Origin of the sequence: Pseudomonas sp. DrBHI1 (genome assembly GCF_002205115.1) — a bacterium.
Taxonomy (GTDB): Bacteria; Pseudomonadota; Gammaproteobacteria; order Pseudomonadales; family Pseudomonadaceae; genus Aquipseudomonas; species Aquipseudomonas mosselii.
Genome location: NZ_NIBE01000049.1, coordinates 48,307 through 98,373, shown reverse-complemented (window position 1 = coordinate 98,373; position 50,067 = coordinate 48,307). Strand labels below are relative to the sequence as shown.

The window sequence follows — 50,067 nt, the reverse complement described above, 5'->3', positions numbered from 1 at the left end:
TGCGCCGCGAGCCGATGGCGCCGATGTAGAACGCCGGGCCGTGCAGGGCTTCAAGCAGCGCCAGGTCGTCGAGCTTGGGGTCGTGGCTGACGGCGATGATGCAGGTGCGCAGATCGGCCTTGAAGTCGCGTACCACATCGTCCGGCATGCCCTTCAGGTATTCGACGCCGGCGACCGACCAGGTGGCCATGTGCTCGGGCCGGGGGTCGCACACCGCCACCCGGAAGCCGTTGAACAGGGCCATGGTCGCCAGGTACTCGGCCAGCGCGCCGGCGCCGATCAGCAGCATGCGGTAGCCGGGGCCGAGGGTGTTGATCATGTGCCGGCCATCGAAACAGAACTGTTCCGGGGCGGCGGTGGGTTCGAGGTCGACCGCGCCGTCGGCCAGGGTCAGCTGGCGACGCATCAGCTGGCCGTTGTCGAGCTGCTCCAGCAGGTGTCGCAACGAGGCAATGGCGGGCATGAACTCGAGAATCAGTTCCAACGTACCGCCGCATGGCAGGCCAAAGCGGTGGGCGTCGTCGGCGCTGATGCCGTAGCGGATCACCTCGGGCGCCCCCTCGAGCAGGCCGGGGCCGCCGTAGGCGGTGGTGTAGCGGTGGATCAGGTCGTCCTCGATGCAACCGCCGGACACGCTGCCGACCACCCGGCCGTCGTTGCGCAGGGCCATAATCGAGCCGACCGGGCGCGGCGACGAACCCCAGGTGCGGGCGACGGTGGCGAGCAGCACGCGATGGCCGGCCTGGAGCCAGTCATGGGTGGTGCGCAGGACCAGCAGGTCGATGCTTTCCATGGTGTCCTCGTGAGTCCGTAGCTCGCGCTTTACCCGTGGGAGCGGTATCAGCGCATATGCAGGATGATCGGGCTGCTGCTGGCCGGGTCGGTATGCCCGCGCAACGTGCCCACCGCCTTGGCCTCTACCGCGCCGCCGTGATTGCCCCACGCACTGCGGGCGAAACTCAGCACCTCGGCGATCTCCTGGTCCGACAACTGCTCGCGAAACGCCGGCATGCGGTAGGCGTCCGGCACCCCGGCGGCGACGATGCGCTGCGAGCCGTTGAGGGTGATGTTGATCGCCGAGGCATTCTCCGTGGCCAGCATCGAGGTGGCGCCCGCCAGTGGCGGCATCCACTCGGCCTGGCCCTTGCCGTCCAGGCCATGGCAGCTGGCGCAGCGGGTCGCGTAGGTATGCGCCCCCGGTGTGTCGGGCTGCGCAGCAGTCGTTTGATACTGCCAGGGTGCACCGTCACGCCCCGGGTCGCCGGGCAGTGACTTGAGGTAGCGGGCGATCGCGTTCAGGTCGTCGTCGCTCATGAACTGCGTGGAGTTGTTGAACGCCTCGGTCATCGAGCCGTACACCACCGCGTGCTTGTTCCGCCCGGTCTTGAGGAACTGCACCATCTCCGGCTCGCTCCAGCGCCCGAGCCCGGTGTTGTGGTCCTGGCGCAGGCTCGGCGCGTACCAGCCATCGAGCAGGGCGCCGGCGAGGAACGGCGCGCCGCTTTCGTCCAGGGCCTTCTCGTTGAAGGCCAGGCCCCGAGGCGTGTGGCAACTGCCGCAGTGGCCGGGGCCCTGGACGATATAGGCGCCGCGATTCCACAGCGGGTCCTGGTCGGCTTTCTGCGCATAGGCGCTGGTCGGCGCGAACAGGCCGTTCCACAGGGCGATGGGCCAGCGCAGGTTCAGCGGCCAGGGAATGTCGCTGGGGACATTGGCCTCGGCGGCCGGCTGCACGCCCTTCATGAAGAACGCGTAGAGCGCCCGCACATCGTCGTCGCTGAGCTTGACGTAGGACGGGTAGGGCATGGCCGGGTAGAGCCGTCGCCCACCCGGCGCGACGCCCTGGCGCACGGCGCGGTCGAAGTCGGCCAGGCTGTAGGCGCCGATGCCATGCTCGCGGTCCGGGGTGATGTTGGTGGCATGGATGGCGCCCAGCGGCGTGGCCATTTCCAGGCCGCCGGCAAACGGGGCCTTGCCCGGCAGGCTGTGGCAGGCCACGCAGTCGCTGAGCCGGGCGACGTATTCGCCGCGGCTGACCAAGGCGGCGTCGGCGCTGTCCGTGACGCTGAAGGGCGAGGTGGGCTCGCGGGTGACGTACCAGGCCAGCAGGCCTGCCGCGACCAGGCACGGCACGGCCAGCCAGCCTGCGGTTCTTGCGAATCGGCGGTTGTTCATGGGCTGTCCTTGTCGTGTCAGCTGAAGGTATGGCGGCTCAGGGGCATGCTGCGCACGCGCTGGCCGGTGAGCCGCGCCACGGCGTTGGCCACCGCGGGCGCCACCGCCGGCAGCGGTGGCTCACCGATGCCGCCCATCTTCGCCCCGCTCTCGACGATGCGCACATGCACCCGGGCCATGCGCGACGGCGGCAGCACCGGGTACAGGTCGTAGTTGCGTGCCCGTGGCATGCCGTTGAGCCACACCGACTCTTCCAGCAGCACCTGGGACAGGCCCAAGGACACCGCGCTGTTGACCTGGGCCTCGATGATCGCCGGGTTGACGATGCTGCCCGGGTCGATGGCCTGCCAGATGTCGTGCACCCTGACCTGGCCGCCCTCCAGCGACACTTCGGCGATCACCGCCGCCTCCGAGCCGAACGGCGAGGCCATGGCCACGCCGCGGGCGCGCTTGCTGCCGTCCTCGGCGGTGAACGGGCCGCGTTTCCAGCCACCGGACAACTCGCCCACCGCCTGCAGCAGGGTGGTCAGGCGCGGGTTGCCCTGCAGCAGTTGCAGCCGCAGCTCGAAGGGATCGTGGCCGCCCTTGTCGGCCAGCTCATCGAGGAACGACTCGTAGAAGAAGTCGTTGAGCGAGTTGCCCACCGAACGCCAGTAGCCGAGCATGGCCGGGCCTTTGACATAGATCTGCGCGGTGCGCTTGTTGGCGATGGCGTAGGCCTTGCCCGACAGCCCTTCCAGGGCGGTGGGGTCGACCTTGTCGCCCTGCTTGCCGGCGAGCGACTCGGTCGGGCCTTCGGTGGCGCTGATCGCCTCGATGGCCACCGGCAGGCCTTTTTCGTCCAGGCCGGCGCGGAACTTGACCACGGCCATCGGCCGCATGGCATCGCGCAGGAACTCCTCCTCGCGGCTCCAGATCAGCTTCACCGGCCGACCCACGGCCTTGGCCAGGGCGATGGCCTGTGGGTAGGGGTTGGCCGAGTCGTACAGGAAGTGGCGGCCGAAGAAGCCGCCGAGCAGCGGCGAGTGCAGGGTGATCCGCGCCGGGTCCAGGCCGGTGCGCTTGGCGATGTCGTCGCGGAACATGTCCTGGGCCTGGTTCGGCAGCCACACCTCCAGGCTGCCGTCGGGATTGAAACGGGCGGTGGCGGAGGGCGGCTCCAGCTGCGCATGGTTGAGGTACTGGTTGTGGTAGGTGGCCTCGACCGTGGTCTTGGCGCCTGCCAGGGCGCCTGCCACGTCGCCCTGGTTTTCCTCGTCACGGCTTGGCCCGGTCTGGGCGGCCAGGTGGTCGCGCCAGCCGTCGCTGGAAAAATCGGCGGGCATCGCACGCACCTGGCGGTCGGCAGTTGCCTCCTTCCAGTCCACCTGCAGTGCTTCGACGGCGCGCTTGGCATGCCACCAGCGTTCGGCGACCACGGCCACCGCGCCGGGCAGCTGATGCACCGAATGCACGCCCTTCATGGCCTTGACCTGTTCCTCGTTGCGCAGGCCGCCGACGCTCATGCCCAGGCGCGGCGCATGCTGCACGGCGGCGTGGAGCATGCCGTCGACCTTGATGTCGATGCTGTAGAGGGCCTTGCCGGTGGACTTGTCGTAGGCGTCGAGGCGCTGTACCGGCTTGCCTATCCAGCGGAACTGGCTGGGGTCGCGCAAGGTGACGCTGGCGGGGTCCGGCACCGGCAGGTCCATGGCCGTTTCGGCCAGTTCACCGTAGCCCAGCGAACGGCCCGAAGCGGCATGCACTACCTTGCCCGGTTCGGTGGTCAGCTCGCTCACCGGCACGCCCAGCCGCTGGGCGCCGGCTTGCAGCAGCATGGCCCGGGCCAGGGCGCCGAGGCGGCGCATGGTCGGGTAGCTCATGCGTACCGACATGCTGCCACCGGTGATGCGCAGGCCGTTTTCCATCACCACGTAGGCTTCGCCGGCGGGCGCGCTTTCGACCAGGAAGCGGGCAGGATCGAGGTCCAGTTCCTCGCCGACGATCTGCGCCATGGCGGTGTTGACGCCTTGCCCGCCCTCCATGAATGGGCTGAGCAGGCGCACGCTGCCGTCCGGGCGCAGCTCCAGGAAGGCCGGCACCTGGGTACCGCGCTCCGGGGCGCTGGCGGCCTGTACGCGTGGTGCGCCTACTGGCAGGCCGAAGCCGAGCACCAGCGCGCCCACGGTGGTGCCGACCAGAAAGCGCCGGCGCGACAGGTTGACAGTTTCACCTGCGGGCAGTTTCAGCAAGTCTTCGGGGGTATCGATGCGTGTGCTCATCAGGCTTTATCCCCTTCGGCGAGATCCTGCACGGCGGCATGGATGGCGTTGTAGGTGCCGCAGCGGCACAGGTTGACCATGGCCGCGTCGATCTGCGCAGTGCTGGGCTTGGGCGTGTGCTTGAGCAGCGCGGTGGCCGCCATCACCTGGCCGGACTGGCAGTAGCCGCACTGGGCCACCTGGTGCTCGACCCAGGCGGCGACCACGCGCTTGCCCACGGCATCGTGCTCGATGGCCTCGATGGTGGTGACCTCGCGGCCGACCACGCCGGCCACCGGGGTGACGCAGGCGCGCACCACGTTGCCGTCCACCAGCACCGAGCAGGCGCCGCACTGGGCCAGGCCGCAGCCATACTTGGTGCCGGTCAGGCCCAGGTCGTCGCGGATCACCCAGAGCAAGGGCGTGTCGGCGTCAGCCTCGACCTGGTAAGTCTGCTGGTTGATTCGTAGTTCCATGGGCTCACCTGCTGATCATCGGTTGTGGAAGCGGGGAATACGCTGTTCCCCAATCCGGAAACGCTAGCACAGAGGCCCATTGCGCAACCGATACACCCCACAGATTCAGAGGATCAGGCAAGCAATCCGGCGGAATGCGCAAGTAGCCTTCAATCGATGCGCGGATGCTGTTGTGCGAGCGTCTGGCGCCGGGCCTCCAGCTCGGCGATCTGTGCGTCGATGTCCTCGATCTTCTGCTCGATGTTGTCGTGGTGCTCCTGCAGCAACTCGCGGGCTTCCTCGATATCCGAGGCGGCCGGGGCGGCGCCGCGCAGCGGGCGGTTGGCGGTCTCCTTCATGGTCAGGCCGGTGAGCAGGCCGACCACGGCAATGACCATCAGGTAGTAGGCCGGCATGTACAGGTTGTCGGTGGTCTCCACCAGCCAGGCGGCCAGGGTCGGGGTCAGGCCGGCGATCAGCACCGAGATGTTGAAGGCACTGGCCAGGGCGCTGTAGCGGATATGGGTGGGGAACATCGCCGGCAGGGTCGAGGCCATCACGCCGATGAAGAAGTTCAGCAGCACGGCGAGGATCAACAGCCCTGCGAAGATCACCGCCAGCTTGCCGCTGGTGATCAGCATGAACGCCGGGATCGCCAACAGGAACAGGCCAGCGCTGCCAATGATGATGAACGGCTTGCGTCCCCACTTGTCGCTGAGCAGGCCGATGATCGGCTGCACGAACAGCATCCCGACCATGATCGCGATGATGATCAGCACGCCGTGGTCCTCGCTGTAGTGCAGGTTGTGCGAGAGGTAGCTGGGCATGTAGGTGAGCAGCATGTAGTAGGTGACGTTGGTGGCGATCACCACGCCGATGCAGGTCAAGAGGCTGCGCCAGTGCTGGGTGGCGACTTCCTTGAACGACACTTTCGGGCCGCTGGCCAGGCCTTCGCGGTCCCCTTGTTCGAGCTTGTCGACGTGTTGCTGGAACGCCGGGGTTTCTTCCAGGGCGTGGCGCAGGTACAGGCCGATCAGGCCCAGCGGCAGGGCCAGGAAGAACGGCAGGCGCCAGCCCCATTCGAGGAACTGTTCCTCGCCAAGCACCGTCGAGATCAGCACAACCACCCCGGCGCCAAGGACGAAGCCGGCGATCGAGCCGAAGTCCAACCAGCTGCCAAGGAAACCGCGCTTGCGGTCCGGGGCGTACTCGGCGACGAAGATCGACGCTCCGGTGTATTCGCCGCCCACCGAGAAGCCCTGGGCCATCTTCGCCAGCAACAGCAGGATCGGCGCCCAGATGCCGATGCTGGCGTAGGAGGGGATCAGGCCGATGGCAAAGGTGCTCAGCGACATGATCACGATGGTCGCGGCCAGCACCTTCTGCCGTCCGTAGCGGTCGCCCAGGGCGCCGAAGAACAGCCCGCCCAGCGGGCGGATCAGGAACGGCACGGAGAAGGTGGCCAGGGCGGCGATCATCTGCACGCCGGGGCTGGCGTTGGGGAAGAACACCTTGCCCAGGGCATAGGCGACGAAGCCGTAGACACCGAAGTCGAACCACTCCATGGCATTGCCCAGGGCGGCGGCGGTGATGGCCTTGCGCATCTTGGCGTCGTCGACGATGGTGATGTCCTTCAAGCCGATGGGCTTGACGGGTTTCCTGCGTGATTTCATGGGCCGTTGTCCTTGAAGGCTTGGGGCGTGGCCATGGTTTGGCCAGCCTTGTACCTAGGGTCAGATACAACGGCGCGCTAAATAATTCCCTGCGGGGTCATTTGCGTGGGTAAACCATGCGCGATTTCTGTAGGAGCGGCGCTGGTCAGAGCGTGCGAGACATCAACCAATGGCTATGCCCCCAGGCCTCGAACTGCTCCATATGCGTCCAGCCACGCTTGGCGTAGTAGGCGTCCTGGTCGTGGGTATGCAGGTAGAGCGTGGCAACTCCGTTGCTGCGGGCATGCTCGCAGACACCTTCGATCAGCCGCTCCGCCAGGCCTTGCCCACGCGCCTCTGGGGCGACGAACACGCAGGCCAGCCAGGGACCGAGGTCGCTGCGTCCGGGCAGGTCGTCGCTGGCTAGGGCGGCACTGCCCAGCAGGCGGTCGCCGTCCAGGGCGACCAGGCATTGCCATTGACCGTTGTGCTGGCCTTCGGCGAATTCGCGTTGCCAGTCGGCCAGCGGCACGTCCGCGTACTCATAGTGGAACTGTTGGTGCAGCCACTGGGCGAGGGTGTCGCTGTGGGCCATGTGGTGTTTCAGCCAGTCCAGGCGGAGCATGACGATGTCCTTTCAGGGGCAGGAGGGGTGGACCTTTGCGCGAAGCATACACCGCAGTGCGTGAGCGACGAGGATGATGGCGTTTTGATTTTAAGGGTGCGCAGCCGTTATCCTTGCGCCCGCATTCATCAAGGAAGAACCATGCACCTGTCGTCCCGCCTCAAATCGCTTGTAGCCCTGTCACTTGCCAGCCTGCTCGGTGCTTGCGCCAACTACCACTACAAGGAGTACCAGGGGGACTGGGCGCCTGAGACGATGACGCCCTATGATCTGTCCGGCAACCAGGCCGACGCACCGGTCGTGTACTTCGCTACCGTCCGTTACCGCGCCCTGGGCGTGCCGTTCCATCGCCTGCTGCTGGCCACCCATGTCGACGACCAGTTGCTCGAAGGCGCCGGGCGCCGCTCGATCCTCGATATCGCGGGCAAGCAGGCGCTACGGCTGACGCCGGGCAAGCACTCGCTGAGCTGGTGCTGGGCCTCGATGAACGCGCTGGGGACCGGTGGCGGCAAATGCGGTTTCACCGCGCGCGACGTCGAGTTCCGTGCGGGCAAGCGCTACATCGTCGACTTCGACACCGTCGATGCCATCAACGGCCCGCCCGGGCGAGAGACGATGACCATCACCATCACCTCCGAGATTCGCGACCTCGACACCTGGGAGGTGGTCTACCCGCCCAAGGGCAGCGAAGCGTTGACCAAGAGCATGGACGGTTGAGGATGTGCTCTGATGCAGACTTACTGGCCACTGTTCTGGCCCAATGACAGCAAAGTCGATCACAGCGCCCCGCAGGTGCGTCTCGATGCGCTGTTGCCGGTTGTCGGGGCGGTCACGCTCGCTTATTTCGAGCGCAATGAGCGCATTCAGGTTGATGAAACCGTTCGGCTCATCTGGTGCCCAAGTGTTTCCGACCTCAATGGCTGGAGTGAGCAACCTTCTGAAATCGCCTTTAGCCATGTGCTGCACGCCAGGGTGGTTGCACTCGATGCTGCCCCTGAATCGACGATCGACTCTGTGCATTTCGGTCTGCGCGGGCACATGCTGGAGGTTCTGTCCCTGGAGCGATTGCTACCGGCCTTGTGTGGATGGGCAAACGGTACCGGGGCTTGGGCGTTGCCTCAAGCAGCGACCGAGAATGGCAGCCTGCAGTTATGGGCGGAACTGAGCTGGTGCGGTTGGGCAGAGGTGGCGGGGTACATTTATCTTGTCGGTAGTACGCGAGCCGAGTCGCATCTGGAACTGATCTTCGAACGTGATGGCGATAACCTTGTCGGCTTGTTCCATGTACAGCGAAATCCAGCCGGGACCTTTTTCGACTTCGGGGCGACGTATTTCACCGAATTAGAACGTTGCTTGCTGGAGCGGGTGCTGAATAGCGCTCACCCCTTGTGTGATACTCACCCCCTTTATCTGGTAGAGTAGTCCGGTGTACAGAAAATTTGATCAGTGATACGACGTTGAGCTTTCTATTGATGTTCGCCAGACTTTCCTTCTGCTCGCAAGCCGGAAAGTTTAACCAGCAGGTCACGTACGACTAAAGTCCGGTGTCTCTCACTCGTTTCTACAAGTACCGTGGGGCCAGACAGTCATCAAGTTCGATTGTTGGACAATTAGATCTCGTCAACCCCTTTACCCGCTCTGCCACGGGCTAGCCAGTGACCATGCGGTCATGCCTGGCGCCATGTGGTAATTAGCAGTCGTTAACTTTTCCGCGAGCGTTTCAACAAACAACGCTCAACTTTCTAAAGTTATTGCGCGTGTGCCGATAACCCTCGGTGACCGTGCCGGGAAGTTCCAAGTACTGCGATTCTCGCTGTGCCTTTGCCTGCGAATGGGTGTTGTATGTCGTACCTGTCTGCTGTTGATCGTCGTCAATTAACGCTGTCTGTCGCATTGGCTTGCCTGTGTGTTGGCAACCTGCATGCCGAGACATTTACGCCCGGTCAGGAAGTGCTGCGCCAACAACAACAGCAGCAACACGACCTGCAGCAACTGCAGTTGGAACAACGCCGCCGGCAACTGCAACGCGGTGCATTCACCGCACCCGACAACACTGCGCAGACACCCAAGGCCTCGGCTGCGGATGCGCGCTGCTGGCCGCTGGCCGGGGTGCGCATCGGCGGTGTCACGCTGATCGACCGTGCCACCCTCGATGCCCGCATCGACCCGCTGGTGGCCGCGTGCATGGGCGTGGGGCAGATCAACCAGCTGCTGGCGGGCATCACCGCGCTGTACCTGGAAAAGGGCTATATCGCCAGCCGCCCCTACCTGAGCAGCGCCCCGACGGCCGGGCAGTCGCTGGACATCCTGGTGGACGAAGGCTACCTGGAGGCCATCGAGCTGGCCGACCAGCGCCTGCCGGTGTCCCTGGCCGGGGCCTTCCCCGGCATGCTCGGCGAGCCGCTGAACCTGCGCGACCTGGAGCAGGGCCTGGACCAGCTCAATCGCCTGCGTTCGGTAGACCTCAGTGCCGACATCGCCCCCGGCAGCCAGCCGGGCGCCTCGCGGATCATCCTGCGCCCGCGCAGCGCCGGCCAGCCACGGGTTTCCGTGGGCCTGGGCCTGGACAATCTCGGCAGCGCCAGCACTGGCCGTGACCGCAGCGTGTACAGCCTGAGCCTGGACAATCCGCTGGCGCTCAACGACCTGCTCAGCCTGTCGGCCAGCGACACCCTCAACCAGGGCGATCGCTACAGCCGCAATGCCAGCCTGTACTACGCCATTCCCTATGGGTACTGGACCTTCAGCCTGTTCGCCAGCCATGCCGAGTACCGCTCGCCGATCAAGCTCAGCACCTTGACCCTGCACAGCACCGGCATCACCGATCAGCTCAGCCTGCGCGGCGAGCGCGTGCTGTGGCGCGACCAGCGCCATCAACTGAGCGCCAGCCTGCAACTGGCGCACAAGGACGTCGACAGCGAATTCGCCAAGGTCCGCCTGGATGTGCAGAGCCCGACGCTGACGGTGGCCGAAGCCGGGCTCAACCTGTTCTGGCTCGACAGCGCGGTGTGGAACCTGGACCTCAACTACGCCCAGGGGCTGCACTGGTTTGGCGCCGACGACGATGCCGATCGGCCAGTGCCCGACCTGCCCATGGCGCAGTTTCGCAAGTACCGCGCCGGCCTCGGCCAGTGGCGCAATGGCCACCTGCTGGGCCAGGCCTGGCAGTGGCAGAGCCAGCTCAACCTGCAGTACAGCCCCGACCCGCTGCCGGCCATCGAGCAGTTGCTCGGTACCGACGATTCCGCCGTGCGCGGCTACCGCCTCAGCAGCCTGTCCGGGGCCAGCGGCGCGGTGTGGCGCAACACCCTGCGCCTGCCGTTGCAGCCCCAGGGGCCGCTGACCATCACCCCGCGGCTGGGGCTGGACCACGGCTGGATCAAGGCCGACCACGGCGCCGCCAGCCAGCGCCTGAGCGGCGCGAGCCTGGGCCTGAACCTGAGCTGGAAGGCCCTGCAGCTGGATGTCGACTACCAGCGCAGCCTGACCACCCCCAGCGGTTACCACCGCGAGCCCGAAGTCTGGCTGTTCAGGGCCGCCGTGCAGATTTGAGCGCACCGAATTAGCAGTACCGACATGGAGAGTGACCTATGCCCAAGACCCCTTTTACCTTCAACCTGTCCCCGCAAGGCAAGCTGCGCTGGGCGATAGCCAGCCTGTTCCTGGCCGCGAGCCTGCCCCAGGCGCTGGCCAGCGGCGTCGTGGTCGCCCCCGGCCCCGGGGGCACGGCACAGTTGCAGACCCAGGGCGGCGTGCCCATCGTCAATATCGTCGCGCCCAACGGCGCGGGCCTGTCGCACAACCAGTTTCTCGACTACAACGTCGACCGCCAGGGCCTGGTGCTGAACAACGCCCTGCAGGCCGGCCACTCGCAGCTGGCCGGTGAGCTGGCGGCCAACCCGCAGTTCCAGGGCCAGGCGGCGAGCGTGATCCTCAACGAAGTGGTCAGCCGCAACGCCTCCGCCATCAATGGCGCACAGGAAATCTTTGGCCGCGCCGCCGACTACGTGCTGGCCAACCCCAACGGCATTTCGGTCAACGGCGCCAGCTTCATCAACGCGCCCAATGCCAGCCTGGTGGTGGGCCGCCCTGAACTGGACGCGGGCCGGCTCAAGGCCCTGGGCACCCAGGACGCCAGCGGGCAGTTGCAGGTGCAGGGCGCCGGCCTGCGCAACGATGGCGGCTCGGTCAACCTGATCGCCCCGCGCATCGACAGCCAGGGCCGTCTGGATGCCCGTGACCAGCTCAAGCTCACCGTGGGCCGCAACCAGGTGGACTACGCCAGCGGTCAGGTCCAGGTCGTCGACCGCGGCGCGGCCAGTGGCGAGCAGCGTATCGATGCCAGCCTGTTCGGCGCGATGCAGGCCGGACGCATCAATATCGTCAGCACCGCACAAGGTGCCGGGGTGCGGGTTGGGCCGGGGCAGGTCGACGGCCGCGACGGCGTGCGCATCGACTCGGCGGGAGACCTGAACGTCAGCGGCGCTGCCGTGGCCGACTCGCTGGAAGCGACCCGTGCCGGCGTGCGCAGCAGCCAGGGTGATGTCGAACTGCGTGGCGCCCAGGACCTGACCCTGGCCGCCGCCGACGTGGCCGGGCGCGATGTGAAGCTCGACGCCGGACGCAACCTCACCCTGAGCACCGTGCAAAGCCGCAAGCTCCAGGAAAAACGCGAGAACTGGCGCAGCGGCGCGCTGGGCATCGACTGGGAGACCTACCAGCGCACCCAGACCGACAGCGACACCCGCGAGCACGCCACCCGGGTCGTGGCCCAGCGTGATGCCGGGCTGCACGCCGGCCAGGATCTCACCCTCAGCGCCGCCAGCCTTGAGGCGCCCGGCAAGCTGAGCCTGGACAGCGGCGCCGACCTGCGTCTGACCGCCGCCACCGAGCGCCAGGTGCAGACCGACCAGGGCAAACACACCAAGGGTTTCTGGAAGGCCGACTGGGACAACCGCAACGAAACCCAGCGCAGCGTCACCAGCCAGCTCAAGGGGGGCGACATCGCACTGCACGCCAAGGCCTCGGTGCTGGCCGAAGGTGCCCAGCTGACCAGTGGCCAGGACATCCGCATCGCCGGCAAGCAGGTGCAGATCAGCAACGCCTCGCGCACCGACCAGCGTGACAGCCAGAACCAGCAGAGCAAGTTCTTCGGCGTCAGCCACAACGAAGCCAAGCAGAACAGCCGGGAAAGCACCGCGGTGCGCAGCGAGCTGGTGGCCGGTGGCAGCGTCGGCCTGAGCAGCGCCGAGGGCATCGACGTGGTCGGCTCGACGGTCAAGGCCAGCGGTGCGCTGAACGCTGATGCCGCGGGCGATCTGAAGGTCGCCTCGGCCCAGGACACCCGCGAGCACAACAGCGCCAGCAGCAGCCGTGGCTTCGTTGCGTCGGCCAAGGAGACCGCGCCGGGCTCCGGGCAGTATCGTGCTGGCATCGGCTATGTGAGCGACCGCCAGAGCGCCGCTGGCAGCCAGGTCAGTCAGCAGGGCTCCAGCCTCAGCGGCAGCGAAGTTCAGTTGACCGCCGGCGGTGACCTGAGCGTCAAGGGCGCCGCGGTGAAGTCCACCGCGGGCGATACCACCCTGGCCGGCAAGCAGGTGTCGCTGCTGGCCGAGCAGGACAGCCGCAGCGAGACCCGCGACAGCAGCCACACCGGCGGTGGCGTCTACCTCACCGCTGGCCTCGACCGTGCCGGCGCCGGGGTCGATTTCGCCCATGGCACCCAGCAGGACGCCTCGAGCAGCACCACGGCGAAGACCACCGGCCTCGACAGCGCCGGCAGCTTGAAAATCAAGGCCGACACACTGGCCAGCGAAGGCGCGCAGGTGAACAGCGCCGGTACCCTGAGCATCAGCGCAGGCCAGGTAGACAACCGCGCGGCCCGCGACACCACCAACACTAGCCATCAGCAGAGCAGCTGGACGGCGGATGTCGGTGTCAACGTCGAGTACAAGGACATTGCCCGGCCGATCGCCGGGGCGGTCAAGGATGTGGTGGACGGCAAGGTGTCGGTCAAGGATGCGCTCGACGGCAAGCTGCCGCTTAATGACGTCAAGGACGTGCTGGACGGCAAGACTTCGCTGACCGCCGCCCTGGGCAAGCTTGGCACGCCGAACCTGGGCGTCGACCTGGCCGTGGGCCATGCCAGCCAGCAACAGGGCGAGCAGACCGGCACCGCGGTGGTCAGCCAGTTCAATGGCCAGGGTGTGCAACTGGACGTGGCCGGTGCGCTGAAGGACCAGGGCACCCGCTACAACGCCAACGGCGGCGCGCTGGACATCAAGGCCGGTTCGCTTCAGGCCGACGCGGCCAGCAACACCCACAGCCGCAGCGAGCAGCAGGTGAACGCCGATGTGTCCGCCCGGATCTACACCAAGACCGGCGAAGACCTCAACGTGACCGCCAATGGTTCCGGTGGCAGCAAGCACTTGAGCGAAGATACATCCACTGCCGTGGTCGGTACTTTCAGTGGCAGCCAGGGCCTGAACATCCAGGTCGGTGGCGATGCCCGCTTCGAAGGCAGCCGCCTCGACGGTGGCCAGGGCGCGGTGGCGGTCAACACTGGCGGCAAGCTGGCCCTGGACCAGGCCAGCAACCAGGCGCGTCGCGACACCGGCAGCCTCGGTGGCAGCGGTTCGTTGACCGTGGGCACCTTGCCGGTGGGCGACAAGGTCGACCTGGGCGCTGGGTTCCAGCTCGACCATGCCGGCGAGCACAGTGTCGACAGCAAGGCCCAGGTGGCGAGCATCAGCGGCAACGGCCCGGTGCGACTGGGCAGTGGTGGCGACCAGACCCTGCAGGGCACGCGCATCGACGCGAACGGCCCGGTCGAACTCAAGGCCGGTGGCGCCCTCGACCTGCAGGCCGCCAGCGACACCCGGACTGTCAGCGGCAGCCATCTGGGCGGCGGCCTCAACCTCGGCGGCAAGGCTGCCACCGGTGAGCAAGGCCGTGATCTGAGCGGCAAGCTGGGCGGCAGCTTCAATGTGGGCCAGACCAGCGAACGCGCGCAGACCCTGGCCGGCGGCCAGCTGAACAGCCATGGCAACGTGGACCTGGCCGGCCAGTCGGTGCATCTGCAGGGTACGCAGGTCGGTGCCACGGGCGTCAACGCCAGCGCAGGCGAGGGTGGCCTGGCGCTGGAGTCGGCGCAGTCCACTCAGGCCCGCACCAACTGGGGCGTCGAGGTGAAGGCCGGGAGCAACCTGAGCCGCACTACGCCGGCGGACGCGGGGCAAGAGGTCAGCTCGTCCCATGACTTCGACCTGGGCGGCAAGGTGCAGGTGGACCATCTGCAGGCCACCACCCAGCAGAACAGCCATATCACCGCTGGCGATGTGACCCTGAACAGTGCCGGTGCGGCGCAACTCAGCGGCGCACGGGTCGACGGCCAGCAGGTCGGCGGCAAGCTGGCGGGCGGGTTGACGGTCGCGGAACGCCAGGACACCACCACCTCGGTACGGGTCGATCTGGGCGCGGGCCTGGCCGGCAAGCCGGGCGAGGCGAAGGAGGGCCAGGAGAAACCAGGCTTCGACTACACGCCGTCGTTCAATGCCCAGGGCGAGTTCGTGCGCAAGGCCGGGGTTACGCAGGCTTCGGGCATCTCGGCACAGCGTGGGCTGGGTCTGCAGGTCAAGGGTGTGGAGCAGGGCGGTACCACGCTCGGTGCCGATGTGAAACCGCTCGGCTACCAGGTCAAGGCCACCCTCGACCTGCCCAAGCTGCCTGAAGCCGGTCTGCCCAGCGTGTCGCTGGATGACGGCAAGCTGAAGGTCGGGCCGGTGACGGTCGAAGGGCGTATCGAAGGCTGAACGTCTTCCATTCACACCAATGAGGTCCGGGGCGCTTTGCGCCCCTTTTTGTTGGTTGAAACTCTAAGCTTCGTACGAAAAAACGATGGGTGGGGGTGAGCCCTTGGGCCTGGCGCGAGAGCTGTAGGAGCGAGCTAGCCTCGCGATAGCACAGGACCAGGCCGTACCATGGGCGCATCTGACTCCAGCGCGGGGCAAACCCGCCCCCACGCAGTTTGTGTATGCAGTCCAGTGCCTGCCTGCAACAACCTCGCTCAGACCGCCGAGAACACCGACCCGGTCATTCGCTCGCTCAGCAGCTCCAGCGCCCGCAGCCCTGCCAGCGAGTTGCCCGAGGCGTTCAGCGCCGGCGACCACACGCAGATGCTGTAGCGCCCCGGCACCACCGCGACGATGCCGCCGCCCACGCCGCTCTTGCCTGGCAGGCCGACCCGGTAGGCGAAGTTGCCGGCCTCGTCATACAGCCCGCTGGTGGCCATGATCGCGTTGACCTGTTGCGCCTGGCGCGGGCTGAGCACCTGCTCGCCGCTGTGCGGGCAGTAGCCGCTGTTGGCCAGGAAGGCAAAGCCGCGGGCCACGTCGGCGCAGCTCATCGACAGCGCGCAGTGATGGAAGTAGCTGCGCAGCACCGCATCGACATCGTTGTGGAAGTTGCCGAAGGCCTGCATCAGGTAGGCCATGGCCGCGTTGCGCGCGCGGTGCTGGTATTCCGACTCGGCCACCACCGTGTCGCTGACGATGCGCGGGTTGGCCGCCAGGCGGCGGACGAAGTCGCGCATCGACAGGGTGGGGGTGGCATAGCGCGACTGGTTGATGTCGCAGATCACCAGCGCCCCGGCATTGATGAACGGGTTGCGGGGCCGGCCTTTCTCCACCTCCAGCTGCACCAGCGAATTGAACGCCTGGCCCGACGGCTCGTAGCCCAGCCGCGACCAGATGTCCTCGCCGCTGTGGTTGATCGCCTGCACCAGGCTGAACACCTTGGAGATGCTCTGGATCGAGAACGGCGTGTGCGCATCGCCCGCGCAGTGCAGCTGGCCGTCCAGGCTCTGCACGGCGATGCCCAGCTGGTTCGGGTCGACCTGGGCGAGGGCGGGGATGTATTGCGCCACCTGGCCCTGGACGAGCAGGGGGCGGACGTGGTCGAGGATCTCTTGCAGGAGTGCTTGCATCGGGAAACCTGGTGCGAAGGGAAGGCGCGATCGAAACGTTCAGGTAGACGATGGTCGCTGGCTGCGGAGCACATTTGTTCGTGTCGGCTCGCGGGGTGATGCGCAACCTCCGGGAGCGGGGCAAGCCCGCTCCTGCAGTGACCGCGTTTTACGCGTTGGAGGTTGCCTCGAACGCCGCGCAGTACTGCACGCTGCCCTGCGCCACATCACCGCTGAAGGACAGGGCCTGGAAGTATTCGGCCGGTACGCCCGGCAAGCTCAGGCCCGGCTGGGCCTTGAAACCGAAGCGGCTATAGTACCCCGGGTCGCCCAGCACCACGCAGCCCTGGCCACCCAGCCCGTGCAGGCGGGCCAGCGCGGCGTTGATCAGCGCCGAGCCGATGCCCTGGCCCTGACGCCGCGGCAGCACCGAGACCGGCCCCAGCCCGTACCAACCCTCGGCACCCGACGACAGCGTCACCGGGGAGATCGCCACATGGCCGACGATGACGCCGGCCTCCACGGCCACCAGCGATACCGTGAGCGCTCCGGCCTGACGCAGGGCGCTGACGATGAACTGCTCGGTGTGGCTGCTGTGTTCGGCGTTGGCAAAGGCGGCTTCGGTCAGCCGGCCGATCGTGGTGGCGTCCTCCGGGCGCTCGTCGCGCAGGCTGATGCCATTGTCGAGATGCCGGCGCGTGTCGGCGTCGATCAGGCCGCGCAGGGCCTCGAACAGCGGCGTGGCGGCAGTGTAGCGCTTGCCGTAGTCGAGGTTGAAGGCATAGTCGAAGCCCGGAGGATTGCGCCCCTGGTTGTGCTGCAGCAGGGTCTCCAGCTTGTCGAGGGCCTTGACCGCCTGTGCCTCGGCCGAGGTGGCGGCCTCGTACTCCTCCCACAACGCCATGATCTCGTCGCGCAGGGCGGCGTCCAGACTCGCCATCAGTTGCAGCAGGTCTTCGCGTTCCTGCCGGCTCTTGTCGGGGAAGCCCTGTTTGCTGACGGCCGGGACGTCGCCGCTGATGGCCTCGCCCAGGTCGTGGACCAGGCACATCTTCAACACCTTGAGCAGATCGAGGTCCCCCAGTTCGTCGGCGAAGGTGATGGCCATCAGGCACAGCCGCCAGGTGTGCTCGGCGGTGCTCTCGGCGCGGCCGCTGGAGGTGTGGGCGCTGCGGATCACGCTCTTGAGTTGTTCGGCCTGGCGCAGGAAGGCGAGGCGGTTCTGCAGTTTTTCGATGTTCATGGTGGCTCCATGTCCTGGGGCGGGTTCAGCGCGTCTGCATGACGAACAGATGATACCCATACTCGCCCAGGTGGTTTTCGTGGATCTTGAGTTCGCGGCGGATGTCGGCCAGGGCCTGGGAGGCGAAGGTCTCGTTCGCCAGGCTGGCCACGCGTGCGCGCAGCGGCTCCAGATAGTTGGCCCAGGCCTGCGCGCTCAAGGGGAAGTGCGACAGGGTGCGATAGCCCAGGCGGGCGATGGCGGCCAGGCGCGTGTCGACGCTGTGCAGGTCGGGGTAGGCGGTCTGCCAGAACGCCTCGGCCGCAGGGGCGAGCCTGTCGGCCACCCGCACCAGGTCGCTGACGACCAGGTAACCCTGGGGCTTGAGGAAGGTACGCCAGTACGCCAGGGCGTTGTCGAAGCCCATGATGTAGGCGCAGCCCTCGGCCCAGATCGCGTCGAAGTGCCGAGGCGCGAACGGCAGCTGGGTCATGCTCGCGCAAATCGGCGTGACCCGTGCCTGCAGGCCCTTGTCGAACAGGGTCGCCCGCAGGCAGCCAAGGCTGTGCTCGTCGTTGTCCAGCGCAGTGATGTGCGCCTGGCTGTGTTCGGCCAGCAGCACGCTGGAGGTGCCACGGCCGCAGCCGATGTCCAGCAGTGTCGCGGGGGCGTGGGGCAGGGCGTGCAGTGCTTTGAGTGAGTCCTCTGGCGACCCTGGGCCAAGGTGCTCAAGGCCCTCGAAGAGGCGTTCGAAGTCGGCCATGTAGCGGTCGTGTTCGTTCATGTCGCGGGACAGCCATTTCAGGCGCAGGGCCTGCTTCTCATTGAATCCTTGCCGGCGCAGCCACGCCAGGTGGGCGCCGGGCGCCTGCTGCTCGAGGGCCTCGTGCCAGGGGCGCATGGACGACATGCCGAGCATCGCCGCCAGCAGGTCACGCGAGCGTTGCCGGGCGGCGATCTCTTCGTCCAGGGTGTGCAGGCGTTCGAGCAGGGCCGCGCGGTCCAGGCGCGCCTCCAGGCAGGCCTGGCACTCCTTCAGGCTCAGCCCGCCGGCCTGCAGTTGCTGCAACAGCCGCAGTTGCTGCAGGTCCTGCTCGCCGTAGGTGCGATAACCGTTGGCCTGGCGCCGCGAGGACACCAGTCCGAGTTTTTCGTAATAGAGCAGCGTGGAGCGGCTCAGGCCCACCTTCGCCGCCAATTCGGAGATGCGATACACCGGTCTTCCCCTCATGCAGTGGGGCGATGATGAACTATGAAGCTATAGACAGGTAAAGCGGGTTTCTAAAGAAACAGGCGTTTCTTGAGATCGGGGTTGCCTGTGATCACAGGCAGCGCCGGCGTGCTCTTGAAGGATGTTTTCTCAGCGGCTCTTCAACAGGCCCACGAAGCGCTTTGTGGGCCATTCCTTGAGGTCGGATACCTGGCCGTCGCCCAGCTCCACCAGCCGCAGCACGCCATCGGCGCGCATCACCGTGTCGACCGAGAAGAACGGGCTGTCGATCCGCTTTGCGCACTCTCGCACCAGCTCGGGCACCTTGCCATCCGCACCGTGGGCGCATCCATCGAGTACGAAGTAACGACGCTCGGTTTCCTCGAGGTAGCTTTCCCGCCGCCTGACGCAGATACCGCCCTCGACCTGGCCGCGGTATTGGCGCATTTGGGCCACCAGCGGCGCGATCTCCCGAGGGCTGTCCACCAGGCTGCCGTTGCCGGTGTTCAGCGATTTCACATAGTCCTTGATGAAATAGCCCGGCCATTGCAGGCCGGCGAGCGCCTGCTCGAAATCGGCGTCGTCGGGCAGTATCACCGTTTCGCTTGTATGCGCGGCCAGCAACGGGTACCACTGCGGCAGGTGATGACACTGCCGGTATTGCTCGGGACTGGTCAGCGCGACCGCGGTACAACCATGCAGCAGGTCGACCAGCACGGCGTAGGCCTCGGGCGTCAGCATCCAGCCCCGGTACAACATGCAATCGCCGGGATTGAGGGCGCGGGAGGTTTCGAGCAGACCGGCTTGAAGGGCTTCGAACGAGAACAACAGGGTGTCCAGTCCGGCCGCCAGCGCCGCGTTGTACTCCTCGGCGTACTGTTCATCGGGCTGTTTCAGGTTGAAGGGTTCGCAGGGATAGAGCAGTCGCATCGGGTTTGCTGTCCATGGCAAGGGTGGGAGGCGCAAAGGCTGTCAGTCTACCCCGATTTCCTCCATGAATTCGGCGAGGAACGACGCCAGCCGCTGATGCCTGAGCGCGGCCAGTCGCGCACCTTCGCCGGTCTGAAAGCCTGAGGCGAGCTTGAGCAGCTTGGTCGGGAAGTGCTCGATGGCGAAGCGGTTGTCGCGATAGTCCCGGCCTGCGGCGGTGGGGTTCTCGACGTCGTAGAGCGCCGACCCCGTGCGCCCGGCCACATAGAAGCAGCGGGCGATGCCGACGGCACCGATGGCGTCGAGGCGATCGCTGTCCTGGAGGATCTTCGCTTCCAGGCTCTGTGGCGGCAAACCTGCCGAGTAGCTGTGGGTCATCACTGCATGGGCCACCTGTTCGATGCGCGGTAGCGGCCAGCCCATGTCGGCGAGGATCGCGGCGGCGCGTTCGGCCGAAAGCGTCGAGGCCTGCGCACGCAGGGGCGAGTTCTTTTCCACCGCCACGCAATCGTGCAGCACGGTGGCGGCGAGCTGTACGTCGAGGTCGCCGCCTTCCTTGGCCTGGATACGCCGGACATTGCGCCAGACCCGTTGCAGATGGGCGAGGTCGTGGGAGCCGTCGTTACCGTCGGCGGGCAGATAGGACAGCAGTTGGGCCGCCAGGGCTTGCAAGTGGAAAAATGGCGCGCTTGCCATGAAAGGGTTCACCGATCAAAGGGAAGATTGAATTCTACGTTGGCGATTAGCGAAGCCGGAGCATTGTCATGCCGTTGTCCGGGTGCGGCCTTACCTCAACTGGCGTACTGGGCGATACCGTTGCCGAACGACCAGTTCTCCTTGTGCACCTCCACCAGGTTGATGAACACGTCCTGCGGTCGCACCCCGGCCTCGCGTTCGAAGCCTTCGGCGATGGCCTGGTACAGCGCCTTCTTCTGCTCCAGGGTGCGGCCTTCGTTGAGGGTGATCTGGATGAACACCTGGCCGTCGGAGCGTTGGATGCCCAGGTACTGTGGGTCGCTCACCAGGCGGTCGCCGTCGTGTTCGGTCAGGATCTGGAAATTGTCGTGCTCGGGCACATTGATCGTGCGCCGCATGCAGGCGTAGACGATCTGGCCGAGTGTGCGCAGATGGTTAGGGTCGGGGTGGCGCTTGATATCGATGCGTACCAGTGGCATGTGGACTCCTTGGACGATGGCCAGGCGAGACGCAGAAGCTGGTACGGCAGGATCAGGCATGAGCCCGGACAGGCGCCGGGCTCGGGAAGGCAACTACCGTTACTGTGGCAGCAGCTTGGAGGCGCGCTCGCTCGCGTTATTGAAGACCTCGATCAGCCTTTTCGCCAGGGCATCTTCGATGGCCGCTGCAGTGAGCAGGCCCTGGGTGAAACCGATGCCCTGGTCCTTGGCGACAGCCAGCAGCTGGCTGTTCTCTGCCTCGGCCATGTCGCCCAGGTAGTGGGCTGCACGATAGGCGTAGCGCTCGGGGAGTGTCAGCTGTTCGAGCTCCTTGAGCGAGAGGGCGAACTGGCTGGCGGCGGCGGGCTTCAGGCTGAGTTGCTCGAACTGGAGCAGGCTCAGGCGATCGGTAGTCAAGGCGAATCTCCGTTTCATTGCGGGAACACCCGGTTACTGTCCTGCCTTTTGCCGGTCAACGCAAGGGTGGCCAGGGCAGTGGCGCGAAAAGAATCCGCTTGCCCACGGCCTATGCTCGCCTGCCGGAGCGGTAAGGAGGTGCTTGGCTCGGGTGCTAAAACGTTCTAGCCTTCGCGTTTTGCTTATTTTCACAAGGGATGTCTGCATGATTCCAACCCTCAGCCGCCGCCGCGTGCTCCAGGGCGCGCTCGGCTGCTCGGCCCTGTTGACCTTGCCCGCCTGGGCGCACGATCCGCTGCGTCAGGCGATGCAACAGCTCGAGGCGGCCAGCGGCAGTACCATCGGCCTGTGGGCCCTGGACACCGGCAGCGGTCGGCAGCTGGCCTGGCGCGGCGAAGAGCGCTTCGCCTTCTGCAGCACCTTCAAGGCCGTCCTCGCCGGTGCCGTCCTGCACCGCAACGAGGCCGAGCCGGGCTTGCTGGCGCGGCGCATCGCCTATGGCGCCGAGCAGTTGGTGGTCTATTCACCGGTCACCGAAAAGCATGTCGGGCCCGGCATGACCGTCGCCGAACTGTGCGCCGCCGCCGTGCAGTACAGCGACAACACTGCTGGCAACCTGCTGCTCGAGCTGGTCGGTGGCCCGCCCGGGCTGACGGCGTTCGTCCGTGGCCTGGGCGATCCGACCTTCCGCCTCGATCGCAACGAGCCGACGCTGAACACCGCTTTGCCGGGCGATCCGCGTGACACCACGACGCCCCTGGCCATGGGCGTGACCTTGCAGCGCCTGCTGCTCACCGATGGCCTGCCCGCCGGCGCGCAACAACAGCTGCAGGCCTGGCTCAAGGGCAACACCACGGGTGATGCCCGTATTCGCGCCGGGCTGCCGAAGGACTGGGTGGTGGGCGACAAGACCGGTTCGGGCGACTATGGCGTGGCCAACGATGTCGCGGTCATCTGGCCCAAGGGCCGGGCGCCGTGGATCCTGGTGGTGTTCAGCCGTGGCACGAAACAGGATGCGCCGTGGAACAGCGAGACGATCGCGGCGGCGACGCGGGTGGTGGTGGAAGCCTGGAAGGGCTGAGCAAGTGTGCGGGCCACATCGCGGGCAAGACCAGATAACACCTGGCCATCACCCCACCCGCGCCCGCCGCCGCTTCTTGCGGTACATCTCGCCATCGGCATGGCTGAGCAGGGTGTCGGCATCCTCGCCATCGGTGGGGTAGCAGGCCACGCCGATGCTGCAGGACGGCATCCTGACGTCGCCGAACTCGGCGCCGAGCGGCTCCTCCATGACCATGGCGATCTGCTCGACCACCTCGTACACGGCGTCCTCCGACGGTACATCGGTCAGCAGCACGATGAACTCGTCGCCGCCGATCCGCGCCACGGTGTCCGCTTCCTGCACGCTGTCCTGCAGGCGTCGGGCGATGGTGCACAGCACGCGGTCGCCGGCCGCGTGACCGTGTACATCGTTGATACCCTTGAAGTCGTTGACGTCGAGGAACAGCAGGGCCAGCCGGCGCTGCTGCTGGCGGGCGGCGCGCAGGGCGGTGGCCAGGCGGTCGTTGAACAGCGAGCGGTTGGTCAGCTTGGTCAGCGGGTCATGATGGGCGAGAAAGCGCAGTTCCTGCTCGGCCTGGGTGAGGGCGGTGATGTTGCGGGCGACGCCGATCCGCGCGCCCACCTCGTCGGACCAGAAGGCCGCCCAGAGGATATGCACGATCTCGCCATCCTTGCGTACATAGCGGTTGCGAAAGTCGAAGTGCGGGGTGCCGTCCATGACCCGGGCGATCGAGGCGCGGGTGGTTTCCAGGTCATCCGGGTGCATGTAGCGGGTGATCGGGGTGCCGGTCAGTTCGTCGGCGCGGTAGCCGAGCAAGGCCTCGCAGGCGTTGCTCACGAATGCGATGGTGTCGTCCCGGTCGACCACGAACACGGTGTCCAGCATCAGGTGGATCAGCCTGGGGTAGAGCGCTTGCAGGTCGACGGGCATAGGGCAGAAGTGTCCGAAACGGGTAGCCCGGTCATGGTCCGATCACGCAGGGCGGCCGCGCGAGGTCCTGCAAGCCGCCGGGGGCCGCTCGCCGCGCCCGTGCAGCATACACAGGCTCGGGGGCGCGGCACACTACCTGTGGACAAGCAAACCGTCGGCAGCTTCAGCGCCCCTGCCAGGTCCGGGTCGCAGACCGTGACCGTCATGCCCCGATAGCATGGGGCAGACCGTCGCTCGGTGACGGCCTAGAGTTTCCAGCATCCGGCGAAGCGCTTGCAAACCCCTTCGCGTTGATCCAGTTCAGCCATGTTGCGCAAGTGTTCGAGGCTGATCTGCGCGATCGTCTCCTGCAGGACATAGTTGTAGTAGTAGGCCATGTCGCGCATGCGCTGGGCCTTGCTCGGCAGGCGCGCATCGTTGGTGCCACCGGCCCAGACCTGCAACTGCTCGTCGCGCACGCTGCGCAGGTAGGCGCGGCTGTCGGCGTCGTAGCGTTCCAGCGTGCGTGCCTTGAGGTTGGCGAGCGCCTCGGCAAAGGTTTGCAGGTTCTGCTGGTACTGCTGCCAGTAGGCCTCTGGCAGATCGAGGCCCAGTTCCCGCTTGCGCGCCGCTACCTGGACTTCGGGGGAAGCTTGTCGGGTGAGGGCGACGGCTTTGCGCAACGTGGTCAGTTGCTCCATCTCCGGGGTGACGCTGTCGCGGATGATGCTGTCGATCAACGCGGTGCGCTGGGCGGTGTCGGGCAGCGGTGTGGGTTGTTTCGGGAATAACGCCGAGGTACCCCAGCAGGCGCTCGGGATGGTGTCGATCATCGGATAGGGCTGGCGTTGGTCCTTGCCCTCGACCCGTTGCAGGCGCACCAGCGTTGCCTGGCAGTAGCCAGGCGACTGGTCGAAGCGCAGTTCATATTCGGAGCCTGCCTGCGGTGTCAGGGTGAACGAGGCCGAGCAGACCGTGTTGGCGCTCTGGGTGTTGGCGCGAACATGTATCGGCTGACCGGGTTCGAGGCGGATCTCGTAGTAACTGTTGCTGTTTGCCGGCGGCGGCACGCTCATGTCGGCCCGTCGGCGAGAGTCGGGCACGAACAGGTTGTTGAGGATGCCGCTGGTCCGGCCTTCACAGCGCGCGCTGTCGAACAGGTCGAGGGTGGCGCTGCCATTGCCCGAGATGTAGCGCAGCTTGGCTGCATCAGGGCGGGTGCTGTCGATGTAGGTGCCATTGATACTGCAGGCGCTGACCAGGGTGGACAGGGCGAACAGGGCAAGCAGGCGGGTGGCGGAGGGCATGATCGTCCGTGAGTGAGGCCGTGGGGGCGCCGATGCTAGGGCGATTCTGGCTACTCGTCCAGTGGGCCGAAGATGATCAGCCCACGGTAGTTGAGCGAACCGATGAGGCCAGGTGCTTTTGAGCGCCTACAGGCTTTCTCCGGCGTTCAGGATGCCGACCTTGAAGTAGTCGCCCCAGGTGACGCATATGCTCTTGCGCTCCAGTACGTGCAGCCAGAGCAGGGTGGCGAGGCTGCCGATGGGGGGGCTTGGGCCCCAGGTCGCAGCCGATGACATTGGCGTAGATCATCGCTTCGCGCACCAGGCCTTGGGCATCGCTGGCCTGGATCGACAGGGCACCGATGGTCTCGCCGGCGAGGCATTTGAATACCTCGGGGCGTGAGCATGATGATGGTCTATACATGTGGAAGGCCGAATATGCGGATTCCCATATGTGAATAGCAAGCCCGTCTGCGCGATGGCAGGGGTGTGGTTCAGGAGAGAGAGGCGAAGGTACTGCCTGCCCGAGGCAGGCAGCCTGTGAACTGTTCAGCGACGATAGTAGCGGTGGTCGTCGTCATAGCGATGACGCACGGCACGCTCGTGATGGCGCTCCCAGTAGCGTTGCCGTTGCATTTCCCGACGGTGCTGTTCCCGGCGCCATTGTTCTCGCCGCCACTGTTCCCGACGCCAGTCGTCGCGGTGGTCATGCCAGCGTTCGTCGTGCCGGTAGCGTTCGTCGTGGGCCAGCAGCGGTGCGGACGGCGTGCTGGCCAGGCTTGGCCAAGGGCGTTCGCTGGCCTGGCGGTCCGCCAGGTCGAGGCTGTGGGCGGGAGGTGTCGAAGTCTTCATGGGGGCGGCGGATGCCGAGCCTGCGGCCACAAGTGCGAACAGGCCAACGAGCAGCAGGCATGGGGCAGGGAAGTTCATGAGTGAAGACAACCTCTGATTGGCAATTGAAGGTGCGTTCGGTGGTTGCTGGAACAACCGTGGAGCGCACTCACCCAATAGACCGGGAAAACGGAAAAAGTTCTGGAGGCTGCGTACGACCTGTCTCGTCTGCTCGGTAATCCCGCTATGTGCCCGCCGGTTGTTCGGGGCCGTTGAGCGGCCCCGCAAATCCGGCGTCACTGTTCAGAAACCGAACTCGCTCAGCCCCGGATGATCGTCCGGGCGGCGCCCCAGCGGCCAGCGGAACTTGCGCTCGGCCTCGCTGATGGGCTGTTCGTTGATGCTGGCGTGGCGGTTGCGCATCAACCCGTCCTCGGCGAACTCCCAGTTCTCGTTGCCGTAGGCGCGGTACCACTGGCCGCTGTCGTCGCGGTACTCGTAGGCGTAGCGCACGGCGATGCGGTTGTCGGTGAAGGCCCAGAGTTCCTTGATCAGGCGGTATTCCAGCTCGCGGTTCCACTTGCGGGTGAGGAAGGCCTGGGCCTCTTCGCGGCTGGTGCAGAACTCGGCGCGGTTGCGCCAGTGGGTGTCGAGGGTATAGGCCAGGGCCACCTTGGCGGCGTCGCGGCTGTTCCAGCCGTCTTCGGCCAGGCGCACCTTCTCGATGGCGGTTTCACGGGTAAAGGGGGGCAGTGGTGGGCGGGACATCGTGGTCGTTCCTTGCAGGGAGTGGGTTTGCAGGACCGAGATTAGACCCATCGCAGGGCAGGGAGAATCGGTATACCGGGCACTTCATAATTGTCCTCGGAGGAACAATCCGGGCGGGAGTGTCAGGCCTGGCTGTCTATAGTTACCGCACAAGCGACCCCCAGCCCCACTGGAGCCCACTCATGACCCTGATCAGCCGCGAACCCTGGTGGCTCGTCCCGCCCAAGCCCGGGCAGACCGAGCAGGACCTGCACTGGGGCTACCTGGAAATCTACGCCGACGGCCGCACCGTGTTCGTCGACCAGCGCCCCAGTGAGCGGGAGCTGGCCGAACGCAAGAGCTGCCGTCACTTTCCCGATGCCGAAAAGCCCTGAGTCAACCTTCGAGTTGGGCCAGGCGTGCTTCCAGCGCCGCCACTCGGGCTTCCAGCGCCTCGATGCGCTCGTCCGCCGCGCTGGTGGAGCGGTGGCCGCCGTCCTGCTGGCGGGCGGCGAGAATCGCCTCGATCTCGGCCGGGTCGCCCAGGGCGTGGGTGTAGCGGTCTTCGCGCTGGCCGGCCTGGCGCGGCAGGTGCAGGGCCAGTTCGCGCGAGACCAGGCGCTCGAGCTGGTGCTGGACCTGATCGACGTCCTCGAAGGCGTACAGGCGGTTGCTGCGAGTCAGCAGCTCGCTGAGGGTCTGCGGGCCGCGCAGGAACATCAGCCCCATCAGCACCAGCTGCGCCGGCACCAACTCCAGGGCCTTGTCTACCCGCTGCTCCCAGCGATCGGCGCGGCTGCCCATCTGCAGGCGCGCCATCTCCTGGCTCTCCAGGTTGCGCAGCGCCTGGCCGACCTGGCCGGGCGTCAGGTTCATGACGGGTTCACGGCTGGTCTTCTGGTTGCAGGCCAGGACCAGGGCATTGAGGGTCAGGGGGTAGGTTTCCGGGCTGGTGGCCTGTTTCTCGATCAGCGAACCGAGCACACGGATCTCGATGCTGCTGAAACGGCCTTCGCCGATGGTTTCGTGTTCTGACATGGCCCTGTCTCGTTGCGAGGAAAAGGCCACTAGCCTAGGTAAAGCGTCGGGCTTAAGCAATCACTGCCGCCGTCGCGAGCCGGGCCTGCACGCATCACCCAGGGTATGAGTGATAGCGGAGCCGACCCGCTGCGGCGACAGCGATCAGGCAGTGCTGCCCAATGCCTGGTCGCTGGCCTTGCCGCGCCCGCCCAGCCACACCAGCAGCAAGCCGGTCGCGGCCAGCAGGCCACCGGCCATTGGCACCGCCGCATAGCCCAGGTCCAGGCTGATCACCGCGCCACCCAGGGCGGCGCCGACGGCATTGCCCAGGTTGAACGCGCCCACGTTGATCGACGACGCCAGCCCCGGCGCCTCGGCCGCGGCGGTCATCACCCGCATCTGCAGCGGTGGCACCACGGCGAAGGTGAACACGCCCCACACCAGCAGCGCCAGGGCGGCGCCGACATGGCTGCCCAGCACCAGCGGCATCAGCAGCATGATCGCCGCCAGCGCGCCGAGGAAGATCCGCGCGGCGCCGTCCAGCGACCAGTCGGCCAGCTTGCCGCCCAGGCTGTTGCCGAGGGTGAAGCCGACGCCGATCAGCACCAGGCCGAGGGTGACGAAACTGTCGGAGGCACCGGTCAGTTCGGCCAGCACCGGGGCGACATAGGTGTACAGGGTGAACATGGCGCCGGCACCCAGGACCGTGGTGGCCATGGCCAGCAGCACGTTGGGGCGGGCAATCACCGCCAGTTCCTTGCGCACATGGGGCACGCTGCCGCGCTCGCCCTTGGGCAGGGCGTACCACAGCGCCGCGATGGCCAGCACGCCGAGCACCGCGGTGCCAGCGAAGGCCATGCGCCAGCCGACCTGCTGGCCGAGCCAGGTGGCGGCCGGTACGCCGCCGATATTGGCGATGGTCAGGCCCATGAACATGGTGGCCACGGCACTGGCCTGCTTGTCCCGGGGCACAACGCTGGCGGCCACCACCGCGCCCAGGCCGAAGAAGGCGCCATGGTTGAGGCTGGTGATCAGGCGTGAAAGGAGCAGGGTGTAGTAGTCCGGCGACAGGGCCGAGAGCAGGTTGCCGAAGGTGAAGATGCCCATCAGCATCATCAGTGCGGCGCGCTTGCCGAAGCGGCTGAACAGCAACGTCATGATCGGCGCGCCGACCATCACGCCGATGGCGTAGGCGGTGATCAGCATGCCCGCGCTGGGAATGCTGGCGCCGACACCATCGGCGATCACCGGCAACAGGCCCATGGGCGTGAACTCGGTGGTGCCGATGCCGAAGGCGCCGATGGCCAGGGCGAACAGCACCCGTTTGGGGGAAAGCGTGCTCATTGGGAGCTCCGAAAAAGCGGTTGAGAACGGGGGTGGGCTTCCATGCCCGGTGCAGATCAGTCCCAGTTCGGCGCCAGGCCGTCCGGGCTGACTTCGCGGCCGTTGCGTTCCAGGGTGGCGATGCGCGCCATGTCGTCGGCGTCCAGGCGCAGGCTTTGGGCAAGCAGGTTGCTGGCCAGGTTCTCACGCTTGGTGGACGACGGGATCACCGCGTAGCCCAGTTGCAAGGCCCAGGCCAGGGCCACCTGGGCCACGGTGGCCTTGTGCTTGGCGGCGATCTGCGCCAGCAGCGGATCCTTCAGCACCTTGCCGTAGGCCAGGGTCATGTAGGAGGTGGTGGTGATGCCCTGCTCCTGGAGGAAGGCAGTCAGCTTGCGGTTCTGCAGGTACGGGCTGAGCTCGATCTGGTTGGTGGCGATCTCGCCCTGGCCGACCACGGCGATGGCCTGGCGGGTCAGCTCGATGTTGAAGTTGGAGATGCCGATCTGGCGGGTAAGACCCTGGTGCTTGGCCTCGGCCAGGGCCTGCATGTATTCGGGCAGCTCGACGCCGTTGCCTGGTGCCGGCCAGTGGATCAGCAGCAGGTCGACATGGTCGGTGCGCAGCTTGGCCAGGCTCTCGCGCAGGCTGGGGATGAGCTTGTCGGCGGCGTAGTGGTCGACCCAGATCTTGGTGGTGATGAACAGCTGGTCGCGCGGCACACCGCTTTCGGCAATGGCTTGGCCGACTTCGGCCTCGTTCTTGTAGATCTGCGCGGTGTCGATGGCGCGGTAGCCCAGCTCCAGCGCCGACTTGACCGAATCGATGACGGCCTGGCCGGTGAGGCGGAAGGTGCCCAGGCCGAAGGAAGGAATGCTCATGGATCTGCTCCTGTCGAGTGAGGGGATCGAAGCCCGGACAGTGGGGTGCGGGTTCGAACGAGTGAGCGCAGTTTGCGCCGTTCGGCGGGATTGATTAAGACGCCGGTGAGTCAAGGTCCTTTGACTTGGAGTCATGAATGGGAGGGTGGGTTGTGATTGGTGGCTAGGCAATAGGGGTATCAAGCAGGGGGATGCATCCGGCATCATGGCAAACCTGCAGGTGGTTGTGATTGAGCAAATGCGGCTAGGCAGGCCCGAGCGCGGATCGACGAAGCTGTGGCCTGCCGTATTTCCAGGAGCACACTGACCTTGCCCGTCAACGTTCATTACAAGACCCGCTTCGACGCCGTGCTCGCCTATATCCAGGACAACCTGGAAGGCGACCTGTCGGTGGAGGCCCTGAGCGCGGTGGCGCACTTTTCGGTGTTCCACTTCCATCGCCAGTTCAGCGCCTATGTGGGCGTGCCGGTTGCCCGCTACGTGCAACTGATGCGACTGCGTCGCGCGGCCCAGCGGCTGCTCGGCCAGCCAGGCCACTCGGTGCTGGCGGTGGCGCTGGAGGCGGGCTTCGAAAGCCCGGAAGCGTTCAGCCGGGCGTTCCGCCGGGCCTTCGGGCATGCGCCCAGCGCGTTCCGCCGCCGGCCTGACTGGCAGGTATGGAATACGGTGTTTGCCATTCCTCATTTTTCCAGGAGCATCACCATGCAGGTACGAATCGTCGATTTCGCCGCCGTGCGCCTTGCGGCGCTCGAGCACCGTGGGCCGGCCAATCGGGTCAGCGAGACCGTGCGCCACTTCATCGACTGGCGCATGAGCAGCGGGCAGTCGCCCGTGGCCAGCAGCCGCAGCTTCGGCATTCCCTACAACAATCCGGACACCACGGCGCCGGAAGACTTCCGCTTCGCCATCTGCGGGGAAATCCACGAGGCGGTGGCGCCGAACGCCCAGGGCGTGCGGGAGTCGAGCCTGCCCGCCGGACGCTGCGCGGTGGTGCGGCATGTCGGCTCGCCGGACCATATCGGCGAGACGATCTATCCGCTCTACCGCGACTGGCTGCCGGCCAGTGGCGAGGAATTGCGCGATCATCCGTTGTTCTTCCATTACCTAAGCATCTACCCGCAGACGCCGCTGGAGCAGTGGCAGACCGATATCTACGTGCCGTTGCGCTAAAGCACGGTCGGCCCCAAACGCAACAGCCCGCCGATTGGCGGGCTGTTGCGTAGGGCCAGGAGCGATCAGCGGCGGCGGAACAGCGGTAGCGGCTCGTCGGTGGCGCCCTGGTAGGTCACCGAGAAGTCCTTCAGGCTCTGCAGCGCGTCTTCCGGGTCCTTGTCGGCACGGATGGCGAACGCGTCGAAGCCGCAGCGGGCCATGTAGAACAGCTGGTCGCGCAGCACGTCGCCGATGGCGCGCAGCTCGCCCTTGAACTTGTAGCGGTCACGCAGCAGGCGCGCGTTGGAGTAGTTGCGCCCGTCGGTGAAGGCCGGGAAGTTCAGGGCGATGACCTGGAAGTGCTCGACGTCTTCGCCGATTTCCTCGGCTTCCTCGTCGCTGTCCAGCCAGATGCCCAGGCCGCCGTCGCGGGCCTTGAGCAGGCTCGGATGGTCACGCCACAGCTGCAGCGGCACGATGTAGTCGTCGCAGTTGGTCAGCTCGTCGATCGAGACGTCCTTGGGCAGCAGGTGCCAGGTTTCGTCGACGATCTGGTTGTTCTTAATGATTCGCTGCATAGACGCGTTCCTTGAAGGGGTCGATGCCGATCCGCTGGTAGGTGTCGATGAAGCGCTCGTCTTCGGTGCGCTGCTCGACGTACACATTGATCAGCTTCTCGATCACGTCGGCCATGTCGTCCTGGGCGAAGGAGGGGCCGAGGATCTTGCCCAGGCTCGCGTCGCGTGCGGCATTGCCACCCAGCGAGACCTGGTAGAACTCCTCGCCCTTCTTGTCCACGCCAAGGATGCCGATGTGGCCGACGTGGTGGTGGCCGCAGGCGTTCATGCAGCCGGAGATGTTCAGGTCGAGCTCGCCGATGTCGAACAGGTAGTCCAGGTCGTCGAAGCGGCGCTGGATGGACTCGGCGATCGGGATCGACTTGGCGTTGGCCAGCGAGCAGAAATCACCGCCCGGGCAGCAGATGATGTCGGTCAGCAGGCCAATGTTCGGGGTGGCGAAGCCTTGCTCGCGCAGTTCCAGCCACAGCGCGTGCAGCTGGCGCTGCTCGACGTCGGCGAGGATGATGTTCTGCTCATGGGAGGTGCGCAGGAAACCGAAGCTGTAGCGCTCGGCGAAGTCCGCGACGGCGTCGAGCTGCTTGTCGGTCAGGTCGCCCGGGGCGACGCCGGTGGGCTTGAGCGACAGGGTCACGGCGACGTAGCCCGGCTTCTTGTGCGCGCGGGTGTTGCGCGAGCGCCAGCGGGTGAAGCCTGGGTGCTCGGCGTCCAGGGCGCTGTAGTCGACATTGTCGAGGGCCAGGTACTCGGGGTCGACGAAGTGACGGGCAACGCGCTGCACCTCGTCCTCGGTCAGGGTGGTGCTGCCACCGCGCAGGTGGGCCATCTCGGCCTCGACCTTCTCGGCGAACACTTCCGGGGTGAGGGCCTTGACCAGGATCTTGATCCGCGCCTTGTACTTGTTGTCACGGCGGCCGTAACGGTTGTACACGCGCAGGATGGCATCCAGGTAGCTGAGCAGGTCCTGCCAGGGCAGGAACTCGTTGATGAACGAGCCGATCACCGGGGTGCGGCCCAGGCCGCCGCCGACCAGCACGCGGAAGCCCAGCTCACCGGCGGCGTTGCGCACCGGCTCCAGGCCGATGTCGTGCACTTCGATGGCGGCGCGGTCGTCGCTGGAGCCGTTCACGGCGATCTTGAACTTGCGCGGCAGGTAGGCGAATTCCGGGTGGAAGGTGGTCCACTGGCGGACGATCTCGCACCACGGGCGCGGATCCACCAGCTCGTCGGCGGCGACACCGGCGAACTGGTCGGTGGTGACGTTGCGCAGGCAGTTGCCGCTGGTCTGGATCGCGTGCATCTGCACGGTGGCCAGTTCAGCCAGGATTTCCGGGATGTCTTCCAGCGCCGGCCAGTTGTACTGCACGTTCTGGCGGGTGCTGATGTGCGCGTAACCCTTGTCGTAGTCGCGGGCGATCTTCGCCAGCATGCGGGCCTGGCGGGCGTTCAACTGGCCATAGGGCACGGCGACACGCAGCATCGGCGCGAAACGTTGGATATACAGGCCGTTCTGCAGGCGCAGAGGGCGGAATTCTTCTTCGCTCAGCTCACCGGCCAGGTAGCGGCGGGTCTGATCACGGAACTGCTTGACGCGGTCCTCGATGATCCGCTGATCGTACTCGTCGTATACGTACATATAAGTCCTGTCTCAGGCTAGCATGCAGCTAATCGCGCGCACGGCCGCGCACTCCAGGTCGGAGCCGAGGCACGATAGCAGAGTGGGTTTATGCGCTAAAGTGATGTTTTTGCATATGAAAAGAACCATTTGGACTAAGTGAGACTGACTGGCATTTGTCCGCGCCGGTACATCGCGGCGCTATAATCCGGGGTTTGCTCCGCAGGGAAGTATCAGCATGCTCAAGGCCTTGTGCCAGAGCCTGTGCCTGAGCCTGCCACTGGCAGCGAGCGCACAGGCAGCGTCCGTGGTGTTCCTCAACCCGGGCTATTCCAATGAGACGTTCTGGGTCGATTATTCGCGCTTCATGCAGGCCGCCGCCCAGGACCTGGGCATGGCCTTGCGCGTGCAGTACAGCGAGCGCCGTGCCGACCTCGCGCTGACCCAGGCCCGCGAAGTGCTGCAAGGACCGCAGCGCCCGGACTACCTGGTGCTGGTCAACGAGCAGTATGTCGCGCCAGAGATCATCCGCCTGTCACGGGGCACCGGGGTCAAGCTCTTTCTGGTCAACAACGGCCTCACCGACAGCCAGGCGCACAGCGTCCAGGCACAGCCCGACAAGTATCCTGAAGTGCTCGGCACCCTGGTCAGCAACGACGAGGAGGCCGGTTACCAGATGCTCAAGGCGATGGTGGCGCAGGTGCCGACTGACGCAGGGCCGGTTGACCTGCTGGCCTTCGCCGGGATCAAGACCACGCCCGCCTCGCAATTGCGGGTGCAGGGCATGCGCCGGGCGCTGGCGGAGTTCCCCCAGGTGCGCCTGCGCCAGGTGGTGTATGGCGGCTGGCGCCGCGAACGCGCCTTCGAGCAGGCGCAGATGCTGCTGGAGCGCTACCCCGACACGCGCCTGGTGTGGTCGGCCAACGACCAGATGGCGTTCGGCGCCATGCAAGCGTTCGAGGCCCTGGGCAAGGTGCCGGGGCGCGATGCCCTGTTCAGCGCGGTCAACAGCTCGCCCGAGGCCCTGCGGGCGCGGATCGACGGGCGTCTGAGCGTGCTGATGGGCGGGCATTTTACCCTCGGCGGCTGGGCCATGGTCATGTTGCATGATGATGCCCAGGGGTTGGCAGTGGGGCGCGACGGCCAGCGGGAACATAGCGTGCCGGCCTTGCAACTGATCGACGCGGACAAGGCCCGGCGCTGGCTCAAGCTGCTGGAACAGGACAACCACGGCATCGACTTCCACCGCTTCAGTGCCGAGGGCAGGCCGACGGACTTTCGCTACCCCTTTCTCACGTCACCCGTCGACTACTGAAAACCCCTGCTTGAGGGAAGGGCATTGCTGGACTTAACTGCTGCTTGTGAAGTGCATTCCCATAACCACTACAAGAGGCAATGCAATGGGAAACTCTACCAAGGTCCGCAAAGCTGACAGCAGTGTCGATGCCTGGGCGATCCTGTGTCTGATCGTGCTGGTGGTGGTCACTGCGGTGTATTGGGTCAGCCATCAGTAGCCAGTAGCGCAAAACTGCTCGAGACCGTGAGTAACACCTGAACCGCCCGCGGAAGGGATATCCGCGGGCGGGTTGCGTTTGGGCCAGCTAATGCATACCCCCTGTAGGAGCGGCCTTGTGCAGGGGCTGGCCCTGGCGCGGCTAGCGCGCCGTCAGGTGCAGCGCCAGCTGCACCAGGCCAATCAGCACGAAGATGAAGATCAGCGTGAACAGCGTTCCCATCACGATGAAATGGCTGGCCTTGCCGTAGGTGAAGTCGCGCGCGCGGTTCTTGCCGCTCTGCACGCCGAAGGCGGCGGCGAGGATGCTTTGCAGCATCTGCCAGAAGGTCGGTGGCTTGCCGTGTTGGTGGTCGTCCATGAGTGGCTCCCGGGTTCAGAGGCAATCCCCCACAGTGTAGGCGACTCAGGCCGATGCCATGGACGAATCCGCCTGCTCCTGCTCATCCTGGGCCACCACCCGCTCGCACAGCTCGATGATCTGCTCGCGCATCCAGCGGTTGGCCGGGTCCTGGTCGGTGCTTTCGTGCCAGTACAGGTGGGTCTCCAGCGCCGGCACCTCCACCGGCAGCGGCTGGTGACGCAGCTGATGACGGCGGGCGAAGCGCTCGGGCACGGTCATGACCATGTCGGTCTGCTGCAGCACCTGCGAAGCCATCAGGTAGTGCTGCGAGCGCAGCGCGACACGGCGCTGCACGCCCATCTTGCCCAGGGCCAGGTCGACATAGCCCAAGCCGTTGCGGCGGCTGGAAATATGGATGTGGGTCATGGCCAGGTAGCTGTCCAGGGTCAGCTTGCCGTCGGCCTGCGGATGGCCGGGGCGCATGGCGCAGACGTAGCGGTCCTGCATCAGCTTGACGTGGCGCACTTGTGGGTCGGTATTCAGCGGCGCGTCGACGGCGAAGTCCAGGCGCCCGGCGGCCAGTTCCTTCGTGGTCTCGCGGCGCTTGCACAGGAAGCTCTCGATCACCAGTGCCGGGGCCAGGCGGCGCAGGCGCTGGAACAACGGCGGCAGGATCACCGCCTCGGTGAGGTCGGTCATGCTGATGCGAAAAGTCTTGCTGGCCTGCAGCGGGGTGAAGATGCGGCTTTCCTGCACCGAGGTGCGCAGCAGCGACAACGCGTTGCGCACCGGGCCGATGATGTTCTGCGCCATGGGCGTGGGCACCATGCCCTGGGCGGTGCGCACGAACAGCGGATCGTTGAAGGTCTCGCGCAGGCGCGATAGGGCGTTGGACACCGCCGGCTGGGTGATGCCGACGATCTGCCCGGCGCGGGTCAGGTTGGCTTCGGTGTAGATGGCGTCGAAGACGATGAACAGGTTGAGGTCGACCTTGCTGAGGTTCATGGGCGCCGCTCTTTGTTGGAATTATCGGGTGATCATATATTGGTTATGAATGTTTATACACGTAGAAAATAGACTAGGTGGATGAAGGGTGGCTGTTCTAGGCTCAGGCCCATGTTCTTCATTGACTGAAGGTAGCCCCGATGGATTTCGCCTATTCGCCCAAGGTCCAGGCACTGCGCGAGCGCGTCAGCGCATTCATGGATGCATACGTCTACCCGGCCGAGCCGGTGTTCGAGCGCCAGGTCGCCGAGGGCGACCGCTGGCAGCCCACCGCGATTGTCGAGGAGCTCAAGGCCAAGGCCCGCGTCGAGGGGCTGTGGAACCTGTTCCTGCCGGAATCGGAGTACGGCGCGGGGCTGACCAACCTCGAGTACGCGCCACTGGCGGAGATCATGGGCCGCTCGCTGCTGGGGCCCGAGCCGTTCAACTGCTCGGCGCCGGACACCGGCAACATGGAGGTGCTGGTGCGCTACGGCAGCGAGGCGCAGAAACGCCAGTGGCTCGAGCCGCTGCTGCGCGGCGAGATCCGCTCGGCGTTCGCCATGACCGAGCCGGACGTGGCCTCCTCGGACGCCACCAACATGGCCGCCACCGCCGTGCGCGACGGTGACGAATGGGTGATCAACGGCCGCAAGTGGTGGACTTCCGGCGCCTGCGACCCGCGCTGCAAGGTGATGATCTTCATGGGCCTGTCCAACCCGGACGGCCAGCGCCACCAGCAGCACTCGATGATCCTGGTGCCCACCGACGCGCCCGGGGTGAAGATCGTCCGCCCGCTGCCGGTGTTCGGCTACGACGACGCGCCCCACGGCCATGCCGAGGTGCTGTTCGAGAACGTGCGCGTGCCTTATGAAAACGTGCTCCTGGGTGAGGGCCGCGGCTTCGAAATCGCCCAGGGCCGCCTCGGCCCAGGCCGGATCCACCACTGCATGCGCTCGATCGGCATGGCCGAACGCGCCCTGGAGCTGATGTGCAAGCGCTCGGTCGAGCGCACCGCCTTCGGCCGGCCCCTGGCGCGGCTGGGCGGCAACGTCGACAAGATCGCCGACTCGCGGATGGAGATCGACATGGCCCGCCTGCTGACCCTCAAGGCCGCCTACATGATGGACACCGTCGGCAACAAGGTGGCGCGCAGCGAGATCGCCCAGATCAAGGTGGTGGCGCCGAATGTTGCGCTGAAGGTGATCGACCGGGCCATCCAGATTCATGGCGGGGCCGGGGTGAGCGGTGATTTCCCGCTGGCGTACATGTATGCGATGCAACGCACCCTGCGCCTGGCCGACGGACCGGATGAAGTGCACCGGGCGGCGATCGGCAAGTATGAGATTGGCAAGTATGTGCCCAAGGAGATGTTGCGCAGCGGACACTGAAGAACATCGTGACCCGCCCGCTCAGGTTCGGCTGCACGCCTGAACGGGCTCACCCTCGGCGCCATCGCTGCCGTGTTCAACGAAGTGTTCTTCTACAACGAAGCGGGCCAGATGACCCACGCCAACGCAGCAGCCCAGGCGCCGGTGCCCAGCGTGATGATGGGAGGCTCCGACGCTGGGCTTGGTCGTCAGGACGAGATGGGCAAACTGATGAGCGTGCTCGCGACCAAGGCGGCGAAGGATCTGGTGCTGGAACTCAAGACGCCTTGAGTAAAAATCTGGCCACCGGTCCCCGCATTGGTACCTGAAACTCCCAAGGCGGGGCTGGCTTGTCGGACCGGGAAGTCGGGGGCTGGCAATTTTTGCATGGGACACTCCTTGTGCGGGAAGTGCGCATGCTCGCCAAGGTGTTTTGCCTGAAGTAGTCAGCTGGGTCCGCTTGCGATGTAGGACGTTTCTTGATGAGCCTTGAGTAGGCCTGGCAAGGGCAGAAGACCCGCCGTGGCGGGTCTTCCTGTCGATCATCAGCCCGGCGGATTCAGACCCCCGCCGCCAGCTTTGCACTCACCTGGCGACGGCGATACGCGCTGTCGCGAGTGGCCAGCCACCAGTACAGCGGCGAGGTGATCGCCAGCCCCACCAGCCACGACAGGTCGGCGCCATTGATGTGTACGGATACCGGCCCGACATACAGCGGCGTGTTCATGAACGGGATCTGCACCGCGATGCCCACCGCGTAGGCGATCAGCGCCTGTGGGTTGTAGCGGCCGTAGATGCCGCCGTCGACCTTGAAGATCGAGTCGATGTCGTAGTCGCCCTTGTGAATGACATAGAAGTCGATCAGGTTGATCGCCGTCCACGGCACCAGCACCACCAGCAACACCAGCACCATGTCGACGAAGTGGCCGATGAAGTCCGCCGAGGCGAACACCGCCACCACACAGCAGGCGGCCAGGACGATCAGCGACAGCACGGCGCGGCTCTTGGCGGTGGGGATCCAGCGGTAGGCGAAGGTCTGCACCAGGGTGATGATCGACAGCACCGCACCGTACAGGTTGAGGGCGTTGTGGCTGATCACGCTGAGCAGGAACAGCACCAGCATCAGCGGGCCAAGGGTGCCGGTGGCGAGCTTGACCGCGTCCATGGTGTCCATCCCGGCCGGGATCGCCAGCACCGCGACCGCGCCGAAGATGAACGACAGGCTCGAGCCCAGGGCCGAGCCCAGGTAGGTGGTCCAGAAGGTCGAGGACACCTTGACGTCGGCCGGCAGGTAGCGCGAGTAGTCCGAAACGTAGGGCGCGAAGGCGATTTGCCACAGCGCCGCCAGCGACACGGTGGCCAGCCAGCCGGCCAGGTTGAAGCCGCCGCGGGTGAGGAAGTCGTCGCTCTGCACATGGCTGAAGATGTAGCCGAAGCCGACCACGATGCCGATGCCCAGCACCCAGGTGCCGATGCGGTTGAGCACGTGGATGAAGCGGTAGCCGATGATGCCGATGATGCCCGAGCCCAGGGCGCCGATGACGATGCCCACCGGCACCGGCACGCTGTCGACCACGCCGTGCAGCGACTTGCCGGCCAACACGATGTTGGAGGCGAAGAAGCCGATGTACATGACCCCGGCGATCACCACCACCAGCAGGGCGCCGAGCGAGCCGAACTGGGCACGGCTCTGGATCATCTGCGGGATGCCCATCTGCGGGCCCTGGGCCGAGTGCAGGGCCATGAGCACACCGCCGACCAGGTGGCCGACGAGGATGGCGACGATGCCCCAGACCAGGTTGAGGTGGAACAGCTGCACGCCCAGCGCGCCGGTGACGATGGGCAACGGCGCGATATTGCCGCCGAACCACAGTGTGAACAGATCCCTTACCTTTCCATGGCGGTCTTGCGGCGGCACGTAGCCGATTGTGTGTTTCTCGATGAGGGGTGCCGAATTGGCTGCACTGGTCATGACTGACTCCAAGGCAAGGTGGGGCATCGGGGGAAGCCCGGGTGCGTGCCGGCAAGGGGCGACGCGTTCTTGTTGGAGCGATGATGCGGGGTGGGCGGGTATCGAGAAATTAGTAAATTTGTGCTCATGAACCTTAAAAAACCTAAGGCTGGCAAAAGGTTAAGCGGGGGACGGCAGCAAGGAGGATGCCAGGTGGCCGGAGGCCTTGGCGGGCGGGGGCTGCACAGCGCCTTCGGGTCGTGAAAGGTCCATTGTGGTGCGCGCTGCGCAATAACCTGGCACTGGCTGCGTGGGTGATCACGCGGCACGTCCGCTCCCGTTGGCAGTCCGCTGCAGTGAGGGCGCACAGCGGCTATGCTGTCTAGTGGGGGGGTCAAAGAGGGGATGACTTCATGGCGACGCTGGAGCGGGCCATCGCGATGGCCATCAAGGCACATGAAGGGCAGTTCGACAAAGGCGGTGCGGCGTACATCCTCCACCCGCTGCGGGTGATGGAGCGAGTGATCACCCCGGAACAGCGCATCGTCGCGGTGCTGCACGACGTGCTGGAAGACACCCCGCTGACCCTGTCCGACCTCGCCCGCGAAGGTTTCCCGCTGAAGATCCTCGCCGCGCTGCTGGCGCTGAGCCGCCGCGAAGGGGAGAGCTACGAGGCCTTCGTCATCCGTCTTGGCGTCGACCCCCTGGCGCGCCAGGTCAAGCTCGCCGACCTGGCCGACAACAGCGACCTCTCGCGCATTGCCCATCCTGGCCCGGCCGACCTGGCCCGGCTATCCCGCTACCGGGAGGCCAGCGCCTACCTGCAGACGCTGGCCTGACCCTGCTCAGCCACAGGCCTTGAGATTGACAGGCCCGACGAACTCGTTGCCACGGCCCATCACGCATGCCACCTGCTGGTTGCGCTGCAGCTCCCAGGCCTGCGGCGGGTAGGTCTTGTTCCAGGCCTCGAACAGCTGGCGGTCCTGCTTGGACAGCCTCAGGTCATACTGCTTGCTCATATAGAAGTAGGTGCGCGCGATCATCCCGCGGATCGATGGGCGCGGCATGACCTTCTTGGCCTTGAAGTCGACCTGGGTCAGGCAGCTGCCGTACTGGCCATGCTGCTCGGGCAGCCAGCCGAAGCTGAAGTTGCTGCGGTCGCCGTTGACCTCGCCAATGCTCGGCACCAGGTTGTGCAGGTCGGCCTCGGCGCGCTGGTAGACCTTGTCGTGGCGCGAGCAGTTCTTGCGCCCGCCATCCTGCCAGCACTGGCGCTGGTGGCCGATCTGCCAGGCCGGGACGATGTGCTCCCATTCGATGCGCGAGGCGCGGTTGAGGTTCTTGCGCGGCGCGTAGCCGCAGGAGGCCAGGTCGACCTTGTTGCCCTTGTACTTGCAGCCGCAATAAAACTCCGTGGACTGCGGCGCGTACAGCTTCCAGGCGACCTTCTTGGCCTCCTGGAAGGTGCGCGGGGCGTCGGCGTGGGCGAGGGGGGCAAGCAGCAGCAGGCAGGCGGCGAAAAGCGAAACTCTCATGCGCGGTCAGTCTTCCTTCGGCACGGTCCAGAAAATCTGTACGCCGCCATCGTCGCGGTGGGCGAGGGTGACGTTGTCGTTCTCGGCGATTTCCTCGAGCAGGGTTGCCCAGTCGTCGGGCGACTCGTGCTCCAGGCGGAAGATCAAGGCGGCGCGGCTGCGCTGGGCGGTGGGGCTGTTGATGATCTTCTGGATGCGCTGACCCAGGAGTTCATAACTGCTTGGCGACGCGGAGGCGGGTTTGGCCACGGGGCTGTTCCTTGTTTTGCTGTATGTGCATACAGTATTTCACTGTAAGCCGTTTCGCAACAGCAGGTAGGATGAAAGCCGTATAAGACCGTGGTAGAGGGATTGGTTCCATCGAAAGCATCGCGGGGCAAGCCCGCTCCCACAAAGTCGTTGCAGACTTGTGGGAGCGGGCTTGCCCCGCGATAGGGTCGGTATGTTCAACACACCAGCCCGAGGCGCAGGCCGATCAATATTCCCAGAAGATCCGCTGCAGCTCCTTGCTGTCCTGGGTCTTGGTCATCGCGACCATCGCCAGGATCCGCGCCTTCTGCGGGTTCAGGTCGTGGGCCACGACCCAGTCGTTCTTGTCGTCAGGCTGTTCGGCGTTGCGCAGCACGAAGCCGCCCTGGTTGACGTGGGACGAACGGATGATCTGCACGCCGTCCTTGCGCAGCTCCTGCAGCGCCGGTACCACGCGCGACGATACCGAGCCATTGCCGGTGCCGGCGTGGATGATCGCCTTGGCGCCACCCTGGGCCAGCGCCTTGTAGGCGGTGTCGGTCACGTTGCCGTAGCCGTAGGCAATGTCCACGGCCGGCAGCTTGCTGATGGTCTTGATGTCGAACTCGGAGTTGACCGTGTGGCGCTTGGCCGGCAGGCGGAAGAAGTACGACTTGCCTTCCACCACCATGCCCAATGGGCCCCACTGGCTCTTGAAGGCTTCGGTCTTGATGTTGACCGCCTTGCTCACGTCACGACCGGACTGGATCTCGTCGTTCATGGTCACCAGCACGCCCTTGCCGCGGGCGTCCTTGCTGCTGGCCACGGCCACGGCGTTGTACAGGTTGAGCATGCCGTCGGCGGACATCGCGGTGCCCGGGCGCATCGAGCCGACCACGATGATCGGCTTGTCGGTCTTTTCCACCAGGTTGAGGAAGTAGGCGGTTTCTTCCAGGGTGTCGGTGCCGTGGGTGATGACGATGCCATCGACGTCCTTGCTGTCGGCCAGTTCGGCGACACGCTTGCCCAGCTTGAGCAGGTCGTCGTTGCCGATGCTCTCCGAGGCGATCTGCATCACCTGCTCACCGCGCACGTTGGCCAGGTCCTGCAGCTCCGGCACGCCGGCGATCAGCTTGTCGATGCCCAGCTTGGCGGCCTGGTAGGTGGCGCTGTTGGCGGCACTGGCGCCGGCGCCGGCGATGGTGCCGCCGGTGGCCAGGATCACCACGTTGGCGAGTTTCTGTTGTTGCGCGGCTTCCTTGGCGGAAACGGTGGTCGGCAGTACCAGTAGCAGCGCCAGGGCGCTCGGTGCGAAGGTCTTGATAGCGGTTTTCATCATTTCTGCTTCTCTCTTCCTGGAGGAGATGTGCGTTATGTCGCACTGGGATAAGGCAGATTTCGTACCAGCAACTACCGTTCGTCGAATTTCATCTTGAAACCCCTGTTTTGACTGGGGGTACTCGAATCGACCGCAGGGTCAGGAAGGTAGTCTTTGTTCGGCTGGCCGAATTTATGTAGGAAAAATGTTCGGTTTTTCGGATGGATTGCGGATAATCCGACGCGTGGAGCTGTGGCTGCCTACGCAATGGATTTGACAAAACCTACGGCTGTTTCCATAGTTGATCACCGCAAACGTTTGCGATCCGATAAAAACCACAAGATTCGGAGTCATTTCCATGAAACTGCCGTTCCCCGGCCGTCCACTGGCCCTCGCCGTTTTCTCCTCGCTGATCTTCGCCCTCTCCACTGCCCACGCCGAGGAAGCGCCCAAGGTCGCCCTGGTGATGAAATCCCTCGCCAACGAGTTCTTCCGCACCATGGAGGACGGCGCCAAGGCCTACCAGAAAGAGCACCCGAACGATTTCACCCTGGTGGCAAACGGCATCAAGGACGAGACCGACACCGGCAACCAGATCCGCATCGTCGAGCAGATGATCGCCACCGGCGCCAATGCCCTGGTCATCGCCCCGGCCGACTCCAAGGCGTTGGTGCCGGTGATCAAGAAGGCCATGGACGCCGGCATCACCGTGATCAACATCGACAACCGTCTCGACCCTGCCGTGCTCAAGAGCAAGGGCATCAGCGTGCCGTTCGTGGGCCCGGACAACCGCAAGGGCGCGCGCCTGGTCGGCGACTACCTGGCCCAGCAGAAGCTCAAGGCCGGCGATCAGGTCGGCATCATCGAAGGCGTGCCGACCACCACCAACGCCCAGCAGCGCACCGCCGGCTTCAAGGACGCCATGGAAGCCGCGCAGATGAAGATCGTCTCGGTGCAGTCGGGCAACTGGGAGATCGACAAGGGCAACGCCGTGGCCGCCTCGATGCTCAACGAATACCCCGAGCTGAAGGCGCTGCTTGCCGGCAATGACAGCATGGCCCTGGGGGCCGTCTCGGCCGTGCGCGCCGCCGGTAAGACCGGCCAGGTGCAGGTGGTCGGCTACGACAACATCAACGCCATCAAACCGATGCTCAAGGATGGCCGTGTGCTCGCCACCCTCGACCAGGCGGCCAGCCAGCAGGCGGTGTTCGGCATTCAGGCGGCGCTGAAGATGCTCAAGGGCGAGCAGCCGGGCGTGGATGCCGACAATGTCATCCAGACGCCGGTCGAGCTGATTACCCAGTGATGTTGTGATCCCTGTAGGAGCAGGCTTGCCCCGTGATCACCGGCCTGACCGGTGCCATGCGCCGCGTCGACGGCTTCGCAGGGCAAGCCCGCGCCTACCGGGGTGTTGTGCCAACCTAGGAGAGTATGGCCATGTCAGTATCGGCCAATGAAACCGTGCTAGCCGTCAGCGGTCTGGGCAAGACCTACGCCCAGCCCGTGCTCGGCGACGTCACCCTCGAGCTGCGCGGCGGCGAGGTGCTGGCCCTGACCGGCGAGAACGGCGCGGGCAAGTCGACCCTGTCCAAGCTGATCAGCGGCCTGGAGATCCCCACCACCGGGCAGATGCGCTATCGCGGCCAGCCCTACAGCCCCGGCAACCGCGCCGAGGCCGAGCGCCTTGGCGTGCGCATGGTGATGCAGGAGCTCAACCTGCTGCCCACCCTGACCGTGGCCGAGAACCTGTTCCTCGACAACCTGCCCAGCCGCCTCGGCTGGGTCAGCCAGAAGCGCCTGCGCCAGCTGGCCAGCGCGGCCATGGCCCAGGTCGGCCTGGACGCCATCGACCCGGACACCCCTGTGGGCGAGCTGGGCATCGGCCACCAGCAGATGGTCGAGATCGCCCGCAACCTGATCGGCGACTGCCATGTGCTGATCTTCGACGAACCCACGGCCATGCTCACCGCCCGCGAGGTGGAGCTGTTGTTCACCCAGATCGAGCGCCTGCGCCAGCGCGGCGTGGCCATCGTCTATATCTCCCATCGCCTCGAAGAGCTGCAACGCGTGGCTCAGCGCATCGCCGTGCTGCGCGACGGCAAGCTGGTGTGCGCCGAGCCGATCCAGCGCTACAACAGCGAGCAACTGGTCAACCTGATGGTCGGTCGCGAGCTGGGCGAGCATATCGACCTCGGCCAGCGCAGCATCGGCGCGCCGCTGCTCAAGGTCGACAAGCTCAGCCGTGGCGACAAAGTGCGCGAGGTGTCGTTCGAGGTCAGGGCAGGGGAGATCTTCGGCATCTCCGGCCTGATCGGCGCCGGGCGCACCGAGTTGCTGCGCCTGATCTACGGCGCCGACCGCGCCGACAGCGGCCAGGTCGCCCTCGGCCAGCCGCCGGTGCCGGTGGTCATCGATTCGCCCAAGGCCGCGGTCAAGGCCGGTATTGCGCTGATCACCGAGGACCGCAAGGGCGAAGGCCTGCTGCTGAGCCAGTCGATCAGCGCCAACATTGCCTTGGGCAACCTCGGTGCCGTGTCCCGCGCCGGCGTGCTCGACCGCGACGCCGAACGCGCGCTGGCCGAGCGCCAGATCGGCGCCATGCGCATCCGCAGTGCCAGCCCTGCCCAAGCCGTGGGCGAGCTGTCTGGCGGCAACCAGCAGAAGGTGGTGATCGGCCGCTGGCTGGAGCGCAACTGCCAGGTGCTGCTGTTCGACGAGCCCACCCGCGGTATCGACGTCGGCGCCAAGTTCGACATTTATGGCCTGCTCGCCGAGCTCGCCCGCCAGGGCAAGGCCATCGTCGTGGTGTCCAGCGACCTGCGCGAGCTGATGCTGATCTGCGACCGTATTGCCGTGCTCAGCGCCGGCCGTCTGATCGACACCTTCGACCGTGATCACTGGACCCAGGACCAACTGCTTGCCGCCGCCTTCGCCGGCTACCAGAAACGTGATGCCCTGCTGCACGACGCAGCCCCCAGGATGGACGCATGAAAACCACAACAAATACGTCGGGCGCCGCGCCCGTGCGCCGCAGCGGCACCTATTTCGGCCTGGGCACCTACCTGGGCCTGGCCGGCGCCTTGCTGGCGATGATCGTGCTGTTCTCGATGCTGAGCAGCCACTTCCTGTCCTACGCCACCTTCAGCACCCTGGCCAACCAGATCCCCGACCTGATGGTGCTGGCGGTGGGCATGACCTTCGTCCTGATCATCGGCGGCATCGACCTGTCGGTGGGCTCGGTGCTGGCCCTGGCCGCCTCGACGGTCAGCGTGGCGATCCTCGGCTGGGGCTGGAGCGTGCTGCCTGCCGCGCTGCTGGGCATGGCCGTGGCCGCGTTGGCCGGCACCGTCACCGGCAGCATCACTGTGGCCTGGCGCATCCCTTCGTTCATCGTCTCGCTGGGCGTGCTGGAGATGGCCCGTGGCCTGGCCTACCAGTTCACCGACTCGCGTACCGCCTACATCGGCGACGCCTTTGCGTGGTTCTCCAACCCCATCGCCTTCGGCATCTCGCCGGCCTTCATCATCGCCTTGCTGGTGATCGTTGCCGCCCAGCTGGTGCTGACCCGCACCGTGTTCGGCCGCTACCTGATCGGCATCGGCACCAATGAAGAGGCCGTGCGCCTGGCCGGCATCGACCCGCGTCCGTACAAGATCCTGGTGTTCGCCCTGATGGGCGTGCTCGCCGGCCTCGCCGCGCTGTTCCAGATCTCCCGTCTGGAAGCCGCCGACCCCAACGCCGGCTCCGGCCTCGAGCTGCAGGTGATCGCCGCCGTGGTGATCGGCGGCACCAGCCTGATGGGAGGCCGCGGCTCGGTCATCAGCACCTTCTTCGGCGTGCTGATCATTTCGGTGCTGGCCGCAGGCTTGGCCCAGATTGGCGCTTCGGAGCCGACCAAACGCATCATCACCGGGGCGGTGATCGTCATCGCCGTGGTACTCGACACTTACCGCAGCCGGCGCGCGAACCGGCGGAACTGAAACCATGGCAACCATCAAAGACGTCGCGGCACTGGCGGGGATTTCCTACACCACCGTGTCCCATGTACTGAACAAGACCCGCCCGGTCAGCGAGCACGTGCGCCTGAAGGTCGAGGCGGCGATCGCCGAGCTCGACTACGTGCCCAGCGCCGTGGCCCGCTCGCTCAAGGCGCGCAGCACCGCCACCATCGGCCTGCTGGTGCCCAACAGCGTCAACCCGTACTTTGCCGAGTTGGCCCGGGGCATCGAGGACGCCTGCGAGCGCAATGGCTACTGCGTGATCCTGTGCAACTCCGACGACGACCCGCAGAAGCAGCGCAGCTACCTGCGTGTGTTGCTGGAAAAGCGTATCGACGGGCTGATCGTCGCCTCGGTGGGCGAGGACCAGGACCTGCTCGACAGCCTCAGCGGCGTGCGCACGCCGATGGTCATCGTCGACCGCGCCCTGGACGGCGTCGAGGCCGACCTGGTGCGCATCGACCACGAGCAGGGCGCCTACCTGGCCACCCGCCACCTGCTGGAGCTGGGGCACCGCGAGATCGCCACCATCGGCGGCCCGGTGGACACCGGTGTCAGCCAGCTGCGCATGGCCGGTTTCCGCCGGGCGATGGCCGAGGCCGGCGTGCGCGTTGCCCCCGGCCATGTGCTGCACAGCGACTTCACCAGCCCTGGCGGGCATGCCGCCGCGGCGCGCCTGCTCGATGGCGAGCGGCCCACGGCGATCTTCGCCGGTAACGACATGATCGGCTTCGGCGTGTTGCGCGCCGCCGCCGAGCGCAACATCGACGTGCCCGGCGAGCTGTCGGTGATCGGCTTCGACGATATCGAGCTGAGCCGCTATGTGTACCCGGCGCTGACCACGGTCGGCCAGTCGATCCGTGAACTGGGCGAGAGCGCCGCCGGCCTGTTGCTGTCGCGCATCATCACGCCACGGCGCGAAGGCGGCGCCGAGCAACGCATCGTCGCCCCGCGCATCGTTTTGCGTGAATCCACCGGGCCGCGCCCGGACCTGTTCAACGATTACCGTTAAGGAATACCCATGGATGCCAAGGTGGTGGTGGTCGGCAGCCTCAACATGGACCTGGTGGCCCGCGCCCAGCGCCTGCCCCGGGGCGGCGAGACCTTGCCCGGCGAAAGCTTCTTCACCGCGCCCGGCGGCAAGGGCGCCAACCAGGCGGTGGCCGCCGCGCGGCTGGGCGCCAGCGTGGCAATGGTCGGTAACGTCGGTGATGACGCCTATGGCCAGCAGTTGCGCCAGGCGTTGAAGCGCGAGGGTGTCGATTGCCAGGGCGTGAGCCTGTGCGAGGGCGTGTCCAGCGGCGTGGCGCTGATCGTGGTGGATGCCGCCAGCCAGAACGCCATCGTCGTCATTCCCGGCGGCAACGGCCTGCTCGGGCCCGAGTCGGTGAGCCGCTTCGACCACCTGCTGCAGGGCGCCGAGGTGATCATCTGCCAACTTGAGGTGCCCACCGCCACCGTGGCCTGGACCCTGGCCCGTGGCCGCGAGCTGGGCAAGACCGTGATCCTCAACCCGGCGCCGGCCAGCGGGCCGCTGCCGGCGGAGTGGTATGCCTACATCGACTACCTGATCCCCAACGAGAGCGAGGCCGAGGCCCTGGCCGGGGTGCAGGTAGAGGATCAGGACAGCGCCCGCCGGGCGGCCGAACGTCTGCGTCAGCTGGGCGCGGGCAAGGTGATTGTCACCCTGGGCGGTGACGGCGCGCTGTTGGTCGATGCCGCCGGCAGCCTGCACTTCCCGGCGCCGCGGGTGCAGCCGGTGGACACCACGGCGGCCGGCGACACCTTCGTCGGCGGCTTTGCCGCTGGCCTGGCGCGCGGCCTGCCCGAGGGCGAGGCGATCACCTTCGGCCAGCGCGCCGCCGCGTTGTCGGTGACCCGTGTCGGCGCGCAGCCTTCGATCCCTTACCTGAAGGAGCTGGCGCCATGAAGAAGACGCCACTGTTGAATATCGCCCTGTCGCGGACCATCGCCGGGCTGGGCCATGGCGACATCCTGGTGATCGGTGATGCCGGCCTGCCGGTGCCGTCGGGCGTGGAGCTGATCGACCTGGCGCTGACGCCGGGCATCCCGGACTTCGCCAGCGTGCTGCGCGTGGTGCTGAGCGAGATGCAGGTCGAGCGCCATGTGCTGGCCGAGGAGGTGTTCCAGGCTTTGCCGCCAGGGTTGGCCGAGGTCGAGCGGCTGCATGCCGGCGGCGAGCTGGGCCAGCGCCAGGTGCTCAGTCATGCCGATTTCAAGGCCCTGTGTCGCCAGGCCCGGGCCGTGGTGCGTACGGGGGAGTGCAAGCCCTACAGCAATATTGCCCTGGTGGCGGGCGTTACCTTTTAGACCGAATGCGAGGGCTTTGCCCTCGGTCGCAGCGCAAGGCCGCCCCCACGGGTTGGGTTGTGGGGGCGGCTTGCCGGCGAAAGGGCCGCAAAGCGGCTCCCGTTGAAACCATCCCCTAGCAACAAGGAGTGCTAAATGTCCCTCAAATCCCTGCTCCAAGGAGCCGTCCTCATGTCCGCGCTAGCCGCCACTGCCGTCATGGCCGCGCCCCGCGACCTGATCATCGATACCGACCCCGGCGCCGATGACGTGGTGGCCCTGCTGCTGGCCATGGCCTCGCCCGAGGAACTGAAGATCCGCGCCATCACTACCGTGGCTGGCAACGTGCGTCTGGAAAAGACCTCGCGCAACGCCCGTCTGGCCCGCGAATGGGCAGGCCGCGAAGAGATCCCGGTGTACGCCGGGGCAGGGCGGCCGATGGTGCGCACGCCGATCTACGCCGCCAACGTCCACGGCGAGGAAGGCCTGACCGGCGTCCAGGTCCACGAACCGAAAAAGCCCCTGGCCAACGGCAATGCCGTGCAGTACCTGATCGACACCCTGAGCGCTGCTGAGCCCCACAGCATCACCGTGGCCATGCTCGGCCCGCAGACCAACCTGGCCCTGGCGCTGATCCAGAAACCCGAGATCGTCAACGGCATCAAGGAAGTGGTGGTGATGGGTGGCGCCCACTTCAACGGCGGCAACATCACCCCGGCCGCCGAATTCAACCTGTTCGCCGACCCCCACGCCGCCGAAGTGGTGCTGGCCAGCGGCGTCAAGCTGACCTACCTGCCGCTGGACGTCACCCACAAGGTGCTCACCAGCGACGCCCGCCTCAAGCAGCTGGCGGCGGTGAACAACAATGCCAGCAAGCTGGTGGTGGACATCCTCAACGCCTACATCAAGTTCGACATGGACAACTACGGCATGCCCGGCGGCCCGGTGCACGACGCCAGCGTCATCGCCTACCTGCTCAAGCCCGAACTGTTCAAGGGCCGCCAGGTGCACATGGTAGTCGACAGCCGTGAAGGCCCGACCTTCGGTCAGACCATCGCCGACTGGTACGGCGTGCTCAAGCAGCCGGCCAACGTGATGTGGATCGAGGAGGGCGACGCCCAGGGCTTCTTCGACCTGCTCAGCGCCCGCCTGGCGCGATTGAAATAGCCTCGTGCGGCGCGTGGCGCTCGAGCACTTGCTCGATGAAGCTGCGCGCCGCGTCACCCCCGCGGTCGCGCACCAGCAGGTCGACGGCGATCAGCATCAGTTCTTCAGGTGTGCTCGGGCTGTAGGCGCTCTGGCCCTCGTCCCACTTGACCTTGATATCGGCGTCGATGCTATGGCTGCTCATGGGGCGGTTCTCGCTGGGCCTGGGTGAAAGGTCGAATACCGCGTCCTGGCGTTCGAAGGGGAGGCGTTTCGCGCTCCGCTTCTTGCAGTAAATCATGCCTTTGCGTGACGGCACCTGCGACTTAAGCATAAGAGGCGCGGTTTGCCGAACCGACGGTTCGGTGCAAAATCCGGTGACGATTGCCTTTCGCGTCAAGTGGCCGAGTCAGGCAGAATCGTGCGGTTGTGCAACAAATGCCTGGAGGAATTGTCGCATCAGGCAGTTCCCGGATTTATTTAGGAGGATTCATGTTCCGTACCCGCGCTTCCCTGGCGACCTTGCTGGTGGCTTCCGTTCTGACAGGTTGCAGCACCGGTGGCTCCTCGGGCGGCAGCAGTACCCAGGCCACCCCGGCCGGCAATGATGGCCGCTGCGAAGCCAGTGGCGCCGACTTCACCATCGGCAAGCTGGCCTCGCCAGAGTTGTTGGAGCAGGCGCGCAAGGCTAGTGGCTCGCAGATGGCGCGCATCCTCAAGCCTCACGACATGATCACCCTGGAATACCGCTCCGAGCGGCTGAACCTGAATGTCGACGACAAGGGTGTGGTTACCCGCGTCAACTGCGGTTGATCCAAGCCCAGAATTGGCCCCCTGTTGGAGCGGCCTTGTGTCGCGATAGGGGTGCGCAGCGGCCCCAAGTTCGTCGCCACAACACAGATC

47 protein-coding genes and 3 pseudogenes are annotated in these 50,067 nt (G+C 65.9%); 19 read left to right on the top strand and 31 right to left on the bottom strand.

Annotation, left to right across the window (positions count from 1 at the left end; all coding sequences use genetic code 11):
- The 6 genes from CC207_RS08810 to CC207_RS08785 all read right to left on the bottom strand — a co-directional run.
- Positions 1-793 (bottom strand): XdhC family protein (locus CC207_RS08810; RefSeq protein WP_371916443.1); only part of this gene is annotated, 793 nt, incomplete at its 3' end.
- 47 nt (positions 794-840) lie between these two features.
- Entirely contained in the window at positions 841-2,175 is a 1,335-nt protein-coding gene (locus CC207_RS08805; protein ID WP_088851948.1) for a cytochrome c, read from the bottom strand.
- Positions 2,176-2,192: 17 nt separating this feature from the next.
- A complete protein-coding gene (locus CC207_RS08800) occupies positions 2,193-4,436 on the bottom strand; it encodes a molybdopterin cofactor-binding domain-containing protein (protein WP_088851947.1) in 2,244 nt (747 codons plus the stop codon).
- On the bottom strand, positions 4,436-4,891 hold the full coding sequence (locus tag CC207_RS08795; protein ID WP_088851946.1) for a (2Fe-2S)-binding protein: 456 nt from the start codon (positions 4,889-4,891) through the stop codon (positions 4,436-4,438). The genes CC207_RS08800 and CC207_RS08795 overlap by 1 nt, the downstream gene beginning before the upstream one ends.
- Positions 4,892-5,040: 149 nt before the next feature.
- Entirely contained in the window at positions 5,041-6,543 is a 1,503-nt protein-coding gene (gene proP, locus CC207_RS08790; protein ID WP_028691421.1) for a glycine betaine/L-proline transporter ProP, read from the bottom strand.
- A 145-nt stretch (positions 6,544-6,688) separates the two neighbouring features.
- Positions 6,689-7,147 (bottom strand): GNAT family N-acetyltransferase, encoded by a 459-nt coding sequence (locus CC207_RS08785; protein WP_088851945.1) that lies wholly within the window; start codon positions 7,145-7,147, stop codon positions 6,689-6,691.
- Positions 7,148-7,288: 141 nt separating this feature from the next.
- On the opposite strand from CC207_RS08785, the gene CC207_RS08780 reads away from it, so the two are divergent.
- The 4 genes from CC207_RS08780 (at position 7,289) to CC207_RS08765 (ending at position 14,958) form a co-directional block, all read left to right on the top strand.
- On the top strand, positions 7,289-7,864 hold the full coding sequence (locus CC207_RS08780; RefSeq protein ID WP_088851944.1) for a hypothetical protein: 576 nt from the start codon (positions 7,289-7,291) through the stop codon (positions 7,862-7,864).
- 12 nt (positions 7,865-7,876) lie between these two features.
- The gene (locus CC207_RS08775) at positions 7,877-8,569 is read left to right on the top strand and encodes a hypothetical protein (RefSeq protein ID WP_088851943.1); all 693 of its coding nucleotides are present in this window, start codon (positions 7,877-7,879) and stop codon (positions 8,567-8,569) included.
- Between the two features lie 420 nt (positions 8,570-8,989).
- Positions 8,990-10,699: a ShlB/FhaC/HecB family hemolysin secretion/activation protein gene (locus tag CC207_RS08770; RefSeq protein ID WP_088851942.1), complete on the top strand. Its 1,710-nt coding sequence runs from the start codon at positions 8,990-8,992 to the stop codon at positions 10,697-10,699.
- A 38-nt stretch (positions 10,700-10,737) separates the two neighbouring features.
- The gene (locus CC207_RS08765) at positions 10,738-14,958 is read left to right on the top strand and encodes a hemagglutinin repeat-containing protein (protein ID WP_088851941.1); all 4,221 of its coding nucleotides are present in this window, start codon (positions 10,738-10,740) and stop codon (positions 14,956-14,958) included.
- A 254-nt stretch (positions 14,959-15,212) separates the two neighbouring features.
- Here the strand turns inward: CC207_RS08765 and glsB are convergent, their stop codons facing one another.
- The 8 genes and pseudogenes from glsB to CC207_RS08730 form a co-directional block, all read right to left on the bottom strand.
- Positions 15,213-16,130 (bottom strand): glutaminase B, encoded by a 918-nt coding sequence (glsB, locus tag CC207_RS08760; RefSeq protein ID WP_028691427.1) that lies wholly within the window; start codon positions 16,128-16,130, stop codon positions 15,213-15,215.
- Between the two features lie 148 nt (positions 16,131-16,278).
- Positions 16,279-16,785, bottom strand: a complete 507-nt coding sequence (locus tag CC207_RS27465) for a GNAT family N-acetyltransferase (RefSeq protein WP_256582051.1) — start codon at positions 16,783-16,785, stop codon at positions 16,279-16,281.
- A 9-nt stretch (positions 16,786-16,794) separates the two neighbouring features.
- Positions 16,795-17,352, bottom strand: a pseudogene (locus CC207_RS27460) (HD domain-containing protein); the annotation flags it as partial.
- Between the two features lie 25 nt (positions 17,353-17,377).
- Positions 17,378-18,547, bottom strand: coding sequence for a MerR family transcriptional regulator (locus CC207_RS08750; protein WP_028691428.1), 1,170 nt, complete (start codon positions 18,545-18,547; stop codon positions 17,378-17,380).
- A gap of 144 nt (positions 18,548-18,691) precedes the next feature.
- Complete coding sequence (locus CC207_RS08745; protein ID WP_088851939.1) at positions 18,692-19,471, bottom strand: ATP-grasp domain-containing protein; 780 nt, start codon at positions 19,469-19,471, stop codon at positions 18,692-18,694.
- Positions 19,472-19,513: 42 nt separating this feature from the next.
- Positions 19,514-20,167 (bottom strand): HD domain-containing protein, encoded by a 654-nt coding sequence (locus CC207_RS08740; protein ID WP_088851938.1) that lies wholly within the window; start codon positions 20,165-20,167, stop codon positions 19,514-19,516.
- A 95-nt stretch (positions 20,168-20,262) separates the two neighbouring features.
- The gene (locus CC207_RS08735; RefSeq protein ID WP_088851937.1) at positions 20,263-20,646 is read right to left on the bottom strand and encodes a tautomerase family protein; all 384 of its coding nucleotides are present in this window, start codon (positions 20,644-20,646) and stop codon (positions 20,263-20,265) included.
- 99 nt (positions 20,647-20,745) lie between these two features.
- The gene (locus CC207_RS08730; RefSeq protein WP_088851936.1) at positions 20,746-21,063 is read right to left on the bottom strand and encodes a hypothetical protein; all 318 of its coding nucleotides are present in this window, start codon (positions 21,061-21,063) and stop codon (positions 20,746-20,748) included.
- A 205-nt stretch (positions 21,064-21,268) separates the two neighbouring features.
- Between CC207_RS08730 and bla the strand changes: the two genes are divergently transcribed.
- A complete protein-coding gene (gene bla, locus CC207_RS08725) occupies positions 21,269-22,144 on the top strand; it encodes a class A beta-lactamase (RefSeq protein ID WP_088851935.1) in 876 nt (291 codons plus the stop codon).
- Between the two features lie 48 nt (positions 22,145-22,192).
- Here the strand turns inward: bla and CC207_RS08720 are convergent, their stop codons facing one another.
- The 5 genes and pseudogenes from CC207_RS08720 to CC207_RS08700 form a co-directional block, all read right to left on the bottom strand.
- On the bottom strand, positions 22,193-23,056 hold the full coding sequence (locus CC207_RS08720; protein ID WP_028691434.1) for a sensor domain-containing diguanylate cyclase: 864 nt from the start codon (positions 23,054-23,056) through the stop codon (positions 22,193-22,195).
- Positions 23,057-23,301: 245 nt separating this feature from the next.
- Positions 23,302-24,342, bottom strand: a complete 1,041-nt coding sequence (locus tag CC207_RS08715) for a hypothetical protein (protein ID WP_062360984.1) — start codon at positions 24,340-24,342, stop codon at positions 23,302-23,304.
- 126 nt (positions 24,343-24,468) lie between these two features.
- A pseudogene (locus tag CC207_RS08710) lies at positions 24,469-24,685 on the bottom strand (ArsB/NhaD family transporter); the annotation flags it as partial.
- A gap of 185 nt (positions 24,686-24,870) precedes the next feature.
- Entirely contained in the window at positions 24,871-25,251 is a 381-nt protein-coding gene (locus tag CC207_RS08705; RefSeq protein WP_088851934.1) for a hypothetical protein, read from the bottom strand.
- A gap of 204 nt (positions 25,252-25,455) precedes the next feature.
- Positions 25,456-25,920 (bottom strand): DUF1348 family protein, encoded by a 465-nt coding sequence (locus CC207_RS08700; RefSeq protein WP_062360986.1) that lies wholly within the window; start codon positions 25,918-25,920, stop codon positions 25,456-25,458.
- Between the two features lie 182 nt (positions 25,921-26,102).
- On the opposite strand from CC207_RS08700, the gene CC207_RS08695 reads away from it, so the two are divergent.
- On the top strand, positions 26,103-26,294 hold the full coding sequence (locus CC207_RS08695) for a hypothetical protein (RefSeq protein WP_069017408.1): 192 nt from the start codon (positions 26,103-26,105) through the stop codon (positions 26,292-26,294).
- Between the two features lies 1 nt (position 26,295).
- On the opposite strand, the gene CC207_RS08690 is transcribed toward CC207_RS08695, so the two are convergent.
- The 3 genes from CC207_RS08690 to dkgB all read right to left on the bottom strand — a co-directional run bounded on the left by CC207_RS08690 (position 26,296) and on the right by dkgB (position 29,123).
- Positions 26,296-26,937 carry a YceH family protein gene (locus tag CC207_RS08690; RefSeq protein WP_069017409.1) on the bottom strand — a complete coding sequence of 214 codons (642 nt, stop codon included), beginning with the start codon at positions 26,935-26,937 and terminating at the stop codon, positions 26,296-26,298.
- Between the two features lie 144 nt (positions 26,938-27,081).
- Positions 27,082-28,263, bottom strand: coding sequence for an MFS transporter (locus tag CC207_RS08685; protein ID WP_088851933.1), 1,182 nt, complete (start codon positions 28,261-28,263; stop codon positions 27,082-27,084).
- A 56-nt stretch (positions 28,264-28,319) separates the two neighbouring features.
- A complete protein-coding gene (gene dkgB / locus CC207_RS08680) occupies positions 28,320-29,123 on the bottom strand; it encodes a 2,5-didehydrogluconate reductase DkgB (RefSeq protein ID WP_028691441.1) in 804 nt (267 codons plus the stop codon).
- 309 nt (positions 29,124-29,432) lie between these two features.
- On the opposite strand from dkgB, the gene CC207_RS08675 reads away from it, so the two are divergent.
- Positions 29,433-30,293 carry a GyrI-like domain-containing protein gene (locus CC207_RS08675; protein ID WP_062574440.1) on the top strand — a complete coding sequence of 287 codons (861 nt, stop codon included), beginning with the start codon at positions 29,433-29,435 and terminating at the stop codon, positions 30,291-30,293.
- A gap of 65 nt (positions 30,294-30,358) precedes the next feature.
- On the opposite strand, the gene CC207_RS08670 is transcribed toward CC207_RS08675, so the two are convergent.
- Positions 30,359-30,853: a DUF934 domain-containing protein gene (locus CC207_RS08670; RefSeq protein WP_028691443.1), complete on the bottom strand. Its 495-nt coding sequence runs from the start codon at positions 30,851-30,853 to the stop codon at positions 30,359-30,361.
- Complete coding sequence (locus CC207_RS08665; protein ID WP_028691444.1) at positions 30,837-32,489, bottom strand: nitrite/sulfite reductase; 1,653 nt, start codon at positions 32,487-32,489, stop codon at positions 30,837-30,839. Before CC207_RS08665 ends, CC207_RS08670 begins: the two co-directional genes overlap by 17 nt.
- 217 nt (positions 32,490-32,706) lie before the next feature.
- On the opposite strand from CC207_RS08665, the gene CC207_RS08660 reads away from it, so the two are divergent.
- On the top strand, positions 32,707-33,783 hold the full coding sequence (locus CC207_RS08660; RefSeq protein WP_028691445.1) for an ABC transporter substrate-binding protein: 1,077 nt from the start codon (positions 32,707-32,709) through the stop codon (positions 33,781-33,783).
- Between the two features lie 340 nt (positions 33,784-34,123).
- Here the strand turns inward: CC207_RS08660 and CC207_RS08655 are convergent, their stop codons facing one another.
- Both CC207_RS08655 and CC207_RS08650 read right to left on the bottom strand, forming a co-directional pair.
- Positions 34,124-34,342, bottom strand: a complete 219-nt coding sequence (locus CC207_RS08655; RefSeq protein WP_028691446.1) for a DUF2970 domain-containing protein — start codon at positions 34,340-34,342, stop codon at positions 34,124-34,126.
- Between the two features lie 45 nt (positions 34,343-34,387).
- Positions 34,388-35,329 carry a LysR family transcriptional regulator gene (locus CC207_RS08650; RefSeq protein WP_028691447.1) on the bottom strand — a complete coding sequence of 314 codons (942 nt, stop codon included), beginning with the start codon at positions 35,327-35,329 and terminating at the stop codon, positions 34,388-34,390.
- 140 nt (positions 35,330-35,469) lie between these two features.
- Here CC207_RS08650 and CC207_RS08645 point away from each other — a divergent pair, with 140 nt between their 5' ends.
- Positions 35,470-36,699, top strand: a complete 1,230-nt coding sequence (locus tag CC207_RS08645; RefSeq protein ID WP_088851932.1) for an acyl-CoA dehydrogenase — start codon at positions 35,470-35,472, stop codon at positions 36,697-36,699.
- A 120-nt stretch (positions 36,700-36,819) separates the two neighbouring features.
- Positions 36,820-36,969: pseudogene (locus CC207_RS08640) on the top strand (membrane protease subunit, stomatin/prohibitin); the annotation flags it as partial.
- A gap of 268 nt (positions 36,970-37,237) precedes the next feature.
- On the opposite strand, the gene CC207_RS08635 reads toward CC207_RS08640, so the two are convergent.
- A complete protein-coding gene (locus tag CC207_RS08635) occupies positions 37,238-38,650 on the bottom strand; it encodes a cytosine permease (protein WP_028691450.1) in 1,413 nt (470 codons plus the stop codon).
- Positions 38,651-39,042: 392 nt separating this feature from the next.
- On the opposite strand from CC207_RS08635, the gene CC207_RS08630 reads away from it, so the two are divergent.
- Positions 39,043-39,468, top strand: coding sequence for a GTP pyrophosphokinase (locus CC207_RS08630; RefSeq protein ID WP_028691451.1), 426 nt, complete (start codon positions 39,043-39,045; stop codon positions 39,466-39,468).
- A gap of 6 nt (positions 39,469-39,474) precedes the next feature.
- Here the strand turns inward: CC207_RS08630 and CC207_RS08625 are convergent, their stop codons facing one another.
- From CC207_RS08625 to CC207_RS08615, 3 genes are all read right to left on the bottom strand, one after another.
- On the bottom strand, positions 39,475-40,164 hold the full coding sequence (locus CC207_RS08625; protein WP_028691452.1) for an endonuclease: 690 nt from the start codon (positions 40,162-40,164) through the stop codon (positions 39,475-39,477).
- Between the two features lie 6 nt (positions 40,165-40,170).
- Positions 40,171-40,413 carry a DUF1654 domain-containing protein gene (locus CC207_RS08620; protein ID WP_028691453.1) on the bottom strand — a complete coding sequence of 81 codons (243 nt, stop codon included), beginning with the start codon at positions 40,411-40,413 and terminating at the stop codon, positions 40,171-40,173.
- A gap of 226 nt (positions 40,414-40,639) precedes the next feature.
- Positions 40,640-41,728: an asparaginase gene (locus CC207_RS08615; protein WP_028691454.1), complete on the bottom strand. Its 1,089-nt coding sequence runs from the start codon at positions 41,726-41,728 to the stop codon at positions 40,640-40,642.
- Between the two features lie 340 nt (positions 41,729-42,068).
- Between CC207_RS08615 and CC207_RS08610 the strand changes: the two genes are divergently transcribed.
- The 7 genes from CC207_RS08610 to CC207_RS08580 all read left to right on the top strand — a co-directional run bounded on the left by CC207_RS08610 (position 42,069) and on the right by CC207_RS08580 (position 49,185).
- Entirely contained in the window at positions 42,069-43,016 is a 948-nt protein-coding gene (locus CC207_RS08610) for a sugar ABC transporter substrate-binding protein (RefSeq protein WP_028691455.1), read from the top strand.
- Positions 43,017-43,147: 131 nt separating this feature from the next.
- The gene (locus tag CC207_RS08605; RefSeq protein ID WP_028691456.1) at positions 43,148-44,701 is read left to right on the top strand and encodes a sugar ABC transporter ATP-binding protein; all 1,554 of its coding nucleotides are present in this window, start codon (positions 43,148-43,150) and stop codon (positions 44,699-44,701) included.
- Positions 44,698-45,690, top strand: coding sequence for an ABC transporter permease (locus tag CC207_RS08600; RefSeq protein ID WP_028691457.1), 993 nt, complete (start codon positions 44,698-44,700; stop codon positions 45,688-45,690). Before CC207_RS08605 ends, CC207_RS08600 begins: the two co-directional genes overlap by 4 nt.
- A 4-nt stretch (positions 45,691-45,694) precedes the next feature.
- Positions 45,695-46,720, top strand: coding sequence for a LacI family DNA-binding transcriptional regulator (locus CC207_RS08595; RefSeq protein WP_028691458.1), 1,026 nt, complete (start codon positions 45,695-45,697; stop codon positions 46,718-46,720).
- Between the two features lie 9 nt (positions 46,721-46,729).
- The gene (gene rbsK / locus CC207_RS08590; protein ID WP_028691459.1) at positions 46,730-47,638 is read left to right on the top strand and encodes a ribokinase; all 909 of its coding nucleotides are present in this window, start codon (positions 46,730-46,732) and stop codon (positions 47,636-47,638) included.
- Positions 47,635-48,039 (top strand): D-ribose pyranase, encoded by a 405-nt coding sequence (gene rbsD / locus CC207_RS08585; protein WP_028691460.1) that lies wholly within the window; start codon positions 47,635-47,637, stop codon positions 48,037-48,039. The genes rbsK and rbsD overlap by 4 nt, the downstream gene beginning before the upstream one ends.
- A gap of 135 nt (positions 48,040-48,174) precedes the next feature.
- Positions 48,175-49,185, top strand: coding sequence for a nucleoside hydrolase (locus tag CC207_RS08580; protein WP_088851930.1), 1,011 nt, complete (start codon positions 48,175-48,177; stop codon positions 49,183-49,185).
- On the opposite strand, the gene CC207_RS08575 is transcribed toward CC207_RS08580, so the two are convergent.
- The gene (locus tag CC207_RS08575) at positions 49,157-49,369 is read right to left on the bottom strand and encodes a hypothetical protein (RefSeq protein ID WP_028691462.1); all 213 of its coding nucleotides are present in this window, start codon (positions 49,367-49,369) and stop codon (positions 49,157-49,159) included. The two genes, CC207_RS08580 and CC207_RS08575, sit on opposite strands and share 29 nt — an antisense overlap.
- A gap of 287 nt (positions 49,370-49,656) precedes the next feature.
- Between CC207_RS08575 and CC207_RS08570 the strand changes: the two genes are divergently transcribed.
- Entirely contained in the window at positions 49,657-49,977 is a 321-nt protein-coding gene (locus CC207_RS08570) for an I78 family peptidase inhibitor (RefSeq protein ID WP_028691463.1), read from the top strand.
- Positions 49,978-50,067 lie beyond the last annotated feature (90 nt).

Bases quoted from the DNA above. Each gene is read 5' to 3' on its own strand.
- CC207_RS08650 (WP_028691447.1), bottom strand. From the start codon at position 35,329: ATGAACCTCAGCAAGGTCGACCTCAACCTGTTCATCGTCTTCGACGCC.
- CC207_RS08660 (WP_028691445.1), top strand. From the start codon at position 32,707: ATGCTCAAGGCCTTGTGCCAGAGCCTGTGCCTGAGCCTGCCACTGGCA.
- rbsD (WP_028691460.1), top strand. From the start codon at position 47,635: ATGAAGAAGACGCCACTGTTGAATATCGCCCTGTCGCGGACCATCGCC.
- CC207_RS08765 (WP_088851941.1), top strand. From the start codon at position 10,738: ATGCCCAAGACCCCTTTTACCTTCAACCTGTCCCCGCAAGGCAAGCTG.
- CC207_RS08700 (WP_062360986.1), bottom strand. From the start codon at position 25,920: ATGTCCCGCCCACCACTGCCCCCCTTTACCCGTGAAACCGCCATCGAG.
- CC207_RS08665 (WP_028691444.1), bottom strand. From the start codon at position 32,489: ATGTACGTATACGACGAGTACGATCAGCGGATCATCGAGGACCGCGTC.
- CC207_RS08580 (WP_088851930.1), top strand. From the start codon at position 48,175: ATGTCCCTCAAATCCCTGCTCCAAGGAGCCGTCCTCATGTCCGCGCTA.
- CC207_RS08745 (WP_088851939.1), bottom strand. From the start codon at position 19,471: ATGCGACTGCTCTATCCCTGCGAACCCTTCAACCTGAAACAGCCCGAT.
- CC207_RS08775 (WP_088851943.1), top strand. From the start codon at position 7,877: ATGCAGACTTACTGGCCACTGTTCTGGCCCAATGACAGCAAAGTCGAT.
- CC207_RS08740 (WP_088851938.1), bottom strand. From the start codon at position 20,167: ATGGCAAGCGCGCCATTTTTCCACTTGCAAGCCCTGGCGGCCCAACTG.
- CC207_RS08615 (WP_028691454.1), bottom strand. From the start codon at position 41,728: ATGAAAACCGCTATCAAGACCTTCGCACCGAGCGCCCTGGCGCTGCTA.
- CC207_RS08645 (WP_088851932.1), top strand. From the start codon at position 35,470: ATGGATTTCGCCTATTCGCCCAAGGTCCAGGCACTGCGCGAGCGCGTC.
- CC207_RS08570 (WP_028691463.1), top strand. From the start codon at position 49,657: ATGTTCCGTACCCGCGCTTCCCTGGCGACCTTGCTGGTGGCTTCCGTT.
- proP (WP_028691421.1), bottom strand. From the start codon at position 6,543: ATGAAATCACGCAGGAAACCCGTCAAGCCCATCGGCTTGAAGGACATC.
- CC207_RS08575 (WP_028691462.1), bottom strand. From the start codon at position 49,369: ATGAGCAGCCATAGCATCGACGCCGATATCAAGGTCAAGTGGGACGAG.
- CC207_RS08805 (WP_088851948.1), bottom strand. From the start codon at position 2,175: ATGAACAACCGCCGATTCGCAAGAACCGCAGGCTGGCTGGCCGTGCCG.
- CC207_RS08785 (WP_088851945.1), bottom strand. From the start codon at position 7,147: ATGCTCCGCCTGGACTGGCTGAAACACCACATGGCCCACAGCGACACC.
- CC207_RS08695 (WP_069017408.1), top strand. From the start codon at position 26,103: ATGACCCTGATCAGCCGCGAACCCTGGTGGCTCGTCCCGCCCAAGCCC.
- dkgB (WP_028691441.1), bottom strand. From the start codon at position 29,123: ATGAGCATTCCTTCCTTCGGCCTGGGCACCTTCCGCCTCACCGGCCAG.
- CC207_RS08770 (WP_088851942.1), top strand. From the start codon at position 8,990: ATGTCGTACCTGTCTGCTGTTGATCGTCGTCAATTAACGCTGTCTGTC.
- CC207_RS08690 (WP_069017409.1), bottom strand. From the start codon at position 26,937: ATGTCAGAACACGAAACCATCGGCGAAGGCCGTTTCAGCAGCATCGAG.
- CC207_RS08720 (WP_028691434.1), bottom strand. From the start codon at position 23,056: ATGCCCGTCGACCTGCAAGCGCTCTACCCCAGGCTGATCCACCTGATG.
- glsB (WP_028691427.1), bottom strand. From the start codon at position 16,130: ATGCAAGCACTCCTGCAAGAGATCCTCGACCACGTCCGCCCCCTGCTC.
- CC207_RS08705 (WP_088851934.1), bottom strand. From the start codon at position 25,251: ATGAACTTCCCTGCCCCATGCCTGCTGCTCGTTGGCCTGTTCGCACTT.
- CC207_RS08795 (WP_088851946.1), bottom strand. From the start codon at position 4,891: ATGGAACTACGAATCAACCAGCAGACTTACCAGGTCGAGGCTGACGCC.
- CC207_RS08600 (WP_028691457.1), top strand. From the start codon at position 44,698: ATGAAAACCACAACAAATACGTCGGGCGCCGCGCCCGTGCGCCGCAGC.
- CC207_RS08800 (WP_088851947.1), bottom strand. From the start codon at position 4,436: ATGAGCACACGCATCGATACCCCCGAAGACTTGCTGAAACTGCCCGCA.
- CC207_RS08715 (WP_062360984.1), bottom strand. From the start codon at position 24,342: ATGCCCTCCGCCACCCGCCTGCTTGCCCTGTTCGCCCTGTCCACCCTG.
- CC207_RS08610 (WP_028691455.1), top strand. From the start codon at position 42,069: ATGAAACTGCCGTTCCCCGGCCGTCCACTGGCCCTCGCCGTTTTCTCC.
- CC207_RS08595 (WP_028691458.1), top strand. From the start codon at position 45,695: ATGGCAACCATCAAAGACGTCGCGGCACTGGCGGGGATTTCCTACACC.
- CC207_RS08735 (WP_088851937.1), bottom strand. From the start codon at position 20,646: ATGCCACTGGTACGCATCGATATCAAGCGCCACCCCGACCCTAACCAT.
- CC207_RS08630 (WP_028691451.1), top strand. From the start codon at position 39,043: ATGGCGACGCTGGAGCGGGCCATCGCGATGGCCATCAAGGCACATGAA.
- CC207_RS08605 (WP_028691456.1), top strand. From the start codon at position 43,148: ATGTCAGTATCGGCCAATGAAACCGTGCTAGCCGTCAGCGGTCTGGGC.
- bla (WP_088851935.1), top strand. From the start codon at position 21,269: ATGATTCCAACCCTCAGCCGCCGCCGCGTGCTCCAGGGCGCGCTCGGC.
- CC207_RS08685 (WP_088851933.1), bottom strand. From the start codon at position 28,263: ATGAGCACGCTTTCCCCCAAACGGGTGCTGTTCGCCCTGGCCATCGGC.
- CC207_RS08670 (WP_028691443.1), bottom strand. From the start codon at position 30,853: ATGCAGCGAATCATTAAGAACAACCAGATCGTCGACGAAACCTGGCAC.
- CC207_RS08635 (WP_028691450.1), bottom strand. From the start codon at position 38,650: ATGACCAGTGCAGCCAATTCGGCACCCCTCATCGAGAAACACACAATC.
- CC207_RS08655 (WP_028691446.1), bottom strand. From the start codon at position 34,342: ATGGACGACCACCAACACGGCAAGCCACCGACCTTCTGGCAGATGCTG.
- CC207_RS08780 (WP_088851944.1), top strand. From the start codon at position 7,289: ATGCACCTGTCGTCCCGCCTCAAATCGCTTGTAGCCCTGTCACTTGCC.
- rbsK (WP_028691459.1), top strand. From the start codon at position 46,730: ATGGATGCCAAGGTGGTGGTGGTCGGCAGCCTCAACATGGACCTGGTG.
- CC207_RS08625 (WP_028691452.1), bottom strand. From the start codon at position 40,164: ATGAGAGTTTCGCTTTTCGCCGCCTGCCTGCTGCTGCTTGCCCCCCTC.